This window comes from Priestia sp. YIM B13489 (genome assembly GCF_042787645.1).
Lineage (GTDB): Bacteria > Bacillota > Bacilli > Bacillales > Bacillaceae_H > Priestia > Priestia megaterium.
This window is the reverse complement of record NZ_JBHZOQ010000053.1, coordinates 4722501-4778520: the sequence shown is the minus strand read 5'-3', so window position 1 is coordinate 4778520 and position 56020 is coordinate 4722501. Positions and strand designations below refer to the sequence as shown.

Below are 56020 nucleotides of genomic sequence, written 5' to 3'. Positions count from 1 at the left end.
AAAGATGAACGAATTACAGCCTCTTCAAAAGCAAGTGTTGGTTGAAAAGCATCTTATCAGTCCTAACTTGGCTGAAGGAGATAACAACGGAGCTTGTTTTTTATCAGAAAAAGAAGATTTGAGTATTATGGTTAATGAAGAAGATCATTTACGCATACAATGTTTATTTCCAGGCCTTCAATTATCTGAAGCTTTAAGCACAGCGAATAAAGTAGATAATTGGATTGAGAAATACGTAGATTATGCGTTTGATGAAAATAGAGGGTATTTAACCAGCTGTCCCACAAATGTGGGTACTGGGCTACGTGCATCTGTGATGATGCATCTGCCGGCTTTAGTGATGACCCGTCAAATTCATCGTATTATTCCCGCTATTAACCAGCTTGGCCTAGTGGTGAGAGGAATTTATGGAGAAGGTAGCGAAGCTTTAGGGAATATCTTTCAAATTTCTAATCAGATAACCTTAGGGAAATCTGAAGAAGATATTGTGGCAGATTTAAATAGTGTCGTACAGCAGTTGATTACACAAGAGCACTCTGCAAGAGACGCGCTGTTTAAAACATCTCATGTAGAGTTAGAAGATCGAGTGTATCGTTCATATGGAGTATTGGCCAATAGCCGTATTATTGAGTCAAAAGAAGCTTCACAATGTTTATCAGATGTTCGATTAGGAATCGATTTAGGGTATATAAAAGGACTGAGTCAAAATATATTGAATGAACTTATCATTATGACGCAGCCAGGCTTTTTACAACAGTATTCGGGAGGTCCCCTAAAGCCTCAAGAACGTGACATTAAAAGAGCCACCTTAATTCGAGAACGTCTCACTATAAATAAAAACACAAATTAAACGTGGAGGGTGACGATTATATGATGTTTGGTAGATTTACAGAGCGCGCACAAAAAGTATTAGCTTTAGCACAGGAAGAAGCACTACGCCTAGGTCACAACAACATTGGAACGGAGCATATTTTATTAGGTATCGTTCGTGAAGGTGAAGGAATTGCAGCAAAAGCTCTTTCTGCTCTAGGCCTAAGCACTGAAAAAATTCAAAAAGAAGTGGAAGCATTAATTGGCAGAGGCCAAGAATTAACGCAGACCATTCATTATACACCTCGAGCGAAAAAAGTCATTGAACTTTCAATGGATGAAGCCCGAAAGCTTGGTCATTCTTATGTAGGAACAGAACATATCTTACTAGGCTTAATTCGTGAAGGTGAAGGCGTTGCAGCACGCGTTTTAAATAATTTAGGTGTCAGCCTAAATAAAGCTCGTCAGCAAGTGCTTCATTTATTAGGTAGCAATGAAGCTGCTTCAAGTCATCAAGGCGGAGGCTCTTCAAACGCTAATACACCTACGCTAGACAGCTTAGCACGCGATTTAACAGTTGTAGCGCGCGAAGGAAGCTTAGACCCTGTTATCGGACGTGGGAAAGAAATTCAGCGTGTTATTGAAGTGTTAAGCCGACGTACAAAAAACAATCCTGTATTAATTGGGGAGCCAGGTGTCGGTAAAACGGCAATCGCTGAAGGTTTGGCTCAGCAAATCGTCAACAATGAGGTTCCAGAAATTTTACGCGATAAACGCGTTATGACTTTGGATATGGGAACGGTCGTTGCTGGTACAAAATACCGCGGAGAATTTGAAGATCGCCTGAAGAAAGTAATGGATGAAATTCGTCAAGCAGGTAATATCATTCTCTTTATCGATGAGTTACACACATTAATTGGCGCTGGTGGTGCAGAAGGTGCTATCGATGCTTCTAATATTTTAAAACCGTCTCTTGCTCGTGGAGAACTTCAGTGTATCGGTGCTACGACTTTAGATGAATACAGAAAGTACATTGAAAAAGATGCAGCGTTAGAGCGTCGCTTCCAGCCAATTCAAGTGGATGAACCAACGTTGGAAGAGTCTATTCAAATCTTAAAAGGGCTTCGTGACCGTTATGAAGCCCATCACCGAGTATCTATTTCTGATGAGGCAATCGAGCAAGCGGTGAAACTATCAGATCGCTACATTTCCGATCGTTTCTTACCGGATAAAGCAATCGATTTAATTGATGAAGCTGGTTCAAAAGTGCGTTTACGTTCATTTACAACGCCGCCAAATTTAAAGGAATTAGAGCAAAAATTAGAATCAGTACGCAATGAAAAAGATGCGTCTGTTCAAAGTCAAGAATTTGAAAAAGCAGCATCTTTACGCGATACAGAGCAACGCCTACGCGAAGAATTAGAAGACACAAAGAAAATTTGGAAAGAGCAGCAAGGTAAAGAAAACTCAGCTGTAACCGTAGAAGATATTGCGATGGTGGTATCTAGCTGGACGGGTGTACCGGTCTCTAAACTGGCACAGGAAGAGACAGAAAGACTGCTGAACATGGAAGAGATTCTTCACTCTCGTGTAATTGGGCAAGAAGAAGCGGTAAAAGCAGTTGCAAAAGCTGTGCGCCGTGCTAGAGCAGGCTTGAAAGATCCAAAACGTCCAATTGGTTCATTCATTTTCTTAGGACCAACAGGGGTTGGTAAAACAGAGCTTGCACGTGCATTAGCGGAGTCAATCTTCGGCGATGAAGATGCAATGATTCGTATCGATATGTCTGAGTACATGGAGAAACATTCTACTTCACGCTTAGTAGGTTCACCTCCGGGATATGTTGGATACGAAGAAGGCGGCCAGTTAACGGAAAAAGTAAGAAGAAAACCTTACTCAGTTGTTCTTTTAGACGAAATTGAAAAAGCGCATCCGGATGTATTTAACATTTTATTACAAGTGTTAGAAGATGGACGCTTAACAGATTCAAAAGGCCGTACAGTTGATTTCCGTAATACGATTTTAATTATGACATCAAACGTAGGTGCTGATACATTAAAACGAAGCAAGCACTTAGGGTTCACAGTAGAAGCGGAAGGGCAAGACTACAAAGATATGAAAGGAAAAGTAATGGCGGAAATGAAGCGCGCGTTCCGTCCTGAGTTCCTAAACCGTATCGATGAAATTATCGTCTTCCATTCATTAGAGAAACCTCACTTAGCTGAAATCGTTAAATTAATGGCGGATCAGTTAACAAGACGCTTAAAAGAGCAAGAAATTGATCTTGAATTAACAAAAGAGGCAATTGATAAGATTGCAGAGGAAGGTTTTGATCCAGAATACGGTGCTCGTCCACTTCGTAGAGCAATTCAAAAACATATTGAAGACCGTTTATCTGAAGAGCTGCTAAAAGGGGTTGTTCAAAAAGGTCAGAAAGTGACGCTAGATGTAGACAAAGGAGAATTTGTTGTTAAATCCTCCGCTCCAAGCAGCATCAGCTAAATTTACTCAAACCAAGACGAGGCATACGAAAAAACACGTATGCCTCCCTTTTTATTTTAGCTTAGGAAATAGTGTACAATAGAGATAGAAATCGATTGAATGAACGGAGAGATTGATAACATAATGGCGAAACGAAAAACAAAATTTGCATGTCAGCATTGCGGATATGAATCAGCAAAATGGATGGGGAAATGTCCCGGGTGCGGAAGCTGGAATTCTATGGTAGAAGAAATGGAGGAAACGAAATCATCACGCCGAGGAGCTTTTTCCGGAGCTACTGCTTCTAAAGTCCAAAAACCTCAGTCAATTACAGCGATTGAATCTACAACAGAACCACGAATTTTCACACCTTCTGCAGAGTTAAATCGTGTATTAGGAGGAGGTATTGTCAGAGGGTCACTCGTTTTAATAGGGGGAGATCCGGGTATCGGAAAGTCTACTTTACTTTTGCAAACCTCCGCGCAGTTAGCAATGAAACAAAATAAAGTACTATATATTTCGGGAGAGGAATCAACCAAACAAACGAAGTTAAGAGCGGACAGGCTAGGTGTAAAAGCTGAAGAGCTTTATGTTCACGCAGAAACAAACTTAGAATTAATACTAGAGGCCATCTCAAGCATGCAGCCTGATTTTGTGGTGATTGATTCAATTCAAACCATTTACCATGCTGATGTCACATCAGCGCCAGGAAGCGTCTCACAGGTGCGAGAGTGTACGGCTGAACTAATGCGTGTTGCTAAAACGAATGGAATTGCCATCTTTATTGTGGGTCATGTAACGAAAGAAGGGGCCATTGCAGGACCAAGACTTCTTGAACATATGGTGGATACGGTTCTTTATTTTGAAGGAGAGCGCCATCATACGTATCGTATATTAAGAGCAGTTAAGAACCGATTTGGATCCACAAATGAAATGGGCATTTTTGAAATGAAAGAAAGTGGGCTAGAAGAAGTATTGAATCCATCTGAAATCTTTCTAGAAGAACGGTCTCAGGGAGCAGCAGGATCGGTTGTTGTCGCTTCAATGGAAGGGACAAGACCCGTATTAGTAGAGCTGCAGGCGCTAATCAGTCCAACGAGCTTTGGAAACCCTAGAAGAATGGCGACGGGAGTAGATCATAATCGCGTTTCGCTTATCATGGCTGTCTTAGAAAAGCGTGTAGGAATGCTGCTGCAGAATCAAGATGCTTATTTAAAAGTAGCAGGTGGAGTGAAATTAGATGAACCAGCAATTGATTTAGCTGTAGCCGTTAGTATTGCTTCAAGCTTCAGAGATGCTGCTTCTAGCGCTACGGATGTTATTGTAGGAGAGGTAGGATTAACAGGTGAAGTACGCCGAGTATCTAGAATTGAACAGCGCGTTCAAGAAGCGGTAAAATTAGGGTTCCAACGAATTATTATCCCAGAGAAAAATTTAGGAGGATGGAAAGTCCCAGATGGTATTGATGTGATTGGGGTATCAACAGTAGCGGAGGCTCTGCAATATACATTAGGAGGATAAGCAGTGGAAGGAGAAAAAACAACAGTTAGTCAAAAACAAATATCAGAAATTCTGCAGTTTGTAGCACCAGGAACCCCTATTCGTGACGGTATCGATAACGTCTTGCGGGCAAAGACGGGCGGCTTAATTGTTATGGGCTACAATGAACAAGTCAAAAAGATGGTAGATGGAGGATTTTCGATTAATTGTGCATTTACACCTGCGCATTTATACGAGTTAGCCAAAATGGATGGAGCGCTTATTTTAAATGACAGCGGAAGCAAGATATTATTTGCTAATGCTCAGCTCATGCCAGACCCCTCTACTCCTTCTTCACAGACAGGAATGCGACACCGTACAGCAGAGCGTGTAGCTAAGCAGTCAGGTGTATTGGTAATAGCCATTTCACAAAGAAGAAATGTGATTACGCTTTACAAAGGGTCTCTGCAGTATGTATTGAAAGACATTAGCGTTATTTTAGCAAAAGCGAATCAAGCGCTTGGAACACTTGAAAAGTACAAGGCGGTATTAGACGAATCGATTACAAGTCTCAGTGCATTAGAGTTTGAAGAGCAAGTAACTCATACAGATGTGCTGCAGTCGCTTCATCGTACAGAAATGGTTCTGCGTATTAAAAATGAAATTTTGAGCTATATTAGCGAGTTAGGAACAGAAGGAAGACTAATCCGTCTCCAAATGAATGAACTACTTTCCCACTTAGAGGAAGAAGCAACTTTATTAATCAAAGATTATATGTATGACCTCAGCTTTGACCCTTACCGAGTAATTGAACGCATGCAGCAGCCGTCAAATAATGTTCTTCTCGATGACCAAACGCTTCTTCGCTTAATGGGATATCCCATGTATACAAGCTTTGAAGACAGCGTTATTCCTAGAGGGTATCGAATGCTTCATAAAATTCCAAGACTTCCATCGATTATTATTGAAAATCTCATTGATGAATTAGGGGATTTAAAAACGATAGCAGATGCGTCGGTAGAAGAATTGGATGAGGTAGAAGGCATCGGTGAAATTCGAGCACGCAAAATCAGAGAAGGCCTAAAAAGACTAAAAGAGCAGCATCTTACAAACCGCCAGCTATAGGATATTAATTGACATTAAATGTTTGATTCATTAAGATATTGTGAAAATACAAAAAAAGTGACAGTTTGTTTACAAATTCTGTTTTTTGGTTAAATAACAGGTTTCAATCATTGTAAACTGTTTATAATGATAAAGGGAGGTGAAGGCGTGTTAAAACGTTTTGTACAGTTATTTTTTATTATTACAGGTGGTACATTGGGCGTCTTTTTTATACCTGAACTTATTCAATTATTAAATCTGCAAGATGTAGCATTTCTAGAAAAGCCTTACGTCGATGCAATACTAGGAGCTATTTTGTTTTTCCTTGTCACGTTTTGGATTGTTGATTATATAGTTGAATTAATTCGCCGAGTGGAAGAGGCGTTACTGAAGGCGCCTGTAACGGATGTGCTTTTTGGGAGCTTAGGATTGATTTTAGGGCTTATTGTAGCCTACTTGGTCGGAGCTTTTTTAGGCAGAATTCAACTTCAAGTAGTAAGTACCATTTTACCAATCTTTCTAAGTATTCTTTTAGGTTACTTAGGGTTTCAAGTCGGGTTTAAAAAACGTGATGAACTTGTAAGCGTGTTTTCGATGCCGGCTCGAATTGGGAAGAAAAAAGGACAAGAAGAAGAAACAGATAACGAAGAATCATTAAAGTCTCTTAAGATTTTAGATACGAGCGTTATTATTGACGGCCGTATCGCAGATATTTGTCAAACAGGATTTTTAGACGGAACGATTGTTATTCCGCGCTTTGTGCTTGAGGAACTTCAGCATATTGCTGATTCGTCGGATGTTCTAAAACGAAACAGAGGTAGACGAGGTCTAGATATTCTAAACCGTATTCAAAAAGAACTGGCAATGAAGGTAGAAATTTATGAAGGCGATTTCGAAGACATTCAAGAAGTAGACAGCAAGCTGGTTAAATTGGCAAAGCTAACTTCCGGTTTGGTCGTGACAAACGATTTTAATTTAAATAAAGTATGTGAACTTCAAAATGTTGGCGTTTTAAATATCAATGACTTAGCAAATGCCGTCAAGCCAATTGTACTTCCAGGAGAAGAAATGAACGTATTGGTTATAAAAGACGGTAAAGAGCACAATCAAGGTATTGCCTATCTTGATGACGGTACAATGATCGTGGTAGAAGAAGGTAGAAATTATATTGGAAAGCAAATTGATGTACTGGTGACGAGCGTACTCCAAACCTCAGCAGGCCGTATGATTTTTGCGAAACCCAAGTTATTAGAAAAAGCACTGTGACGTAACAGGTAAAGGGAGTATACCTATGAAGTATGAAATTATCGTGTTAGCTGCAGGTCAGGGGAAGCGAATGAAAGCGGGGCGGAACAAACAATTTTTAACTATTCAAAACGTTCCGCTTATCATTCATACGCTGCAAAAATTCGAACAAGATCCTTGGTGCAGTGGAATTGTACTAGTTGTAAACGAAAAAGAAATGGAGATTTTTGAAGAGTTATTAATCGAATATCCAATTCAAAAGGTTCAATCATTGACAGTTGGAGGCGATGAACGTCAACATAGCGTTTATAACGGCCTCAAAAGTTTAAAGCAGGCTCAGATGGTATTAATTCATGATGGTGCTCGTCCATTTGTTCAACAAAACACAATCCATGAGTTAGTAGAAAAAGCTGCTAGTGATAAGGCTGCTGTGCTGGCTGTTCCAGTAAAAGACACAATTAAGCGTGTGGAACAGGGTACTGTCGTTGAAACAGTTGAGCGCTCTAGCTTGTGGGCTATTCAAACGCCGCAGGCTTTTCTTTTTGATGTAGTAATGGATGCACACGAAAAAGCAAAAACAAATGAATACTTAGGCACCGATGATGCAAGCTTAGTAGAAAAAGCGGGGCAAAAAGTATCGATTGTAGAGGGAAATTACGATAATATAAAACTAACAACACCAGAAGATTTGTTATATGCAGAAGCTATATTAACAAAGCTAAACAAGACTGAAGGAGTGGAAAAATGAACATTCGAGTAGGACAAGGTTTCGACGTACATGAATTTGCAGAAGGAAGACCTTTAATCATCGGCGGTTTAGAAATTCCGTATGAAAAAGGATTATTAGGCCACTCAGATGCAGATGTGCTGTTGCATACAATCGCAGATGCCTTATTAGGAGCGGCGGCTAAGGGAGATATCGGAAAGCATTTTCCGGATACAGACCCTGAATTTAAAGATGCTGATTCAGCAAAGCTTCTTCAACACGTATGGAAACTGCTAAAAGATGAAGGCTATGAATTAAGCAATGTAGATTGCACAATTATCGCGCAAAAACCTAAAATGGCTCCTTACATTGAACCAATGAGAGAGCGTATTGCGCAGCTGTTAGAAGCAAGCATTTCTCAAATTAACGTCAAGGCAACAACAACAGAAAAGTTAGGCTTTACGGGACGTGAAGAAGGAATTGCCGCCCAAGCAGCCGTTTTAGTTTATCAAAAATAAAAACAGTTGACTTTGACAGATACCTATTTGGTGATAAAATTAGAACATGTCTAAAACATATAAATACATACTATAAGTAATATTAAATTGGAGGTCATCTTAGTTATGTCAAGCGAAGTAAGAGTTCGTTATGCCCCGAGTCCAACTGGACATCTTCATATAGGGAATGCAAGAACAGCACTATTTAATTATTTATTTGCACGAAATCAAAACGGTAAATTTATTATCCGTATTGAAGATACAGATCAAAAGCGTAATATCGAAGGCGGAGAAGAAAGTCAGCTGCGCTATTTAAAATGGTTAGGTATTGAATGGGATGAGAGTATCGACGTAGGCGGCGAGTACGGTCCTTATCGCCAGTCTGAACGTACGGAAATCTATCAAAAATATACGGAAGAACTTCTTGAAAAAGGATTAGCTTATCACTGTTACTGTACGTCAGAAGAGCTTGAAAAAGAGCGTGAAGAACAGCAGGCGAACAGTCAAATGCCGCGCTATTCAGGTAAGTGCCGTAACTTAACAGCTGAACAGCGTGCTGAACTAGAAGCAGAAGGCCGTGAGCCAAGCATTCGCTTCCGTGTTCCTAGCAACACAGAAATTAAATGGAATGATATAGTCAAAGATGAAGTATCATTTGAATCTGAAGGCATTGGTGATTTCGTTATTGTGAAAAAAGACGGTACACCAACATATAACTACGCTGTAGCCATTGATGATTATCTAATGAAGATGACACATGTTCTACGCGGAGATGACCATATTTCTAATACACCGAAGCAAATTCTTGTGTATGAAGCTTTAGGCTGGACGCCTCCTGTATTTGGTCATATGACATTAATCGTAAATGAAAATCGCCGTAAGCTAAGTAAACGTGATGAGTCAATCATTCAGTTTATTGAGCAATATAAAGAATTAGGCTACTTGCCGGAAGCACTGTTTAATTTTATTACAATGCTTGGCTGGTCACCTGTGGGAGAAGAAGAAATCTTCTCTAAAGAACAGTTCATTGAAATTTTTGACCCAGCTCGTTTATCAAAATCTCCAGCACTATTTGATACAAGCAAATTACGTTGGATGAACAACCAATACATGAAACAATTGGATTTAGACGAGGTAGTAGCTTTATCAGTTCCTCACTTAGTGAAAGCTGGAAAAGTTGAAGAAACGCGCGATGCAGAAACAGAACAATGGGTACGTGACTTAGTCGCTCTATACCAAGAACAAATGAGCTTTGGCGCTGAGATTGTTGAACTTACTGAAATGTTCTTTAAGAAAGAAATTGATTACAGTGAAGAAGCAAAAGCAGTGCTTGCTGAAGAGCAAGTACCGGAAGTGTTAAAAGCATTTGCTGAAGAAATTTCTTCCTTAGAAGAATTCAGTGCTGATGAAATTAAGGCAGCAACAAAAGCTGTACAAAAAGCAACAGGTCAAAAAGGTAAAAAACTATTTATGCCAATTCGTGTAGCAACAACAGGCGAAACACACGGTCCTGAGCTTCCAAAAGCTATTTCTCTTTTAGGGAAAGAAACAGTTTTAGCTCGTCTAGAAAGCATTTATAGTTAACAAATTTCTATTTTGCCCATATGATAGAATAATCAAATATGGATATCGTTGAGAAGGAAGAGTAGGCAAGTTCATTGCATATCAGAGAGGGTTATCACCGGCTGAAAGTAACCTATGACAAAACTTGTTGAAGTGCGCCTTTGAGTCTTTTGTTGAATGCTGCTAAAGTAAGTAGGCAAAAGCGGGTACTTTCACGTTATGAGAGAAGAGTTGGGATCGTTTGTTGATCCAAACAGAGTGGAACCGCGTATATACGTCTCTGTGTCATTTGACATAGGGGCGTTTTTTTATACAATCAATGAGTAGATAGAGGAATAGCGGAATTGGGGTGAGATGATGCTAAAGTTGTTAAAGGAAGACATTGAAGCCATATTTGAACAAGATCCTGCAGCAAGAAGTTATATTGAAGTGATATTAACCTATTCGGGGTTGCATGCTATTTGGGCACATAGATTCGCTCACGGGCTTTTTAAAAGAAAGTGGTTTTTTCTGGCACGTGTAATCTCACAAATTAGCCGATTCTTCACAGGGATTGAAATCCATCCGGGTGCGAAAATTGGCCGCCGCTTTTTTATTGACCATGGAATGGGAATTGTGATTGGGGAAACGTGCGAAATTGGAGATAATGTAACAGTATATCAAGGAGTAACACTCGGAGGAACAGGGAAAGAAAAAGGAAAGCGTCACCCGACGATCGAGGACAATGTCTTAATTGCAACAGGTGCTAAAGTACTAGGGTCGATTACGATTCATGCGCACTCCAAAATTGGAGCGGGCTCAGTTGTGTTAAATGACGTCCCAGAAAACTCAACGGTTGTTGGTATCCCTGGCCGAGTCGTCATTCAAAATGGCGTCCGGATTCCAAAAGATTTGAATCATCAAGATTTGCCAGATCCAGATGCAGAGCGTTTTAAACAGCTAGAGAAAGAAATTTTACACCTGCAAAATCAATTAAAGGAATTAAAAGAAGGGAAGATTCACCATGGCAATTAAGCTATATAACACGTTAACACGTCAAAAAGAGACATTTGTACCTCTAGAAGAAAACAAAGTCAAAATGTACGTGTGCGGACCGACCGTGTATAACTATATTCATATTGGAAATGCGCGTCCTGCAATCGTATTTGATACGGTGCGCCGCTATTTAGAATTTAGAGGCTACGATGTAGAGTATGTCTCAAACTTCACAGATGTGGATGATAAATTAATTAAGGCAGCAAAAGAGTTAGGAGAAGATGTTCCAACGATCGCAAACCGCTTTATCGATGCTTACTTTGAAGATACGTCAGCTCTTGGATGCAAGCATGCCGATGTGCATCCACGCGTAACTGAAAATATGGATATCATTATTGAGTTCATTGATGAACTGGTGAGAAAAGGATATGCATATGAGTCAGAGGGTGATGTATACTATCGTACACGTAAGTTTGAAGGATACGGAAAATTATCACATCAATCTATTGATGAATTGCAATCCGGTGCTCGTATCGAAGTTGGAGAAAAGAAAGAAGATCCATTAGACTTTACTCTTTGGAAAGCAACCAAAGATGGAGAAATCGCATGGGATAGCCCTTGGGGTCAAGGAAGACCAGGCTGGCATATCGAGTGCTCTGCGATGGCACGCAAGTATTTAGGTGATACAATTGATATCCACGCAGGCGGTCAGGATTTAGCTTTCCCTCATCACGAAAATGAAATTGCCCAATCAGAAGCGCTCACTGGGAAATCGTTTGCGAAATACTGGCTTCATAACGGATATATCAATATTGATAATGAAAAGATGTCTAAATCACTAGGGAACTTCGTGTTAGTTCATGACATTATTAAAAAGCATGATCCGTCCCTACTTCGATTCTTTATTTTATCCGTTCACTATCGTCACCCAATTAACTATAACGAAGAAATTTTAGAGAATACGCGCAAAGGGTTTGAGCGTCTGCAAACAGCTTACGGCAACTTAACTCACCGTCTAGAGGCAGCAACAAATCTTCAAGAAGATGCTTCAGAATGGTTCGAAAAGCTAAAAGAGCTTCGCGAAACGTTTGTTGAAGAGATGGATGATGATTTTAATACTGCAAATGCCATTTCTGTTCTGTTCGAGCTAGCAAAGCAAGCTAACTTGTATTTATTAGAACAAACAACGTCTACAGATGTAATTGAAGCCTTTATTAAAGAGTTTAAAGAACTAGGTGCTGCAATAGGCATTACGTTTGGAGAAGCTGAACTTCTAGACGAAGAAATTGATCAATTGATCCAAGATCGTATTCAGGCTCGTAAAGATCGTAATTTCCAATTAGCAGATCAAATTCGAGATGAATTAAAGGCTAAAAATATTATTTTAGAAGATACGGCGCAAGGAACAAGATGGAAAAGAGGATAATAGTGTTATGAGCAGCAGTAAATTAGATGTAAAACAGCTAAATAGCTTAGCTCTTGCTTATATGGGTGATGCGGTGTTTGATTTACATGTTCGCCGCCACCTGCTGGTGTTAGGGACAGTGCGCCCTAACCAGCTTCATAATAAAGCTAAAAAATACGTATCAGCAAAAGCACAAGCGCAAATCGTATATTATTTTAAAAATGAAAACTTTTTTACTGAAGAAGAAGAAGGTGTACTGCGCCGAGGACGCAATGCAAAGTCCGGTACAGTCCCTAAAAACACAGATGTGCAAACGTATCGCTACAGTACGGCATTTGAAGCGGTCGTAGGCTATTTGTATCTTTTAGGTGAAGAAGAAAGAATGATGGAACTTATTACTAAAGCTATCTCTTTCGTCGATGAAGGAGAGGGAGGAATGAATCATGGAACATGAATTTATCATTGGACGTAATCCGGTCCTAGAAGCCCTAAAGTCTGGGCGCGACATTAACAAACTATGGATTGCCGAAGGATCGCAAGGCGGTTCTATGGGGCAAATCACGCAGTTAGCAAAACGTAATGGTGTATTGGTGCAGTTTGTACCTAAAAAGAAAATTGAGCAAATGGTAGAAGGTATTCATCAAGGAGTAGCTGCACAAGTTGCTGCTTATCAATATGCAGAGTTAGATGATTTATTTAACTTAGCGGAAAAACGTAATGAAAGTCCGTTTTTTCTTCTGCTAGATGAGCTTGAAGATCCCCATAATTTAGGTTCTATTATGCGAACAGCCGATGCCGTTGGCGCACACGGTATTATTATTCCAAAGCGCCGTTCAGTTGGATTAACGGCCACTGTAGCTAAGGCCTCTACAGGAGCGATTGAACATGTTCCCGTAGCAAGGGTAACAAACCTATCAAGGACGATTGATGAATTAAAAGATCGAGGCGTATGGATTGTTGGAACAGATGCGAAAGAAAGCGATGATTATCGCAACTTAGATGGAGGTATGCCGCTTACGTTAGTTATTGGAAGCGAAGGAAAAGGCATGAGTCGTTTGATTCGTGAAAAATGCGACTTCCTTGTACAGCTTCCAATGGTTGGGCATGTTACATCGTTAAATGCATCTGTAGCAGCTAGTCTTCTCATGTATGAGGTTTACCGAAAACGCCATCCTCTAGGTGAATAAGAATGGATATTCTACTGGTGGATGGTTATAACATGATAGGTGCGTGGCCCGACCTAAGAAAGCTTAGAGATAATGATTTAGCCGGTGCTCGAGATCTGTTAATCGAAAAGATGGCAGAGTATCAAGCATATATGGGGTATCGTGTCATTATTGTCTTCGATGCTCATATGGTCGAAGGAATTGAAAAGAAGGCAAAAAACCATAAGGTTGACGTTGTATTTACAAGAGAAAATGAAACAGCGGATGAGTACATTGAAAAGCTGGCTCAAGAGCTAAACAATGTAAAGACACAGATTCATGTTGCTACATCTGATTTCACGGAGCAGTGGGCAATCTTTGGACAAGGTGCGCTCAGAATTTCTGCTCGAGAATTGTACAACGAAATTGAGCAGATTGAGAAACATATTAATCTTGATGTGAAGTCTATTCAAAATCAAAAGCCAGCGGCACGCATTCAACTTTCCAATCAAGTAGCCGAAATTTTCGAAAAATGGCGTCGGGGACAGCGGTGAGGTTATTGACGGTACGGAATTAGCTACTGTATAATATTTCTATCTACTGTGCGGTCGGGGGGATCGATATGGGCGATAATTATGGGAGAAAACTGCATGCTCATTTCGAACAACAAGAGGATGAAACAGTTGTCGATCTTGTGCATAAAGGCGATATTGACGCATTAGAGTATTTGATTCATAAATACAAAAACTTTGTGCGAGCAAAGGCGCGGTCATATTTTTTAATTGGGGCAGACCGTGAAGATATTGTACAAGAAGGTATGATAGGGTTATATAAGGCAATTAGAGATTTTAGAGAAGATAAGCTAACTTCGTTTAAAGCTTTTGCTGAACTTTGCATTACCAGGCAAATTATTACCGCTATTAAAACCGCAACAAGGCAAAAACATATTCCATTAAACTCTTATGTATCATTGGACAAGCCAATATATGATGAAGAGTCCGACCGAACCTTAATGGATGTTATTTCGGGGACAAAAGTAGCAAATCCAGAAGAGTTGCTCATTAATCGAGAGAAGTTTGATGATATTGAATTAAAGATGGCTGAACTTTTAAGTGATCTTGAGCGAAAAGTTCTCGTTCTTTATTTAGATGGTCAATCTTATCAAGAGATTTCAGAAGAGTTAAACCGCCACGTCAAATCCATCGATAATGCACTTCAGCGTGTGAAGAGGAAATTAGAGCGCTACCTCGAGATTCGTGAAATCACAATGTAGCCTTCTATCCTCATATTGACATGCTAAGAAAGTCTGTGATACTTTTTTATAGACATTATCACTCTATAGGTGGTTGACATTATGCGTAAAAAAGTTGTACTTGCGTGTGTGCAATGCGCTAGTCGTAACTATACGACTATGAAAAACACACAGCAAAACGAAGAGCGTTTAGAAATGAAGAAGTTTTGCAAAACGTGTAACGCACATACGATTCATCGTGAAACAAAGTAGATCAATAATCTGCACAGACTAATACCCCTTTTAATTTATTGGAGGTTACAAACATGAACCGTGTAGGAAATTTCTTGCGTGATGTTGGGCGTGAGATGAAGAAGGTAAGTTGGCCTAAAAAAAATGAGCTAACTCGTTATACAATTACTGTTATTTCTACAGTTGTATTTATGACACTCTTTTTTGTAGTAGTTGATTACGGAATTTCGTCACTTATTCGTTTAATCCCTTGAATAAATTGACTTGAATCATGGTATAATAAAGCTAAATTATGTTTTTTTCAGAAAAGCCCGGAGACGGGTTTTTTAATTTGCTTTAAGAATGATTGTGCTAGGAGTCAACTATTTTCCTAGTGCGTTGTCTGTGCAATAGATTAGGACATCTTATTTTATAGTGAGCTGGGAGGGAAGGACGTATAGTCCTCAGAAATGGAGAAAAATTGGTATGTAGTCCATACTTATTCTGGATATGAAAATAAAGTAAAAACAAATTTAGAAAAGCGCGTAGAAACAATGGGTATGCAAGATAAAATTTTTCGCGTTGTTGTTCCTGAAGAAGAAGAAAGAGAAATTAAGAACAACAAAGAAAAGATTACAAAGAAAAAAGTATTTCCAGGGTACGTGTTAGTTGAAATCATCATGACGGATGATTCATGGTATGTAGTTCGTAATACACCTGGCGTTACGGGCTTTGTAGGTTCAGCAGGTTCTGGCTCAAAGCCAACTGCTCTTCTACCAGAAGAAGTAGAAATGATCTTAAAACAAATGGGCATGGACGAGAAGCATGCTGACTTTGACTTTGAACTAAAAGAAACAGTATTGGTTCAAGAAGGTCCGTTTGCAAACTTCGAAGGTACCATTGAAGAAATCGATACAGATAAACGTAAAGTTAAGGTTCATGTGGATATGTTCGGAAGACAAACGCCAGTAGAGCTAGACTTTACACAAATTGAAAAAATATAATCTGTAAGACCTTGCAATTCATGAAGTTTAATGTTAATATTTCATAAGTCAGTATGTCTCAAAACTAGAGACTAAAACAACTATTTCTTTATTTTATATATAAAGAACATTGAGTGGGAGGGCATCGCCCTATTACCACATCACGGACTTAAGGAGGTGTGTCTCGTGGCTAAAAAAGTAATTAAACTTGTTAAGTTACAAATTCCTGCAGGTAAAGCAAATCCAGCGCCACCAGTTGGTCCTGCATTAGGTCAAGCCGGTGTTAACATCATGGGTTTCTGTAAGGAGTTTAACGCTCGCACAGCTGATCAAGCTGGTCTTATCATTCCTGTTGAAATCACGGTATTTGAAGACCGTTCATTTACATTTATTACGAAAACTCCACCTGCTGCTGTACTACTTAAGAAAGCGGCTGGTATTGAGTCTGGTTCTGGTGAACCAAACCGTAATAAAGTTGCAACAGTCAAGCGTGACAAAGTGCGTGAGATTGCTGAAACTAAAATGCCTGACTTAAACGCTGCTAGCGTTGAATCTGCAATGCGCATGGTAGAAGGTACAGCGCGCAGTATGGGAATCGTAGTTGAAGACTAATTCCATTTGATTGGGTGTTAGAAGGTTGCGAGAAATGGAAGTTTTCCTATGCTCGCAACCTTTATTAGTGGGAGGTTATTCCGTTAAAACCACATAAGGAGGAAACAAAAATGGCTAAAAAAGGTAAAAAGTACGTTGAAGCTGCTAAGCTTGTAGATCGTACACAAACTTATTCAGTACAAGAAGCGATTGAATTAGTAAAGAAAACAAACACAACTAAATTTGATGCAACTGTAGAAGTAGCATTCCGTTTAGGAGTTGACCCTAAGAAAGCTGACCAACAAATTCGTGGTGCAGTAGTACTACCAAACGGTACAGGTAAAACTCAACGTGTATTAGTATTCGCTAAAGGCGAAAAAGCTAAAGAAGCTGAAGCTGCAGGCGCTGACTACGTTGGCGATGCTGACTACATCAACAAAATCCAACAAGGTTGGTTCGAGTTCGATGTAATCGTAGCTACTCCAGATATGATGGGTGAAGTTGGTAAACTTGGTCGTGTATTAGGACCTAAAGGTTTAATGCCAAACCCTAAAACTGGTACAGTAACATTTGATGTTCAAAAAGCAGTTAACGAAATCAAAGCTGGTAAAGTAGAATACCGCGTTGATAAAGCTGGTAACATCCACGTACCAATCGGTAAAGTATCTTTCGAAGAGAGCAAGTTAGTTGAAAACTTCACTACAATCTTCGAAACTATGGTAAAAGCTAAGCCGGCAGCAGCAAAAGGCACATACATGAAGAACGTAGCTGTTACTTCAACAATGGGCCCTGGTATCAAAGTTGATACTGCTTCATTCTCTGCTTAATAAATTTGGAAATAAATCGGTGTTGACTTTTTGAAAGTCCCTGATTATAATAGATAATGTTGTTAAAAAGAATAACATTTGTACCGTAGACAGTAGGTGCTGCAAAGCTTAATTTCCTACCGAGGTGTGTGAGATAAATTAGTGAAACGTTATGGTTCGCTTACTACACCTCCATGTCTTTATTGTCATGGAGGTTTTTTATTGCACCTTGTCTGAGTGTACGGAAGGAAATCTACAGGAGGTGTAAAGATGAGCAACGTAATTGAACAAAAGAAACAAGTCGTAGACGAAATTGCTGAAAAACTTCAAGCGAGTAACTCAATAGTTGTCGTTGACTACCGTGGTTTGAATGTTGCTGAAGTTACTGAACTTCGTAAGCAATTACGTGAAGCAGGCATTGAGTTCAAAGTTTACAAAAACACTTTAACTCGCCGTGCTGTAGAAAAACTTGAACTAACAGATCTTAATGATGCGTTAGTAGGTCCAAATGCAATCGCATTTGGTGGAGAAGATGTTGTTGCTCCAGCTAAAATTTTAAACAACTTCGCGAAAGAACACGAAGCGTTAGAAATCAAAGCTGGTGTAATTGAAGGTAATGTTGCATCTGTTGAAGAAATTAAAGCACTTGCAGAACTACCATCTCGCGAAGGCTTACTTTCTATGTTGCTTAGCGTGCTTCAAGCTCCAATTCGCAACCTTGCTCTTGCTACAAAAGCTGTGGCAGATCAAAAAGAAGAACAAGGTGCATAATCTAGTCTGTTATATATAACACAATCACAAGGAGGAAATTAACAATGACTCAAGAACAAATCATTGAAGCAGTTAAAAATATGACTGTTTTAGAACTTAACGATTTAGTAAAAGCAATCGAAGAAGAATTTGGCGTAACTGCTGCTGCTCCTGTAGCTGTAGCTGGCGGTGCTGCTGGTGAAGCTGCTGCTGAGAAAACTGAATTTGACCTAGTACTTGAAAGTGCTGGCGGACAAAAAATCAAAGTTATCAAAGTAGTACGTGAAATCACTGGTCTTGGCTTAAAAGAAGCTAAAGAAATCGTTGATAACGCTCCAAAAGCTCTTAAAGAAGGTATTTCTAAAGAAGAAGCTGAAGAAGCAAAAGCTAAACTTGAAGAAGTTGGCGCTTCTGTAGAAGTTAAGTAATTATTGCTTAACAACTGATATAAAAAAGCTCGCTTGTACAAGCGAGCTTTTTTGCTTCTGTCATCCTTTTCATTTATAGTAAAGAAGAACATATTGATTAGGAGGTTCTATTTTGACAGAACATTATTTTTCTAATACACCATCGTCTGCAAGTAATGAAGAGCGCTTTTCATTTGAATTGAGAGGAACCTCTTTTTCATTTACGAGTGACCGCGGTGTTTTTTCAAAAAAAGAGATCGATTTTGGATCGCGCCTGTTAATTGAAACGTTTCAAATGCCCGAGAATCCCGGCCCGCTTCTGGATGTTGGATGCGGATATGGCCCAATTGGGTTGGCACTTGCAAAAGAGGACAGCCAAAGAAACGTTCATATGGTTGATGTTAATGAACGTGCATTAGCGCTAGCTCAAAAAAATGCTGAAGTTAATTCAGTATCAAATGTTTCAATCTATCAAAGCTCTTGCTATGAAAATGTGAAGGAAACGAATTTTGCAGCTATTCTTAGTAATCCGCCGATCCGTGCGGGTAAAAAAGTTGTTCATGAAATTCTAGAAAAATCATTAGATCACCTTGCCGACCAAGGAGAACTTTGGATTGTGATTCAGAAAAAGCAAGGAGCGCCATCTGCTCTTGCGAAATTAGAATCTCTATTTAATGAAGTGGAAGTAGTAGACAAGAAAAAAGGGTATTATATCATATGTGCTAAAAAATGTTGACTAATATTTTTTAGTGTGTTAGCATTATAAAATGCCAATATATAAATATTCCATATAAGCTCGGGTTATACATAAAATAAAAGGTATAATTTTGAATTATATGGGAAAAACTAATAAAATCAATAGTACGTTTTTATGAAATTGTGGTTTTCTATTTAAAGAGACCATTTTTCTTTTGTTCAATAATAAACATATGGTTTATTATATATTTTGAATAATAACGCTTGATTTGAGGGGTGAATCAGTTGACAGGTCAACTAGTTCAGTATGGACGCCACCGCCAACGCAGAAGTTATGCTCGTATTAGTGAAGTTTTAGAGTTACCGAACTTAATCGAGATTCAAACGGCTTCATACCAATGGTTTTTAGATGAAGGTTTACGAGAAATGTTCCAAGATATTTCTCCAATTGATGATTTTACAGGTAACTTATCACTAGAATTTATTGATTACAGCTTAGGTGAGCCAAAGTATTCAGTAGGAGAGTCCAAAGAACGTGATGTAACTTATGCAGCACCTCTTCGTGTTAAGGTGCGGTTAATTAATAAAGAAACAGGTGAAGTAAAAGACCAAGATGTGTTCATGGGGGATTTCCCATTGATGACCGAAACAGGTACCTTTGTAATTAATGGTGCTGAGCGTGTTATCGTATCACAGTTGGTTCGTTCACCAAGTGTTTACTATAGTGGAAAGCTTGATAAAAACGGTAAAAAAGGATATACAGCAACTGTTATCCCTAACCGTGGTGCATGGCTAGAATATGAAACTGATGCAAAAGATGTAGTATACGTGCGTATTGATCGTACTCGTAAACTGCCAGTAACAGTGCTGTTACGCGCGCTAGGTTTCGGTTCTGACCAAGAGATTATCGATTTAATCGGTGATAATGAATACATCCGTAATACGCTTGAAAAAGATAATACGGAAACAACGGAAAAAGCGCTATTAGAAATCTATGAGCGTTTACGTCCGGGTGAACCACCGACAGTTGAGAATGCGAAGTCTCTATTAGTATCTCGCTTCTTTGATCCAAAACGATATGACTTAGCGAACGTAGGTCGCTATAAAATTAATAAAAAGCTTCATATCAAACATCGCTTATTTAATCAAAAGCTAGCTGAAACATTAGTTGATCCTGAAACAGGTGAAATTATTGCAGAAAAAGGCGCAATGATTGACCGCCGTCTGCTAGATCGCTTGATTCCGATGCTTGAAGGTGGAGTAAACTTCAAGACTTATAGTCCGGTTGGTGGAGTAGTAGAAGACGATGTTACATTACAATCTATTAAGATTTACGCGCCAAATGATCCAGAAGGTGAAAAAATCATCACTGTATCAGGTAACGCATATGTAACAGAAGAAGTTAAAAATATCACACCTGCTGATATTTTAGCATCAATCAGTTACTTCTTTAACTTGCTTCATCAAGTAGGAGACACAGATGATATCGACCACTTAGGTAACCGTCGTCTGCGTTCTGTAGGTGAATTGTTACAAAACCAATTCCGTATCGGTTTATCTCGTATGGAACGTGTTGTTCGTGAAAGAATGTCAATTCAAGACACGAATACAATCACACCTCAACAATTAATTAATATTCGCCCAGTTATTGCGGCGATTAAAGAGTTCTTTGGAAGTTCTCAATTATCACAGTTCATGGATCAAACGAATCCATTAGGTGAATTGACGCACAAACGTCGTCTTTCAGCTCTAGGACCTGGTGGTTTAACTCGTGAGCGCGCTGGTTTCGAAGTGCGTGACGTTCACTACTCCCACTATGGCCGTATGTGTCCGATTGAAACGCCAGAGGGTCCGAATATCGGGTTAATCAACTCACTATCTTCTTATGCAAAAGTAAACAAATTCGGTTTCATCGAAACACCTTACCGTCGTATCGATCCTGAAACAGGTAAAGTGACAGAGCGAATTGACTACTTAACAGCTGATGAAGAAGATAACTATGTTGTAGCCCAAGCGAACGCTCGTCTAGGTGATGATGGTTCATTCTTAGATGAAAATGTCGTTGCACGTTTCCGTGGAGAAAACACGGTTATCCGTCGCGATCGTTTAGATTATATGGATGTATCACCAAAACAAGTTGTATCTGCCGCTACAGCATGTATCCCATTCTTAGAGAACGATGACTCTAACCGTGCATTAATGGGTGCGAACATGCAACGTCAAGCAGTACCTTTATTAAATCCTGAAGCACCAATCGTAGGTACAGGTATGGAATACGTATCTGGTAAAGACTCTGGTGCAGCCGTGATTTGTAAATATCCTGGCGTTGTAGAGCGCGTAGAAGCAAAACAAATTTTTGTTCGCCGCTATGAAGAAGTAGACGGACAAAAAGTTAAAGGTAACTTAGATCAATACAAATTATTAAAATTTGTTCGTTCTAACCAAGGTACTTGTTACAACCAGCGTCCAATTGTTTCAGTTGGCGACGAAGTAGTAAAAGGTGAGATCTTAGCCGACGGTCCTTCAATGGAAAAAGGTGAGCTTGCTTTAGGACGAAACGTAATGGTTGGTTTCATGACATGGGATGGTTACAACTATGAGGATGCCATCATCATGAGTGAACGCCTTGTGAAAGACGATGTATATACGTCTGTTCATATTGAAGAATATGAATCTGAGTCTCGTGATACGAAGCTTGGACCTGAAGAAATTACGCGTGACATTCCAAACGTAGGTGAAGATGCGCTTCGCAACTTAGATGAGCGTGGAATCATCCGCATTGGTGCAGAAGTAAAAGACGGAGATCTTTTAGTTGGTAAAGTAACGCCAAAAGGTGTAACAGAACTAACAGCTGAAGAACGTCTTCTACACGCTATTTTCGGTGAAAAAGCGCGTGAAGTTCGTGATACTTCTCTTCGTGTACCGCACGGCGGCGGTGGAATCATTCTTGATGTTAAAGTCTTCAACCGTGAAGATGGCGACGAATTACCACCAGGTGTAAACCAATTAGTCCGTGTATATATTGTTCAGAAGCGTAAAATTTCTGAAGGTGACAAAATGGCCGGTCGTCACGGTAACAAAGGTGTAATTTCACGTATTTTACCTGAAGAAGATATGCCTTATCTACCAGACGGTACGCCAATTGACATCATGTTAAACCCATTAGGGGTACCATCTCGTATGAACATCGGTCAGGTGCTAGAGCTTCATTTAGGTATGGCTGCTCGTAAGCTTGGCATTCACGTTGCGTCTCCAGTATTTGATGGTGCGCGTGAGGAAGATGTTTGGGCAACAATCGAAGAAGCTGGCATGTCTCGTGATGCTAAAACAGTTCTATATGATGGTCGAACAGGTGAACCATTCGATAACCGTGTATCAGTAGGAATCATGTACATGATCAAACTTGCTCACATGGTAGACGATAAACTTCACGCTCGTTCTACTGGACCATACTCACTTGTTACACAACAACCACTTGGTGGTAAAGCGCAGTTCGGTGGACAGCGTTTTGGTGAGATGGAGGTATGGGCACTTGAAGCATACGGTGCTGCTTACACATTACAAGAGATCTTAACAGTGAAATCAGATGACGTAGTAGGTCGTGTGAAAACATACGAAGCAATTGTTAAAGGTGAAAACATTCCAGAACCCGGCATACCTGAATCGTTCAAAGTATTAATTAAAGAACTACAAAGTTTAGGTATGGATGTGAAGATGCTTTCTGCTGACGAGCAAGAAATTGATATCATGGACTCAGAAGAGGACCATGAGCAACCAACAGAATCAATTATTGCTGATAACGAAGAAAGCCTTTCTGAAGGACAAAAAGATCCTGTCACAAAAGAGTAAGGAATTACTTTCATATAAACGTTAAGGGAAAAAACCTGTAGATTAAAAGGGAGGTAGGCTCCTTGCTAGATGTAAATAACTTTGAGTATATGAAAATCGGTCTAGCTTCGCCAGATAAAATTCGTTCTTGGTCGTACGGTGAGGTAAAAAAACCTGAAACGATCAACTATCGTACGTTAAAACCTGAAAAAGACGGCTTATTCTGTGAGCGTATTTTTGGTCCACAAAAGGACTGGGAATGTCACTGCGGAAAATATAAGCGCGTTCGTTATAAAGGTGTTGTATGTGATCGTTGCGGCGTAGAAGTTACGCGCGCAAAAGTTCGTCGTGAACGCATGGGTCATATCGAACTAGCTGCACCTGTTTCTCATATTTGGTACTTTAAAGGTATTCCTAGCCGCATGGGACTTGTCTTAGACATGTCCCCTCGTGCGCTAGAGGAAATCATTTATTTTGCTTCTTATGTAGTAACAGATGCTGGTGATACACCACTTGAAAAGAAACAGCTTTTATCAGAGAAAGAATACCGTGCGTATCGTGAGAAGTACGGACAAACTTTCCATGCAGCAATGGGTGCTGAAGCTGTTAAGAAATTATTGCATGACATCGATCTTGATAAAGAAGTAGATGCTTTGAAAGAAGAATTGAAAACTGCTCAAGGTCAACGTCGTACACGTGCTATTAAACGTTTAGAAGTACTAGAGGCTTTCCGTCATTCTGGTAACGAACCTTCTTGGATGATTTTAGACGTTCTACCGGTTATTCCGCCAGAACTTCGTCCAATGGTTCAATTAGATGGTGGACGCTTTGCTACGTCTGATCTAAATGATTTATATCGTCGTGTAATTAACCGTAACAACCGCTTAAAGCGTTTATTAGACCTTGGAGCTCCTAGCATTATCGTTCAAAACGAAAAGCGTATGCTTCAAGAAGCTGTAGATGCATTAATCGATAATGGTCGTCGCGGACGTCCGGTAACAGGACCAGGTAACCGTCCATTAAAATCTCTTTCTCACATGTTAAAAGGTAAGCAAGGTCGCTTCCGTCAAAACTTATTAGGTAAACGTGTTGACTACTCTGGCCGTTCGGTAATCGTTGTAGGTCCGAACTTAAAGATGTATCAATGTGGTCTTCCAAAAGAAATGGCGTTAGAGCTTTTCAAACCTTTCGTAATGAAAGAGCTTGTTGAACGCGGTTTAGCTCATAACATCAAGAGTGCAAAACGTAAAATTGAACGCGTGCAACCTGAAGTATGGGACGTATTAGAATCGGTTATTAAAGAGCATCCAGTTCTTTTAAACCGTGCACCAACGCTACACAGACTAGGTATTCAAGCATTTGAACCTACGCTTGTAGAAGGTCGCGCTATCCGTCTTCACCCGCTTGTATGTACAGCATATAACGCTGACTTTGACGGTGACCAAATGGCGGTTCACGTTCCATTATCTGCAGAAGCACAAGCAGAAGCACGTATCTTAATGCTTGCTGCTCAAAATATCTTGAACCCTAAAGATGGTAAACCAGTTGTTACACCTTCACAGGATATGGTATTAGGTAACTACTACTTAACGCTTGAGCGTGAAGAGGCAGTTGGAGAAGGTATGGTGTTCAAGGATACAAATGAAGCACTATTAGCGTACCAAAACGGTTATGTGCATCTTCATACACGTGTAGGTGTGTATGCAGGTTCTTTAAACAACGAAACGTTTACAGAAGCACAAAATCAACAGTTGCTTGTTACAACGGTTGGTAAATTAGTTTTCAACGAAATTTTACCAAAATCGTTCCCATACATTAACGAACCAACAAGAGAAAACTTAGAAGTGAAAACTCCTGAGAAGTACTTTGTTGAAAAAGGTGCAGATGTGAAGGAATTCATCAAGAATCAACCGGCTATCGCACCGTTTAAGAAAAAAATCTTAGGTAATATTATCGCTGAAGTATTTAAACGTTTCAAAATTACTGAGACTTCTAAAATGCTTGACCGTATGAAAGACCTAGGTTTCAAATATTCTACTAAAGCCGGTATTACAGTTGGTGTAGCTGATATCGTGGTTTTAGGAGAAAAAGAAGTTATCTTAACAGAAGCGCAAGCTAAAGTAGATAACGTACTAAAACAATTCCGTCGCGGTTTAATTACTGAAGATGAGCGTTATGAGCGTGTTATCTCTGTATGGAGTAGCGCGAAAGACGTTATCCAAGGTAAATTAATGGCGTCATTAGACAAACGCAACCCAATCTTCATGATGAGTGACTCTGGTGCCCGTGGTAACGCATCTAACTTCACTCAGCTTGCAGGTATGCGTGGACTAATGGCCAACCCGTCTGGTCGTATCATTGAGTTACCAATCAAATCTAGTTTCCGTGAAGGTTTAACAGTATTAGAGTACTTTATCTCTACCCATGGTGCACGTAAAGGTCTTGCCGATACGGCTCTTAAAACTGCTGACTCAGGTTACCTTACTCGTCGTCTGGTTGACGTGGCACAAGACGTTATCGTACGTGATGACGACTGTGGTACAGACCGCGGTATTCTGGCTGTTGCAATCAAAGAAGGAACAGAAGAAATTGAGAAACTTGATGAGCGTCTAATTGGACGTTATGCAAGAAAAACACTACTTCACCCGGGAACAAACGAAGTGTTAGTGAAAGAAAACGAACTAATTACAGAAGACCTAGCTGAAACAATTGTGGATGCTGGTGTTGAAGAAGTATGGATTCGTTCTGCATTCACTTGTAACACTCGCCACGGTGTATGTAAAAAATGTTACGGTCGTAACCTTGCAACTGGTTCAGAAGTTGAAGTGGGTGAAGCAGTTGGTATCATCGCTGCTCAATCTATCGGTGAGCCAGGTACACAGTTAACGATGCGTACATTCCATACAGGTGGGGTTGCTGGAGACGATATCACTCAAGGTTTACCGCGTATCCAAGAGATCTTCGAAGCGCGTAACCCTAAAGGTCAAGCCGTTATTTCTGAAATTGAAGGTACAATTGCCGGCATTTCTGAAGGACGCGATCGTCAACATGAAATTACTGTTCAAGGAGAGATTGAAACGCGTTCTTACACAGCTCCGTACAGTGCACGTCTGAAAGTTATTGAAGGACAGCGCATTGCACGTGGTCAAGAATTAACAGAAGGTTCAATTGATCCTAAAGAACTACTAAAAGTAAAAGACATCACGGCTGTACAAGAGTACTTGCTTCGTGAGGTGCAAAAAGTATACCGTATGCAAGGGGTAGAAATTGGAGATAAACACGTAGAGGTAATGGTTCGCCAAATGCTTCGTAAAGTGCGCGTAATGGATTCAGGAGATACAGATGTATTACCAGGTTCATTACTTGATATTCACCAATTCACTGATGCAAATGAAAAAGTATTACTTGAAGGCAATCGTCCAGCGACGGGTCGTCCTGTATTACTTGGTATTACAAAAGCATCTCTTGAAACTGATTCCTTCTTATCTGCTGCATCATTCCAAGAAACAACGCGTGTTCTTACCGATGCTGCAATCAAAGGAAAACGTGATGAGTTGCTTGGACTTAAAGAGAATGTTATCATTGGTAAGCTAGTTCCGGCTGGTACAGGTATGACGAGATATCGTAATGCTGAACCGATCAAAAACCAAGCTGAAGAAACGGTAACAATCGACTAATTATAAAATCATTACTCTAGAATGGATGTTTTTTAAAAAAACTACAAAACGTTAGTTGACATCCATTCTAGGGAATGATACTATATCAAAGGTGCTCCTATAAACTACCTGTTACTTTGGAGGATATGATAATGTCTTATGAAAAAGTATTACAGGCTGATCATATTATTGTAGGAACAAAGCAGACGGTGAAAGCATTAAAAAAAGGTACAGTAAAGGAAGTCATCATTGCTGAAGACGCTGATTTTTATGTCACATCCATTGTGGCAAAAACAGCACAGCAAGAAAACGTTCCGTATACGTATGTCCCTTCTATGCGAAAGCTTGGTCAAGCTTGTAGGATAGAAGTTAACGCTGCAACTGTTGCAATTATTAGTTAACACGTTTTTGAACTTTTAGTTTCAAAGACTTTGTTTTTTGCTAAAAAATGAACCACCTGGATGTGTGGTCTTACAAAAGGCGAAAGGAGGAAAATTTAAATGCCTACTATTAACCAATTAATCCGTAATGGTCGTGTGAGTAAAGGTAAAAAATCTGACTCACCTGCTTTAAACAGAGGTTACAACAGCTTCAAAAAAGCTCAAACTAACCAATCTTCTCCACAAAAACGTGGTGTATGTACACGTGTGGGTACTATGACACCGAAGAAACCGAACTCGGCTCTTCGTAAATATGCTCGTGTACGTTTAACAAACGGTATCGAGGTAACAGCTTATATCCCAGGTATTGGTCACAACTTACAAGAACACAGCGTGGTACTTATCCGCGGTGGACGTGTAAAAGATTTACCAGGGGTACGTTACCATATCGTACGTGGTGCACTTGATACTGCTGGTGTGGATGGCCGTATGCAAGGTCGTTCTAAATATGGTACTAAGCGACCAAAAGCAGCTAAAAAATAATAGCTTAACAATTAATAGATAAACTTTTAAAAGTGAAAGGAGGAAGTAGAATGCCACGTAAGGGACCTGTTGCAAAAAGAGACGTATTACCAGATCCGATTTACAATTCTAAGCTTGTATCTCGCTTAATCAACAAAATGATGCTTGATGGAAAGCGCGGTAAGTCACAAGCTATTCTTTATAGAGCATTCGATTTAGTACAAGAGCGCAGTGGTAAAGAAGCTATGGAAGTATTCGACCAAGCTCTTAAAAACATCATGCCTGTACTAGAAGTTAGAGCACGCCGTGTAGGGGGTTCTAACTACCAAGTTCCTGTAGAAGTACGTCCAGAGCGTCGTACTACTTTAGGTCTTCGTTGGTTAGTAAACTATGCTCGTCTTCGTGGAGAAAAAACGATGGAAGAGCGTTTAGCTAACGAAATCCTTGATGCAGCTAACAACACTGGTGCTGCAGTTAAGAAACGTGAAGATACTCACAAAATGGCAGAAGCTAACAAAGCATTTGCTCATTACCGTTGGTAATCTTTTAACGAAACTTTTTAAAAAACAAATTATAATATGGAAGGAGAAATACCTAAGATGGCAAGAGAGTTCTCCTTAGAAAACACTCGTAATATTGGGATCATGGCTCACATTGATGCTGGTAAAACAACAACAACTGAGCGTGTTCTTTATTATACTGGCCGTATCCATAAAATTGGTGAAACTCATGAAGGAGCTTCACAAATGGACTGGATGGAGCAAGAGCAAGAACGTGGTATCACTATCACGTCTGCTGCGACAACTGCTTCTTGGAAAGGTCACCGCGTTAACATCATTGATACTCCTGGACACGTAGACTTCACTGTTGAAGTTGAGCGTTCATTACGTGTACTTGATGGCGCTGTGGCAGTTCTTGATGCTCAATCTGGTGTTGAGCCTCAAACAGAAACAGTATGGCGTCAAGCGACTACGTACGGTGTTCCCCGTGTCGTATTCGTTAACAAAATGGACAAAATTGGTGCTGACTTCTTGTACTCTGTAAAAACGATCCACGATCGTTTAGGTGCAAATGCTCACCCAATTCAGTTGCCAATTGGTGCTGAAGATGAGTTCGAAGCAATCATTGACCTAGTGGAAATGAAAGCATACTTCTACGAAGATGACTTAGGTACTCGTTCAGAGTCTCGTGAAATTCCTGAGGAATACAAAGAGCAAGCTGAAGAATACCGTGCAAGCTTAGTAGAAGCTGTTGCAGAACTTGACGAAGAATTAATGATGAAGTACTTAGACGAAGGCGAGCTTACAGTTGAAGAACTAAAAGCTGGTATCCGTAAAGGTACTTGTGACGTTGAATTCTACCCAGTTATCTGTGGTTCAGCATTCAAAAACAAAGGTGTACAATTAATGCTAGATGCAGTAATTGATTACCTACCATCTCCAGTAGATGTACCATCAATCCAAGGTATCGTACCTGACACAGAAGAAGAAGTTACGCGTGAGTCTAGCGACAACGCTCCTTTCTCAGCATTAGCGTTCAAAGTTATGACGGACCCTTATGTTGGTAAATTAACATTCTTCCGTGTGTACTCTGGTGTACTAAGCTCTGGTTCATACATCAAAAACTCTACAAAAGGTAAGCGTGAGCGTGTAGGTCGTATCCTACAAATGCATGCTAACTCTCGTGAAGAGATTTCTGAAGTATACGCTGGAGATATCGCGGCAGCTGTAGGATTAAAAGATACTTCTACTGGTGATACTCTATGTGACGAAAAGAGTCTTGTAATTCTTGAGTCTATGGAATTCCCAGAGCCAGTTATCTCTTTATCTGTTGAGCCAAAATCAAAAGCTGACCAAGATAAAATGACTACAGCTCTTCAAAAGTTACAAGAAGAAGATCCAACTTTCCGTGCGGAAACTAATACAGAGACTGGTCAAATCATCATCTCTGGTATGGGTGAGCTTCACCTTGATATCATCGTTGACCGTATGCGTCGCGAATTCAAAGTAGAAGCAAACGTTGGTGCTCCTCAAGTAGCTTACCGTGAAACTTTCCGCGCTGGTGCGAAAGTTGAAGGTAAATTCGCTCGTCAATCTGGTGGTCGTGGACAATTCGGTCACGTTTGGATTGAGTTCGAACCTAACGAAGAAGGAAAAGGCTTTGAATTTGAGAACAAAATCGTTGGTGGTGTAGTTCCACGTGAATACATCCCTGCAGTTCAAGCTGGTCTTGAAGATGCATTACAAAACGGTGTTGTTGCTGGTTATCCATTAATCGATATCAAAGCTGCTTTAGTTGATGGATCTTACCATGACGTTGACTCAAGTGAGATGGCGTTTAAAATTGCCGCTTCTATGGCTCTTAAAAACGCAGTATCAAAATGTAGCCCAGCTATCCTTGAACCAATGATGAAGGTTGAAGTTGTTATCCCTGACGAATACTTAGGAGATATCATGGGTGACATTACGTCTCGTCGTGGACGTGTAGAAGGTATGGAAGCACGCGGTAACGCTCAAGTTGTACGTGCATTCGTTCCACTTTCTGAAATGTTTGGTTATGCAACTGCATTACGTTCAAACACTCAAGGTCGCGGAACATATTCTATGCACTTCGATCACTACGAAGAAGTTCCTAAATCAATTTCAGAAGAAATTATTAAAAAAAATAAAGGTGAATAATTGATTTTCACTCTTTATTGAAGTATAACTACTTATGTACGCTGTGAAAGTGGAGCTCATTCCCTTTCACGGCCTCATAAAACATAAACTACATGAATTTTAAGGAGGATTTTCGAATGGCTAAGGAAAAATTCGACCGTTCAAAAACACATGCCAATATCGGTACAATTGGTCACGTTGACCATGGTAAAACAACTTTAACAGCTGCTATCACTACTGTTCTTGCTAAGAAAAGTGGTAAAGGTGCAGCAATGGCTTACGACATGATCGACGCTGCTCCAGAAGAGCGCGAGCGTGGAATCACAATCTCAACTGCACACGTTGAGTACGAAACTGACACTCGTCACTATGCACACGTTGACTGCCCAGGACATGCTGACTATGTTAAAAACATGATCACTGGTGCTGCTCAAATGGATGGCGGTATCTTAGTAGTATCTGCTGCTGATGGTCCAATGCCACAAACTCGTGAGCACATCCTTCTTTCTCGTCAAGTAGGTGTACCTTACCTAGTTGTATTCTTAAACAAATGTGACATGGTAGACGACGAAGAGCTACTTGAATTAGTAGAAATGGAAGTACGTGACCTTCTTTCTGAATACGACTTCCCTGGTGACGATGTACCAGTAATCAAAGGTTCTGCTCTTAAAGCTCTTGAAGGCGAAGCTGATTGGGAAGCTAAAATCATCGAGCTTATGGACGCTGTTGATGAGTACATCCCAACTCCAGAACGTGACACTGAAAAACCATTCATGATGCCAGTTGAGGACGTATTCTCAATCACTGGTCGTGGTACAGTTGCTACAGGTCGTGTAGAGCGTGGACAAGTTAAAGTTGGTGACGTTATCGACATCATCGGTTTAACTGAAGAGCCAAAATCTACTACTGTAACAGGTGTAGAAATGTTCCGTAAGCTTCTTGACTATGCTGAAGCTGGCGACAACATCGGTGCTTTACTTCGTGGTGTAGCACGTGAAGAAATCCAACGTGGACAAGTATTAGCTAAACCAGGCTCAATCACTCCACATACTAAATTTACTGCTGAAGTATACGTTCTTTCTAAAGACGAAGGTGGACGTCACACTCCATTCTTCACAAACTACCGTCCACAGTTCTACTTCCGTACAACTGATGTAACTGGTATTTGTAACTTACCTGAAGGCGTAGAAATGGTAATGCCTGGCGACAACATCGAAATGACTGTTGAACTTATCGCTCCAATCGCGATTGAAGAAGGTACTAAATTCTCAATCCGTGAAGGTGGACGTACAGTAGGCGCTGGCGTTGTAGCTAAAATCAGCGAGTAATTTCTCGTTTCAGTAAAGGGAGTAGGGTAACCTACTCCTTTTTTATTTGGTGATAAAAGGTAAAGATAGTTTTTACTATTACACTTGCAAAATGATCTCCTTTTATATATAATGAAAAAAGTGTGCGACACATAAAAAAGTTTTTTAACTTTATTGTTGCAATATGAACCCATTTTTAGTATAATAAAAATGTTGGTCTTTGACTGCGATGATGCGGAAGGTTGCCGACACACCCGGCCGCTTTGCCATGGCGAGTGTGGGGAAATTTCCGCGGAGAATGTCTATTGTAAAATAGGCGAAAAAGGAGGGAAAATAATGGCAAAAGAAAAAATTCGCATTCGTTTAAAAGCATATGATCACAGAATTCTTGATCAATCTGCTGAGAAAATCGTAGAAACTGCAAAACGTTCTGGTGCGGCTGTATCTGGTCCGATTCCATTACCGACTGAAAAATCAATTTATACAATTCTACGTGCAGTACACAAATATAAAGATTCTCGTGAGCAGTTCGAAATGCGCACGCATAAACGCTTAATTGATATCGTGAATCCAACACCACAAACTGTTGATTCATTAATGCGTTTAGACTTACCATCTGGTGTAGATATCGAAATTAAACTTTAATTTAAAATAAAGAATGAAAAGATACTTAGGAGGTGTGACTAATGGCCAAAGGAATCTTAGGAAGAAAGATCGGTATGACTCAAGTATTTGCTGAAAATGGTGACTTGATCCCAGTAACAGTAATTGAAGCTTCTGCTAACGTAGTTCTTCAAGTTAAAAACGCTGAGACAGACGGTTACGAAGCGATCCAATTAGGTTTCGAAGATATCCGTGAAAAACTATCTAACAAACCTGCAAAAGGACATGCTACTAAAGCTAATACTGCTCCTAAGCGCTTCATCCGTGAGTTACGCGGTGTGGACGCTTCAGCATATGAAGTTGGTCAAGAAGTCAAGGTTGATATTTTCGCAGAAGGCGATGTAATTGATGTAACAGGAATCTCAAAAGGTAAAGGTTTCCAAGGTGCTATTAAACGCCACGGACAATCTCGCGGACCTATGTCTCATGGTTCTCGCTACCACCGTCGCCCAGGTTCAATGGGTCCTGTAGCTCCAAACCGCGTATTCAAAGGTAAATTATTACCAGGACGCATGGGTGGAGAGCGCATCACTGTGCAAAACTTATCAATCGTTAAAGTTGACGCAGAACGCAATCTTTTATTAGTAAAAGGTAACGTGCCAGGAGCTAGAAAATCTCTAGTTACTGTTAAATCTGCAGTTAAATCTAAATAATAATTCTTCGAGAAAGGAGGAATAACCAATGCCAAAAGTAGCATTGTTTAACCAAAACGGTGAAAACGTTGGAGAAATCGAACTTCAAGATGCCGTTTTCGGTATCGAACCAAACAACAAAGTACTTTTCGACGCGATCGTAATGCAACGCGCATCTCAACGTCAAGGTACTTCTAAAGTTAAAAATCGTTCTGAAGTAAGAGGCGGTGGCCGTAAGCCATGGCGTCAAAAAGGTACTGGTCGTGCTCGTCAAGGATCTATCCGTTCTCCACAATGGCGTGGTGGTGGCGTAGTATTTGGTCCAGTTCCAAGAAGCTATAGCTACAAATTACCTAAAAAAGTTCGTCGTTTAGCAATTAAGTCTGCATTATCAACTAAAGTTCAAGATAACAGCATCGTTGTTCTTGAAGCTCTTTCTTTTGATGCTCCAAAAACAAAAGAAATGGTAGCAGTTCTTAAAAACCTAACAGTAGAACGCAAAGCATTAGTAGTAACTGCTGATCTTAACGAAAACGTTGCACTTTCAGCACGTAATATTCCTGGTGTAACAGTTGTTGCAGCTAATGGTTTAAGCGTATTAGACGTTATGAACCATGATAAGCTTGTAATCACTAAAGACGCAGTTGAAAAAGTAGAGGAGGTGCTTGCATAATGAAAGATCCTCGTGATATTATTAAGCGCCCCGTAATTACAGAACGTTCAACAGACTTAATGGCTGAGAAAAAATATACGTTTGATGTTGATGTAAGAGCTAATAAAACTGAGGTTAAAGATGCTATCGAAAAAATCTTTGACGTAAAAGTTGAAAAAGTAAACATCATGAACTACAAAGGTAAATTCAAGCGTGTAGGTCGCTACAGTGGTCTTACTAACCGTCGTCGTAAAGCGGTAGTAACACTAACTCAAGAGAGCAACGAAATCGAATTCTTCGAAGCTTAAGATTACTAGAGAAGGAGGGAAATTGAGATGGCGATTAAAAAGTATAAACCAACCTCAAATGGTCGTCGTGGCATGTCAGTTTCTGATTTCGCTGAAATTACTACTGACAAACCAGAAAAATCGTTACTTGCACCTGTCAAGAGAAAAGGTGGTCGTAACAACCAAGGTAAATTGACTGTTCGTCACCAAGGTGGTGGGCACAAGCGTCAATACCGTATCATCGATTTTAAACGCGATAAAGATGGAATACCTGGACGCGTTGCTACAATCGAATATGATCCAAACCGTTCAGCTAACATCGCATTAATTCATTATGCTGATGGTGAAAAACGTTACATCCTTGCTCCTAAAAACCTAAAAGTAGGTTTAGAAGTTATGTCAGGTCCTGAAGCTGACATTAAAGTAGGTAACGCGCTTCCTTTAGCTAACATTCCTGTTGGTACAGTAGTACACAACATCGAATTGAAACCTGGTAAAGGTGGACAATTAGTTCGTTCTGCAGGTACATCTGCTCAAGTACTTGGTAAAGAAGGTAAATACGTATTAGTACGTTTAACTTCTGGTGAAGTACGCATGATCCTTGCAACTTGTCGTGCAACTGTAGGTCAAGTTGGTAACGAACAACACGAGTTAATCAACATCGGTAAAGCCGGTCGTTCTCGTTGGTTAGGTATCCGTCCAACTGTACGTGGTTCTGTAATGAACCCTAACGATCACCCACACGGTGGTGGTGAAGGACGTGCTCCAATCGGACGTAAGTCTCCAATGAGTCCATGGGGTAAACCAACACTTGGTTACAAAACTCGTAAGAAGAAAAACAAATCCGATAAATTTATCGTTCGTCGTCGTAAAAAATAACTGGATTGAGCTACGGTTCAAACGAACCGTAGGACAATCACGAAGGGAGGTTCATTTATGGGTCGCAGCTTAAAGAAAGGACCTTTTGTAGATGACCATTTAATCAACAAAATTGAGAAGTTAAACGAAACTGACAGCAAGCAAGTAGTAAAAACTTGGTCTCGTCGTTCAACTATCTTCCCTCAGTTCATTGGTCATACAATTGCTGTATATGACGGTCGTAAACATGTACCAGTTTATGTTACTGAAGACATGGTAGGTCACAAACTTGGTGAATTCGCACCATCTCGTACTTACAAAGGTCACGCAAGTGATGATAAGAAAACAAGACGCTAATATGAGAGGAGGCTTTTAAATGCAAGCTAAAGCTGTCGCGAGAACAGTACGTATTGCTCCTCGTAAAGTTCGTTTAGTTGTAGATTTAATTCGAGGTAAGCAAGTGGGTGAAGCGCTAGCAGTGCTACTTCACACGCCGAAGGCTGCTTCTCCAGTCGTTGAGAAAGTATTAAAATCTGCTATTGCCAATGCAGAACACAATTATGAAATGGACGCTAACAATTTAGTTATTACTGACGCTTTTGTTAACGAAGGTCCAACTTTAAAACGTTTCCGTCCACGCGCTATGGGACGTGCAAGCCAAATTAACAAGCGCACAAGCCACATCACAATCGTGGTATCAGAAAAGAAGGAGGGATAATTCATGGGTCAAAAGGTAAATCCGGTCGGTCTTCGCGTCGGTGTCATCCGTGATTGGGAATCAAGATGGTTCGCTGGCAAAGACTACGCTGACTTATTACATGAAGACTTAAAAGTACGTGAATATATCGCTAAACGTTTAAACGATGCAGCTGTTTCTAAAGTTGAAATCGAACGCGCTGCTAACCGCTTAAACGTAACGATCCACACTGCAAAACCTGGTATGGTAATTGGTAAAGGTGGTACTGAAGTAGAATCACTTCGTAAAGCTCTTAACCAATTAACAGGCAAGCGTGTACACATTAACATCCTTGAAATTAAACGAGCAGATTTAGATGCTAAACTAGTAGCTGAAAACATCGCTCGCCAACTTGAGAACCGTGTATCATTCCGTCGTGCTCAAAAGCAAGCTATCCAACGTAGCATGCGTGCTGGCGCACAAGGTATCAAAACAATGGTATCTGGTCGTTTAGGCGGAGCTGATATTGCTCGTTCTGAATATTACAGTGAAGGTACAGTTCCACTTCATACACTTCGCGCTGATATTGACTATGCTCACGCTGAAGCAGATACTACTTATGGTAAACTTGGTGTGAAAGTATGGATCTATCGTGGAGAGGTTCTTCCTACTAAAAAGAAAACTGAGGAAGGAGGAAAATAATTATGTTATTACCAAAACGCGTTAAATATCGTCGCGAACACCGCGGAAAAATGCGTGGACGCGCTAAAGGTGGTACGGAAGTACATTTCGGTGAATTCGGTTTACAAGCTACTGAAGCTTCTTGGATTACAAACCGTCAAATCGAAGCTGCTCGTATCGCAATGACTCGTTACATGAAACGTGGCGGTAAAGTATGGATTAAAATTTTCCCTTCTAAACCTTATACTGCTAAGCCTCTAGAAGTCCGAATGGGTTCTGGTAAAGGTGCTCCTGAAGGTTGGGTAGCAGTTGTTAAACCTGGAAAAGTAATGTTTGAAATTTCAGGTGTATCTGAAGAGGTTGCACGTGAAGCTTTACGTTTAGCTGCACACAAGCTACCTGTAAAATGTAAGTTTGTAAAACGTGAAGAAATTGGTGGTGATTCTAATGAAAGCTAATGAAATTCGTGACCTTACCACTGCTGAAATTGAACAAAAAGTTAAGGCTTTAAAAGAAGAGTTGTTTAACCTTCGTTTCCAATTAGCGACTGGACAATTAGAGAATACTACTCGTATTCGCGAAGTGCGCAAATCGATCGCTCGTATGAAAACTGTAGTTCGTGAAAGAGAGATTGCTGCTAATAAATAATTAAGTCTGAGAGGAGGCTTTCAGAATGAGTGAACGCAACCAACGTAAAGTTTACACTGGCCGCGTAGTTTCTGACAAAATGGATAAGACTGTTACTGTTCTTGTTGAAACTTACAAAAAGCATTCGCTTTATGGCAAGCGTGTAAAATACTCAAAGAAATTCAAAGCTCACGATGAAAACAATACAGCTCAACTAGGCGATATCGTGAAGATCATGGAAACTCGTCCGTTATCAGCTACTAAACGTTTCCGTCTAGTAGAAGTTGTAGAAAAAGCTGTTATCATCTAATAGTTAAGATAGATCGGATAAGAATGATTCATCCGAAGGGAGGTTTCGTACATGATTCAACAAGAATCTCGTTTAAAAGTTGCAGACAACTCTGGTGCACGTGAGGTACTTACTATTAAAGTACTTGGTGGTTCAGGTCGCAAGACAGCAAACATTGGTGATGTTATCGTTTGTACGGTGAAACAAGCAACACCAGGAGGCGTTGTTAAAAAAGGTGACGTTGTTAAAGCTGTTGTTGTACGTACAAAAAGTGGTGTTCGCCGTACTGACGGTTCTTACATCCGTTTCGACGAAAATGCTTGCGTAATCATCCGTGACGACAAAGGACCACGTGGTACTCGTATCTTCGGACCAGTTGCTCGTGAATTACGTGATAACAACTTCATGAAGATCGTATCATTAGCTCCAGAAGTTATCTAATTGATATATAGAACAAATACAAAATGCCTTTTAAGGAGGTGCGAATAGGATGCATGTTAAAAAGGGCGACAAAGTAGTGGTTATCTCTGGTAAAGACAAAGGTAAGCAAGGTGAAGTACTTGCAGCTTTCCCAAAGAAAGACCGTGTACTTGTTGAAGGTGTGAACGTTGTGAAAAAACACTCTAAACCTTCTCAAGTAAATCCACAAGGTGGAATCGTTAGCCAAGAGGCACCTATCCACGTATCAAACGTAATGCCGTTGGATCCTAAATCTGGTGAGCCAACTCGTGTTGGGTACCAAGTTATCGATGGCAAAAAGGTACGTGTAGCAAAAAAATCTGGTGAAACTTTAGATAAATAATTAATGAAATGTGAAGGGAGGTTTAGTTCACATGAACCGTCTTAAAGAGAAATTTACAAAAGAGATTACTCCTGCTCTAGTTAGCAAGTTTAATTATGAATCTGTAATGCAAGTGCCAAAAATCGACAAGATCGTAATCAACATGGGTATCGGTGATGCTGTTTCTAACTCAAAAGCTTTAGATAATGCTGTTGAAGAACTAGCTGAAATCACTGGTCAAAAACCTGTTGTAACTCGTGCGAAAAAATCTATCGCTGGTTTCCGTCTTCGTGAAGGTATGCCAATCGGTGCGAAAGTTACTTTACGCGGCGAGCGTATGTACGAATTCTTCGATAAACTAGTATCAGTATCACTTCCACGTGTGCGTGATTTCCGTGGTGTATCTAAAAAAGCATTTGATGGTCGTGGAAACTACACGTTAGGTGTTAAAGAACAATTGATCTTCCCAGAGATCGATTATGATAAAGTAACTAAAGTTCGTGGTATGGATATCGTTATTGTTACAACAGCAAACACTGATGAAGAAGCTCGTGAGCTTTTAACTCAGTTCGGTATGCCATTCCAGAAGTAATAACTGCCAACGTTAAGCAGAGGAGGCGAAAATGTGGCTAAAAAATCAATGATTGCGAAGCAAAAACGCCAGCAAAAATTCCAAGTACAAGAGTATACACGTTGCGAACGTTGTGGACGTCCACACTCAGTACTACGTAAATTCAAGCTTTGCCGTATTTGTTTCCGTGAGCTTGCTTATAAAGGTCAAATTCCTGGTGTTAAAAAAGCTAGTTGGTAAAACCCAAGTTTGGGAAGGAGGTAAATTAATATGGTAATGACTGATCCTATTGCAGATTTACTAACTCGTATCCGCAATGCGAACATGGTTCGTCATGAGAAAATTGAAGTTCCTGCTTCTAACATTAAGAAGCAAATTGCAGAAATCCTTAAGCGTGAGGGTTTCGTACGTGATGTAGAATACATCGAAGACAACAAACAAGGTATTATCCGTATCTTCTTAAAATACGGTTCAAATAACGAACGTGTAATTACAGGCTTAAAACGTATCAGTAAACCTGGTCTACGTGTTTATGCAAAAAATAACGAAGTACCACGTGTACTTAACGGTTTAGGTATCGCAATCGTTTCTACTTCTCAAGGTGTTTTAACTGACAAAGAAGCTCGTCAAAAGCAAGCTGGTGGAGAAGTATTAGCGTACGTTTGGTAATAAGTTTTAAATGTGAATGGAGGTGTAACTATGTCACGTGTTGGTAAAAAGCCTTTAGAACTTCCAGCAGGTGTTACAGTTACGAACGAGAGCAACACTGTAACTGTAAAAGGACCAAAGGGTGAATTAACTCGTACATTCCACCCTGAAATCGAAATTAAAGTTGAAGACAACGTATTAGTTGTTAATCGTCCTAGTGACAATAAAGAGCACCGCGCTCTTCACGGAACTACTCGTAGCCTTTTAGGTAACATGGTTGAAGGTGTTACTAAAGGATTCGAACGTGGTTTAGAATTAGTCGGTGTAGGTTACCGTGCACAAAAATCTGGTAGCAAATTAGTATTGAGCGTTGGATACTCTCACCCAGTTGAGATTACTCCTGAAACAGGAATCGAAATCGAAGTTCCTTCTCAAACTAAGATCGTTATTAAAGGTATTGATAAAGAACGCGTAGGTGCATTAGCTGCAAATATTCGTGACGTTCGTCCACCAGAGCCTTACAAAGGTAAAGGTATTCGTTACGAAGGCGAATATGTACGTCGTAAAGAAGGTAAAACTGCTAAGAAGTAATGCCGGTTAGGTAAAAGAAAGGAGTGCCCGAAATGATCACGAAGCTTGATAAAAACAAAGTTCGTAAAAAAAGACATGCTCGTGTTCGTGCGAAGTTATCTGGAACTGCAACTCGTCCGCGTTTAAACGTGTTCCGTTCTAATCAACATATTTACGCACAAGTTATCGACGATTTAAATTCAGTAACAATCGCAAGTGCTTCAACGTTAGATAAAGACCTGACTTTAGAAAGCACTGGTAACACTGAAGCTGCTATCAAAGTTGGCGAATTAGTCGCTAAACGCGCAGTAGAAAAAGGTGTAAACGAAGTAGTATTCGACCGTGGCGGTTATTTATATCATGGCCGTGTTAAAGCATTAGCTGACGCTGCTCGTGAAGCTGGATTACAATTCTAATTGTAAAAGGAGGGAAAATCATGCGTCGTATTGATCCAAATAAATTAGAGCTTGAAGAACGTGTTGTTACCGTTAACCGCGTAGCTAAAGTTGTGAAAGGTGGACGTCGTTTCCGCTTCGCTGCATTAGTTGTAGTTGGTGACAAAAACGGTCACGTTGGATTCGGTACTGGTAAAGCACAAGAGGTACCAGATGCAATCCGTAAAGCAATTGAAGATGCGAAGAAAAACTTAATTACTGTACCTATGGTTGGTACAACTATTCCACACGAAATCCTTGGACAATTTGGTGCAGGTCAAATTTTCTTAAAACCTGCTTCTGAAGGTACAGGAGTTATCGCTGGTGGCCCAGTTCGTGCGGTACTAGAATTGGGTGGAGTAAGTGATATTCTATCTAAATCTTTAGGTTCAAACACTCCAATCAACATGGTACGTGCAACTCTTAACGGTTTAGCTAACCTAAAACGTGCTGAAGATGTTGCAAAACTACGTGGCAAGACTGTAGAAGAACTGTTAGGATAAGGGAGGGATATGGAATGGCAAACAAACTAGCAATTACCCTTACTCGTAGCGTAATTGGTCGTCCAGAAGATCAACGTGTAACTGTTCGTACACTTGGCCTACGTAAGTTAAATCAAACTGTCGTTCAAGACGATAATCCTGCAATTCGCGGAATGATTAACAAAGTAGCTCACCTTGTTACAGTAAAAGAGCAATAAGTATAAATTGTCACTCTAAGGAGGTGCTCCGGAATGAAACTTCATGAATTGAAACCAGCTGAAGGTTCACGTAAAGTACGTAACCGTGTAGGTCGTGGTACTGGTTCAGGTAACGGAAAGACTTCAGGTAAAGGTCACAAAGGGCAAAACGCTCGCTCTGGCGGTGGCGTAAGACCTGGCTTCGAAGGTGGTCAAACTCCTTTATTCCGTCGTCTTCCAAAACGTGGGTTCACTAATATCAATCGCAAAGAATACGCGATCGTTAATTTAGAAGCTCTTAACCGTTTTGAAGATGGAACTGAAGTAACACCAGAATTATTAATCGAAACTGGTTTAGTAAGCAAAGCAAAAGCTGGCGTTAAAGTACTAGGAAACGGTACATTAAACTCTAAGCTAACTGTTAAAGCTGCTAAATTCTCTTCAACTGCTAAAGAAGCTATCGAAGCTGCTGGCGGTACAGTTGAGGTGATCTAATGTTTCAAACAATCTCCAATTTAATGCGCGTGCGTGAAATAAGACAAAAAATCTTTTTCACTTTGTTAATGTTAATTGTCTTCCGAATTGGTACATTTATTCCTGTACCAAGTGTTAATACGGATGTACTAAAATTGCAAGATGGGTTAAATGTATTCGGGGTTCTGAATACATTTGGCGGCGGCGCGTTAAAAAACTTCTCCATTCTTGCTATGGGCATTATGCCTTATATTACAGCATCCATCATCGTCCAATTATTGCAGATGGATGTTGTACCTAAGTTTACAGAATGGTCAAAGCAGGGAGATGTTGGGCGCCGTAAATTAGCTCAAGTAACTCGTTATGGAACAATTGTGCTTGGATTTATCCAGGCTTTAGGTATGTCTATAGGATTCAACAATATTTCGGGCGGACAATTGATCGCTAATCCAGGAATTTCTACGTATCTTCTAATTGCTACAGTGTTAACGGCAGGTACTGCCTTCTTAATGTGGTTAGGAGAGCAGATTACTGCAAAAGGCGTAGGTAACGGTATTTCCATCATTATCTTTGCTGGGATTGCAGCTGGTATTCCGACAACATTAAATCAAATTTATGCACAGCAATTTGAAGACGTTGGGGATCAATTATTCATTCGTATCGTAACGGTAGTTTTAATTGCGATTGCAGTTTTAGCTATTATTGTTGGGGTTATTTACTTCCAACAAGCGCTACGAAAAATTCCTATTCAATATGCAAAGGGTTCAGCTGGTCGTAATCCTGTTGGAGGTCAATCCACTCATTTACCGTTAAAAGTAAATGCAGCTGGGGTTATTCCTGTTATCTTTGCAGTTTCATTTATTATCACACCACCAACAATTGCATCATTTTTCGGTCCAAATGATGTAACGACGTGGATTCAGAATACATTTGACTATACTAAGCCAATTGGTATGATAGTGTATGTAGCGTTAATCATTGCTTTTTGTTACTTCTATACATTTGTTCAAGTTAACCCTGAACAAGTAGCAGAGAACTTGAAAAAGCAAGGTGGCTACATCCCAGGCATCCGTCCTGGTAAAAGCACACAAGCTTATTTAACGAAAGTGTTATATCGTCTGACATTAATCGGTTCGATATTCCTTGCGTTAATTGCTGTGTTGCCGGTTCTGTTCATCAAAATTGCAAACTTACCATCATCTGCTCAGATCGGCGGTACTAGTTTGTTAATTGTTGTCGGTGTAGCTCTTGAGACAATGAAACAGCTTGAGAGTCAATTAGTGAAACGCCATTATAAGGGATTTATTAAGTAAAGCTGTTTAGTGGGAAGCAAGCTGCTTTCCCATTAAACGGATAAGATACTGAGGGGGAAGCAAGAAATGAATTTAGTGTTAATGGGCCTTCCTGGTGCTGGGAAAGGTACTCAAGCAGAAAAAATCGTTGAGCATTACGATATCCCTCATATCTCAACAGGAGATATGTTCCGAGCTGCAATTAAAGAAGGAACGCAACTAGGTTTAAAAGCTAAATCATTTATGGACCAAGGTAACCTTGTTCCTGATGAAGTAACAATTGGAATTGTGCGCGAGCGTTTAAACAAACAAGATTGTGAAAACGGCTTTTTACTTGATGGCTTCCCAAGAACAGTAGCCCAAGCAGAAGCTCTTGAAACAATTACAAAAGAACTAAACAAGCAAATTGATTATGTGATTAATATTGATGTAGATCAAAGCATTTTAATGGAGCGTCTTACTGGACGCCGCATTTGTAAAGATTGCGGAGCTACTTACCACTTAGTATTCAATCCTCCTGCGAAAGAAGGAGTTTGTGACAAATGTGGCGGAGAGCTTTACCAACGTGCAGATGACAATGCTGAGACGGTTTCAACTAGACTTTCAGTTAATGTTAAACAATCTCAACCTCTACTTGATTTCTATCAAGAAAAAGGTTATCTACGCAATATTAATGGTAATCAAGATATTAACATTGTGTTTGAGGATGTTCGTCAATTACTTGCTGGGGTTAAGCAATGATCATTTGCAAGACACCAGAGGAAATTGAGGTCATGCGTGAAGCTGGACGAATCGTGGCTTTAACTCATCTAGAGTTAAAAAAGCATATCGCTCCAGGTATTACGACTATAGAATTGGATGCAATTGCTGAAAATTTTATTCGTCAACATGATGCAATTCCGTCTTTTAAAGGGTATAATGGTTTTCGCGGCAGTGTATGTGCTTCTGTGAATGAAGAATTAGTTCATGGTATTCCGGGTGAACGCAAGCTTAATGAAGGAGATATCATCAGTTTAGACATCGGAGCTAAATTCGGTGGCTATCACGGTGATTCAGCTTGGACATATGGAGTAGGAAAGATTTCATTAGAAAATCAAGAGCTGCTTAATGTGACTGAGCAATCTCTCTACAAGGGATTAGCAGAAGCTAAGCCGGGTGAGCGTTTGTCGAATATTTCACATGCTATTCAACAGTACGCAGAATCACGTAACTTTTCGATTGTAAGAGAATATGTTGGCCATGGGGTCGGCAAAGACTTACATGAAGATCCGCAAGTACCTCATTATGGTCCACCGAATAAAGGACCGCGTCTACGTCCAGGCATGGTATTGGCAGTTGAGCCAATGGTGAATGCTGGTATGCGATATGTAAAAACATTACCTGATAACTGGACAGTTGTCACAGTAGATGGTAAAATGTGTGCGCACTTCGAACATACTATTGCAATTACTGAGACGGGATATGAAATTCTGACAGCATTGTAATGTTAAAGGATGTTATCTCTATCCATTCCTCGCTAGATGCACTGGACAGTAAACAGTAATTATCTAAATTCACGATGATCGTTTTTCGTCTGAATTGCTGTTAAAATGGTAAAGATGTATATTAGCGTCAATCATCTTGAATTTAATGATTACGATCTCCGGATGTTCAGAACAGGTTCTTTTTAAGTCGTTTAATGATAGCTTGTTACTGTTTCAAAGAAAGGAGAGCACTTTAATGGCAAAAGACGATGTAATTGAAGTTGAAGGTACAGTTGCTGAAACTTTACCTAACGCTATGTTCAAGGTAGAATTAGAAAATGGTCATACAGTACTTGCTCACGTATCAGGAAAAATTCGCATGCATTTCATTCGAATCTTACCTGGTGATAAAGTAACTGTAGAATTGTCACCATACGATTTAACTCGCGGTAGAATTACGTACCGTTTCAAATAAAACCTATGCACTCCGTACTATCAAGGAGGTATGAAACATGAAAGTCAGACCATCAGTTAAACCAATCTGCGAAAAATGTAAAGTTATCCGTAGAAAAGGTAAAGTAATGGTAATTTGTGAAAACCCTAAGCATAAACAAAAACAAGGTTAATCAATAAGGAGGTGCACTATTCATATGGCACGTATTGCTGGTGTTGATATTCCTCGTGACAAGCGTGTAGTAATTTCATTAACATACATTTTCGGTATTGGTCGTCCAACTGCTGAAAAAGTTCTAGCTGAAGCTGGAGTTTCTGAAGATACTCGCGTTCGTGACTTAACAGAAGAAGAATTAGGTAAAATTCGTGATATTTTAGATAGCTATAAAGTAGAAGGCGATCTTCGTCGTGAAGTTTCTTTAAACATCAAACGTTTAATTGAGATTGGTTCATACCGTGGTATCCGCCACCGTCGTAGTTTACCAGTTCGTGGTCAAAACAGTAAAAACAATGCTCGTACACGTAAAGGCCCACGCCGTACTGTAGCGAACAAGAAGAAATAATTAGTAAGGGAGGTCATTAACAGATGGCACGTAAAACTAATACACGTAAACGTCGCGTGAAAAAGAATATTGAAGCTGGTGTAGCTCATATTCGCTCAACGTTTAACAACACTATTGTAACAATTACAGATGTTCACGGTAATGCGATTGCTTGGTCTAGTGCAGGCGCACTTGGCTTCAGAGGTTCTCGTAAATCTACTCCATTTGCTGCGCAAATGGCTGCTGAAACTGCTGCTAAAGTTTCTATGGATAACGGAATGAAAACTCTTGAAGTTACAGTTAAAGGCCCTGGTGCTGGTCGTGAAGCAGCTATCCGTGCTCTTCAAGCTGCAGGTTTAGAAGTAACAGCTATTAAAGATGTTACTCCTGTACCTCACAACGGATGCCGCCCACCAAAACGTCGTCGTGTATAATTAATATGTATAGATTCTATTTCGTTGTCTATAATGATGATGGTGTAGAATTTATTCATGCAACGAAATGTTTTCCATTTGTTGTGCACATTCGGGAACTGTCTAATAGGGAATTTCGGTTAGGCATTTGAGAAATCAGCCGTCTAGCCGAGGTTTCGACGTTTTGAAGGAGGGTTTATATTGATAGAGATTGAAAAGCCAAAAATCGAAACGGTAGAAATCAGCGATGATAGAAAGTACGGTAAATTCGTCGTCGAACCACTTGAGCGTGGATATGGTACTACTTTGGGTAACTCCTTACGTCGTATCCTATTATCCTCACTCCCTGGTGCAGCTGTAACATCTATTCAAATTGAAGGTGTATTACATGAATTTTCAACAGTTCCTGGAGTTGTTGAAGATGTAACAAACATCATTTTAAACGTTAAAAAGTTAGCGTTAAAGATTTACTCTGATGAAGAGAAAACACTTGAGATCGATGTTAAAGGTCCTGGTACAGTAACGGCTGCTGACATTCAAGCAGACAGCGATATCGAAGTTCTAAATCCGGATCTTCATATTGCAACACTTGAGTCAGATGCTCATTTCCGTATGAGACTTACTGCTCGCACAGGTCGAGGTTATAATCCTGCCGATGCTAACAAGCGTGAAGACCAACCAATTGGTGTACTTCCAATTGATTCAATCTATACGCCTGTTACTCGCGTATCGTATTATGTAGAGAATACTCGTGTTGGTCAAATGACAAATTACGATAAGTTAACGTTGGATGTTTGGACTGACGGTAGCATCGAGCCAGAAAAAGCTGTTGCTTTAGGTGCAAAGATTCTAACTGAACACTTAAATATCTTCGTTAACTTAACAGATGAAGCTCAAAAAGCAGAGATTATGGTAGAAAAAGAAGAAGACCAGAAAGAAAAAGTTCTAGAGATGACGATCGAGGAACTGGATTTATCTGTTCGTTCTTACAACTGCTTAAAACGAGCAGGCATCAATACTGTACAAGAGCTTGCTAATAAAACAGAAGAAGATATGATGAAAGTTCGTAACTTAGGCCGTAAATCTTTAGAAGAAGTTAAAGCTAAACTTGAAGAATTAGGTTTGGGTCTACGTAAGGACGACTGATTATATCTACCTGTTTAACTACTTAACAAAGGAGGGGACCTCACATGTCTTACCGTAAATTAGGTCGTACAAGCGCACAACGCAAGGCGCTTCTTCGTGATTTAACAACTGATTTAATCATCAGTGAACGCATTGAGACAACTGAAGCTCGTGCAAAAGAATTACGTTCAACTGTTGAAAAAATGATTACTTTAGGTAAACGTGGAGATCTACACGCTCGTCGTCAAGCTGCATCTTACATCCGTAATGAAGTAGCTAACGAAGAAGCTGGTCAAAGCGCTTTACAAAAACTATTCAGCGATATTGCTACTCGCTACGAAGATCGCCAAGGCGGTTACACTCGTATCTTAAAAGTTGGACCTCGCCGTGGTGACGGTGCTCCAATGGTTATCATTGAATTAGTTTAATATTTTTAATACAGATAGAAAAGGGCGAGACAGTGTGTAACTAGTCGTTGCCCTTTTTTTATACCTAAAACTGGGTAAATAGCGTAAAAAATCAATGTAGGCAATGCTGCAATAGAAAAAGCTGAGAGGAAGATAGCGTTGAAAGAAATGTCTTTAGAGGTAAAAGATTTATGCTTTCGATACGATCCTGAAGCAGACCTAACATTAGATCACCTTTCTCTCTCTGCTTATAAAGGTGAATGGTTAGCGATAGCTGGACATAATGGATCTGGTAAGTCGACGCTGGCACGAATTCTAAACGGCCTTTTGCTACCTGAAAAAGGAACGGTTCGAGTGGGCGATACTCTTTTATCTGAAGAAACAATATGGGATGTGCGCAAGCAGATTGGAATGGTGTTTCAAAATCCAGATAATCAATTTGTTGGCTCAACCGTTCAAGACGATATTGCTTTTGGGCTTGAAAACAACGGGATTCCATTTGAGATTATGGAAAAACGTATACCTGAAGCAATCGAAATGGTCAATATGAGTGCTTTTCTGGATCAGGAGCCTCATCAGCTATCAGGTGGACAAAAACAGCGTGTGGCCATTGCGGGTATAATTGCCGTACAGCCATCTGTCATCATTCTAGATGAAGCAACATCTATGTTAGATCCTATTGGGCGAACTGAAGTACTTGAAACTGTTAGAAAATTAAAAGAAGAAAAACAACTGACGGTTATTTCAATTACTCACGATTTAGATGAAGTAGCAATGGCTGACAGAGTCGTTGTGATGAACAAAGGGAAGATCTATGCAACAGGTACTCCACGCGAAGTATTTGCATTAGGTTCCAAGTTAACGGATATTGGACTAGACTTGCCGTTTTCCGTTAAACTAAGCCATCGTTTTGCTTCCGTAGGAATTCCTTTATCAAAAATTCATTTAACAGATGAGGACTTGGTGGACGAACTATGGACATTATATTCAAAGAAGTAGAGCACCGTTATCAAGTTAATACACCATTTGAACGAATTGCTCTACATGACTTAAATTTAAACATTCAATCAGGTACATTTTTGGCTGTTATTGGCCATACTGGTTCTGGGAAATCAACAATCATACAGCATCTGAATGCCTTATTGAAGCCAACTGCTGGTGAAATTCAAATCGGTGAGCGCACCATTAAAGCCAATCGAAAAGAAAAGAATTTAAAAGCTATTCGTCAGCAAGTAGGCGTGGTGTTTCAATTTCCAGAACATCAGCTTTTTGAAGAAACGGTGGAAAAAGATATAGCTTTTGGACCAATGAATTATGGCGTTTCGGAAAAAGAAGCAAAGCAAAAAGCAAGAGAGCTTATCAAGTTAGTAGGATTGCCAGAAGACATTCTCGCTAGATCTCCTTTTGATTTGAGTGGTGGACAAATGCGTCGTGTAGCGATAGCAGGTATTCTAGCGATGAATCCTAGTGTGCTAATTTTAGATGAGCCAACTGCTGGATTGGACCCTAGAGGGCGTCAAGAAATTATGAATATGATTTATCGTCTTCATAAAGAAAAAGGCTTGACGACGATTCTCGTGACTCACAGCATGGAAGATGCAGCTATGTACGCAGATGAGCTAATTGTGATGAATAAGGGAACGATTGCGATGAAAGGGTCACCTAGAGAAGTATTTGGTCAGCATACGCAGTTAAAAGAATATGGATTGGATGTTCCAGAATCGCTTCGCTTTATGCTGAAGCTGCAAGAGAAATTTCAGCTTGAAGCATCGGATACGGTTATTACCTTTTCTGAGGTGGTAGAGAAAGTGCAGCACCTTATGCAGCAAGGTGAACGATTATGATGAACTCAATCATTATTGGTAAGTATGTGCCGGGTCATTCGGTTGTCCATCGAATGGATCCTCGGGCCAAGCTGCTTCTCGTATTTGCGTATGTATTAATTGTGTTTTTAGCAAATAATCCTATCGGCTATGCTTTTTTAGGTGTGTATACCCTTATGATAGTGGCCATGAGTAAAGTGCCCTTCTCGTTTATTTTAAGAGGGTTAAAGCCCGTTATGTTTATTATTATCATCACGTTTCTTTTGCACATTTTTATGACAAAGGAAGGTCCTCTTTTGTTTGAATGGGGATGGTTTTCTGTCTATAAAGGCGGCCTTATTCAAGGTGTTTTAATTTCCTTGCGCTTCTTGTTCTTAATTTTAATTACGACGATGCTAACTTTAACGACTACGCCTATTGAAGTAACAGATGGAATGGAAAGCTTGCTGAATCCATTTAAAAAGCTTAAGCTTCCCGTACACGAATTAGCTTTAATGATGTCCATTTCTCTTCGCTTTATTCCTACATTGATGGAAGAGACAGATAAAATTATTAAAGCGCAGACAGCACGAGGAGTGGACTTTAGCAGCGGCCCCGTTACGGATCGTTTGAAAGCTGTTGTTCCTTTACTTGTTCCTCTATTTATAGGTTCATTTAAGCGTGCTGAAGAGCTAGCTATTGCCATGGAGGCAAGGGGTTATAAAGGCGGAGAAGGGCGTACAAAGTATCGTCAATTGAAATGGGGAAGCATAGATACAATTATGCTTTTACTTCTGCTGGCAGTAGCAGTTGTTTTAGTGCTGATTAGAACGTAAAGATTGTTTGGTGAAATGATGAAACGTTTAAAATGTATAGTTGCATACGACGGCACACACTTTTCAGGTTATCAAGTTCAGCCCAATAAGCGAACTGTTCAACTGGAGATTGAAGCCGTTTTAGAGAAAATGCATAACAAAAAAGTTCCGATTTACGCCTCTGGACGAACGGACACAAATGTTCATGCACAGGGGCAAGTCATTCATTTTGATACAAACCTAAATATTCCATGTGATAAGTGGAAAAAAGCATTGAATTCAATGCTACCAGATGATATTGTAATGAAGAATGTATGTGAAGTTGATGCACATTTTCACGCCCGGTATGACGTTACTTCAAAAGAGTATCGCTATCATATTTTGCGCGGCGAAGATCGAAATCCTTTCACTCGTTCTTATGCATACCATTACCCTTATCCATTAGACTACTCAAAAATGAAAAAAGCCATCACATATTTACTCGGTACACACGACTTTACAAGCTTTTGTTCAGCGAGAACAGAAGTGGAAGATAAGATTCGTACGATTTACAAGATTGATATGTATGAAGAGAATAGTCAGCTTGTGTTTAGATTCGTTGGAAGTGGCTTTCTGTATAATATGGTTCGTATTCTTGTTGGAACGCTTTTAGAAGTGGGACAAGGCCGTATTGAACCAGATGCTATAAAAGATATTCTAGAAAGCAAATCACGTCCTCGTGCAGGAAAAACTGCGCCTTCGCAAGGACTATATTTATGGCGCGTTTTCTATGACAACTAAACCTGGTGTAACATTTTCTTGACATTAGTAGCTTAAAGATATAATATATCATATGGTATGTATTTTAACCCCACGGTTAGCCCCGGAAATTAATCGTGTTGAAATAGAAGGTTGAAATAATTTTATAATTGATGATGAAAATTAGGAGGGAAACTCATGCGTACAACTTTCATGGCGAAAGCAAACGAAGTAGAGCGTAAATGGTATGTTGTCGATGCTGAAGGTAAAACTTTAGGTCGTTTAGCAAGTGAAGTAGCATCAATCTTACGCGGTAAACATAAACCAACTTTTACACCACATGTTGATACTGGTGATCACGTGATCCTTATCAATGCGTCAAAAATCGAACTAACAGGTAAAAAATTAACTGATAAAATTTATTACCGTCACAGCATGCACCCAGGTGGTTTGAAACAACGTACAGCATTAGAAATGCGTACTAACTACTCTGAGAAAATGCTTGAATTAGGAATCAAAGGCATGCTTCCAAAAGGTAGCCTAGGCCGTCAAATGTTCAAAAAATTACATGTGTATGCTGGTGAAACACATCCACATGAAGCACAAAAACCAGAAGTTTACGAACTTCGCGGATAATTAATAAGAGGAGGTTATTATCTTGGCACAGGTACAATATTACGGAACTGGTCGTCGTAAAAGCTCTGTTGCTCGTGTACGTTTAGTACCAGGTAACGGTCGCGTAACAATCAACGGTCGTGAAATCGAAGAATACATTCCATTTGCTGCACTACGTGAAGTAGTAAAACAACCACTTGCTTTAACTGAAACTGTAGGTAACTATGACGTATTTGTAAACGTTAATGGTGGAGGTTATGCAGGTCAAGCTGGCGCTATTCGTCACGGAATCTCTCGTGCTTTATTAGAAGCAGACCCTGAATACCGTGGAACATTAAAACGTGCTGGTCTATTAACTCGTGACGCTCGTGCGAAAGAACGTAAAAAATACGGTCTTAAAGGCGCTCGTCGTGCACCACAATTCTCAAAACGTTAATTTTATATTACGTTTCAAGCCTTGGTCTTTCGACCAAGGCTTTTTTTATTTGTTGTTTGCGTATGAGACGAAGGCTTGTGCAGACAATATGTAAAAAAGGGAGGCGTTATGGTGAACGAGGTTACATATTTAAAAGAAAAACGTTATGAAAAAGAAATGAAATATGAACGCAAAGTCCTAAGAGAACTGTCGTTTGATTTACTTCAAGAGAGGCTGCGCCGTTATTTTCATCCCATGTTTCAGTGGAATATGCTAGGAGACGAACATGTGGAGGAGTACTGTCTTGATATTGCCATCGAATCATTTTTATTAGGTGCCCGGGTGAGTAAACGTGGTAAAGGCTACGAAGACTTTCAGAAGCACAGTAAGCAAGAAGAGTCTCTTTTAATTGATACATTGTACGGAGCCGTCAGCATGTCTGTAACAGATCTTTATCAAGACGGTCTGTATTATTTGTGTCAAGGATATGTGCAAGACTGGTGGAAAGAAGGTTATCGTACCGCAGAAAAAAGACGTCGGTTACGTTTGCATTAAAAAGTACTCATAATTCCCGTTCTTGTCCCATATAGAAATAAATAGGTGAGGCAAGAAGGGAAGGGATAAAATGTCTAAAGTAAAAATAATGAGCACAATTATAGCGCTTCTCGTTCTTTTTGTCATTGTACAATATCAGATAGATCATAGAACATCATCCGGTTCGCTTTCACTCCCTCTTAGCGGGAAAGTTATTGTACTAGATCCTGGACACGGCGGTGTTGATGGAGGAGCGGTAGGAGAGGATGAAGTGCTTGAAAAAGAAATAACTCTTAAAATTTCATTAATGCTTCGGGACTATCTACAAGAGCAAGGGGCACTTGTTATTATGACGAGAGAAAAAGACGAAGACTTAGCGGCCAAAGATACAAGAGGATACAGTCGCAGAAAAGTAGAAGACTTAAAAAATCGCTTAACGATGATTAATAAATCCAATGCTGATTTGTACTTAAGTATTCACTTGAATGCTATTCCATCCTCTGCGTGGAGAGGGGCTCAAACTTTCTATTACGGATCCCTAAAAGAAAACGAGCAAGTGGCCAAACTCATTCAACAAGAGCTAAGAAATAACCTGGACAATACGACTCGTGAAGCAAAAGCTATTCAAACTCTTTACCTTCTTAAGCATTCTAAGCCACCCGGTGCTTTGGTTGAAGTAGGGTTCTTATCAAATCCTACAGAACGTAAAATGCTTCAATCGAAACGCTATCAAAAAAAGTTAGCTGAATCCGTTTATGAAGGAGTCAGCCGGTATTTTACTGGAGAAAAGCCGAAATAAAAAGCATAGCATCCTTCTATTCAGAAAAATCTAATATGTATGATATACTTGATAGTATAAATAAATAGATTTTAACATGGTGGTGGGAGTATGCTAACGGAAAAGCAAGTAAAAGAAGTAGTAGGGGAAATTACAGATCCATTTTTAAATAAAAAACTATCAGAAACAGATGCGATTAAAGAAATAACAATTAAATCTGAAAAACAGCATATAAGCCTGAAGATTGCTGTTGCAAAAACAGGTACTAGTGAACAGCTGAGCCTTCAAGGCACAATTGTAGAAGAATTAAAAAAAGCAGGTGTACAGTCGGTTGGACTGCGATTTGTTGAGTTTACGCCTGAGGAACTTCAGCAGTACCGCGCTGAGCAGCCGAATACTGGCAACTTACTAACTAGTCCGAATGCGCCTGAATTTATTGCTATTGCCAGCGGTAAAGGAGGCGTTGGTAAATCAACAGTCTCTGTTAACTTGGCCGTTTCTCTAGCTCGTTTAGGAAAGAAAGTTGGTTTAATTGATGCTGACATTTATGGATTCAGCGTTCCAGATATGATGGGAATCACACAGCGTCCTGTAGTAGAAGGTGAAAAGATTATCCCAGTTGACCGTTTCGGAGTAAAAGTTATTTCCATGGGCTTCTTTGTAGAAGATAATTCACCTGTTATCTGGCGAGGACCTATGCTTGGAAAAATGTTGACAAGCTTTTTTACAGAAGTTGAATGGGGAGAATTAGATTATCTTCTACTAGACTTACCTCCCGGAACAGGTGATGTCGCATTAGACGTTCACTCTATGCTTCCTGCTTGTAAAGAAGTGATTATAACAACACCACATCCTACAGCGGCATTTGTTGCAGCTAGAGCGGGTGCTATGGCTTTGAAAACCGACCATGAGGTAATTGGAGTTGTAGAAAATATGGCCTACTTTGAAAGCCAGCTAACAGGGGAAAAAGAGTATGTATTTGGTAAAGGCGGAGGTCCAAAACTCGCTGAGGAACTTCAGACAGAGCTGTTAGGACAGCTTCCGTTAAGTCAGCCTGACTGGAATGAAGAAGATTTTGCACCTTCCATTTACGATGAATCGCATCGTTTAGGTAAAATATATGGAGAGATTGCAAGCAAGATTGCATTTATTTGCGAAAATGAAAAAGCAGCAACAGGAAAATAACGAAAAGCACGCGCTCGAACAGCGCGTGCTTTTTGCTATTATACAGAGAGTTCAATCTGCGCCTTTTTTAAATCAAATGCAAGGTTTTGTTTTAAGAGAGCTAAAAATGTTTTTCCGGCTGTACTTACGGTGTGAGACTGGTGCTTTAAAATGCCGATTGCAGGCCCCTCATGCAAGTCATGAATCGTTTTAACCACCACTTGATCTGGCGGAAGAGTTGCGCTTATTTGTGGAACAACGGCTACTCCTAAGTTTTCTTTTACAAAATACTGAAGTGTGCTAATAGTGCCTAACTGGACTTTAGCAGGCAGTTGGCCTGTTCGTTCAAAGATTAGCTGCTCAATTTTCTTTTGAACGGAAGAGTGCCCAGCTGTAATCAGCGTTTCGTGTATTAAATCTTTTGCAAAGATTGTTTTTCTTTTTGTTAGAGCATGATTGAATGGTAGTAGCAGCACAAGTTTTTCCGTTAGTAGTGCCTCAAATTCTATATCTCTGAACGATTCTGAGACAGTGCCAATCGCGAAATCAATTTCTTGATTGCGTATATGTTGATGAAGATGCTTTTCGTCTGCAACGAGTAAGCTAATTTCTGTGTTGGGATATCTTTTTTTAAATAATGAGAGAATGGAAGGCAGTCGACTGCTTGCTGTAGGCTCTGCAGCACCTATACGGATAGTGCCAGCTTCGCCTGTTGAATAATCCTTTAAGGTGTTATTTAGATATTCATATTCCTTTAGTAAAATATTTGCCCGCTCGTAAAAGATTTTACCTGCTTCAGTAAGTTTTATGCTTTTTCCTCGTTCTAAAAGCTTAAATCCTAGTTCGGATTCCAACTTTTGAATGTGCAGTGTAATGGTAGGCTGAGAGTACTTTAAATATTCAGCGGCTAATTGAAAGCTTCCTAAACGAACAATGGTTTGAAACGTTTTAATAACGCGAAATTCCATCGAATTCCCTCCTTTTGCTATAAAACGATTGTGTTAATTTCTAATATTTTACCATAAAGCTAAGAATTAAAGTTTACAATTCCAATAAAAATACTAAGTATTAAAAAATATAAAGAAGTTATTTAGGTTTTTTAATAAAAATAAATGACATAATTAAATACGCACCTCATATGAGATGCGTATTTAATCACTGCTGTTGCTGTTCTCCGCCTGAATCAGATCCAGAGGAAGAAGAACCACCATCGTCGCTGCTTTGTTTTTGTCCACCTTGTGTTTCTTCAGCGGCTTTCAAAAGAATGTCTTGAATTTTAGATTGATAAAGAGGGCTATCAAACGTTTCGGTCATAATCTTTTGTAAATAAGTGCGATATTCTTTACTCTTTAAAACAGTCAGTACTTCTTTTTCCATAGCCGGATCCTTTAAAACATCTTGAAGCATTCCTTGATATTCAGGATCTTTCATCAGTTGTTTGATGACCGTCTTATTTTCTTTTTCCAAACTTTTAGCAAAGCTTTCAGCAAACTTCGGATCATCCATGGCTTTTTTCCAAAATTCCACGCCTTTATCTGAGACTAGGGTTTGAGAAATTGTATCTTTTATCGCGCTTTGATCCATTAAAATATCTTGTCTAACAGAAGGGTCTTTCATAATTGCCTCGACTGCTTTTTTTCCTTCATCTGTTTTTAAAATATCAACAACCATTTTCTTTGTTTGATCATAATCCATACCATTGTTCTCTTCATCTTGCGGTGCACAGGCTGTAGCTAAAAGCATACACATTCCTATATAAATGAGGAGCATGAGTCGCTTTTTCATAGTAATGAGCTCCTTTCCTAATATGCTTACGCTTAATATGAGATAATCAAGGTTTTTTATTCATAAAAGAGCTCTAGATTTTTCAAAACGTGATTGGTACAATTTATGAAAAGGTACAATTTTGTAACTTATGGGGGAGATGGAAGTGAATAGTCGAAATTGGGTTCGTCTATTTCTAACCACGTTAGCTGTCGGGGGGATAAGTACAGCTTTTGTTGGATTTGCGGTGCGCTGGGGGGAATACGGTCACTTATTTCAACAAGGAAAGATAGGAGAAATTGTTGCTGTTTTAACATGGCTCGTAGGCGTAGGGTTTATTTTTAGTTTAATTAGTCAAATGGGGTTTTTTGCATATTTAACTATTCACCGATTTGGGTTGGGAATTTTTAAATCTGCATCACTTTGGAAATCGGTTCAAATTGTATTTGTTTTATTTGTATTATTTGACGTTGCTTATTTTCGATATAAGTTCTTTCAACAACCGGGAGAAGGCATAGGCAAGTATATTTTGTTAAGCGTTTTCTTGTTAGCGGTAGGGTTGTTAGTGGCGTATGCAAAGAAAAAGCAGACGAATAAAGAGGCTTTTGTACCAGCGCTGTTTTTTATGATTGTTGTAACGACAATTGAATGGTTCCCTGCGCTGCGAACGAACGAAGAAAGCTGGCTTTACCTTATGGTGTTTCCACTTCTAATTTGTAATAT

At 39.8% G+C, this 56020-nt stretch carries 71 protein-coding genes and 2 other annotated features (2 of these 73 only partly in view); of the genes, 69 read left to right on the top strand and 2 right to left on the bottom strand.

The genetic code is table 11. The features are described 5' to 3' along the window. From mcsB to ACFX4W_RS30045, 68 genes are all read left to right on the top strand, one after another. Positions 1–850, top strand: the 3' portion of a protein-coding gene (mcsB, locus tag ACFX4W_RS30380) for a protein-arginine kinase McsB (protein ID WP_043982723.1). The gene continues 224 nt to the left of window position 1, outside the view; the window shows 850 of its 1074 coding nt (coding positions 225–1074); the start codon falls outside the window, past its left edge; its stop codon occupies positions 848–850. A gap of 20 nt (positions 851–870) precedes the next feature. Then, on the top strand, positions 871–3312 hold the full coding sequence (clpC, locus tag ACFX4W_RS30375; RefSeq protein WP_043982721.1) for an ATP-dependent protease ATP-binding subunit ClpC: 2442 nt from the start codon (positions 871–873) through the stop codon (positions 3310–3312). 123 nt (positions 3313–3435) lie between these two features. Then, positions 3436–4812 carry a DNA repair protein RadA gene (gene radA, locus ACFX4W_RS30370; RefSeq protein WP_013054899.1) on the top strand — a complete coding sequence of 459 codons (1377 nt, stop codon included), beginning with the start codon at positions 3436–3438 and terminating at the stop codon, positions 4810–4812. A 3-nt stretch (positions 4813–4815) separates the two neighbouring features. Beyond that, positions 4816–5895 (top strand): DNA integrity scanning diadenylate cyclase DisA, encoded by a 1080-nt coding sequence (disA, locus tag ACFX4W_RS30365; RefSeq protein WP_013054900.1) that lies wholly within the window; start codon positions 4816–4818, stop codon positions 5893–5895. Between the two features lie 147 nt (positions 5896–6042). Then, complete coding sequence (locus tag ACFX4W_RS30360) at positions 6043–7140, top strand: PIN/TRAM domain-containing protein (protein ID WP_013054901.1); 1098 nt, start codon at positions 6043–6045, stop codon at positions 7138–7140. Positions 7141–7165: 25 nt separating this feature from the next. Further along, a complete protein-coding gene (ispD, locus tag ACFX4W_RS30355) occupies positions 7166–7867 on the top strand; it encodes a 2-C-methyl-D-erythritol 4-phosphate cytidylyltransferase (RefSeq protein WP_043982719.1) in 702 nt (233 codons plus the stop codon). Then, on the top strand, positions 7864–8343 hold the full coding sequence (ispF, locus tag ACFX4W_RS30350) for a 2-C-methyl-D-erythritol 2,4-cyclodiphosphate synthase (RefSeq protein WP_013054903.1): 480 nt from the start codon (positions 7864–7866) through the stop codon (positions 8341–8343). The genes ispD and ispF overlap by 4 nt, the downstream gene beginning before the upstream one ends. Before the next feature lie 105 nt (positions 8344–8448). After that, positions 8449–9906, top strand: a complete 1458-nt coding sequence (gltX, locus tag ACFX4W_RS30345) for a glutamate--tRNA ligase (protein WP_028412658.1) — start codon at positions 8449–8451, stop codon at positions 9904–9906. A 39-nt stretch (positions 9907–9945) separates the two neighbouring features. Next, positions 9946–10170 (top strand) — a binding site (T-box leader). A 72-nt stretch (positions 10171–10242) separates the two neighbouring features. Further along, positions 10243–10899 carry a serine O-acetyltransferase gene (gene cysE, locus ACFX4W_RS30340; protein ID WP_025753192.1) on the top strand — a complete coding sequence of 219 codons (657 nt, stop codon included), beginning with the start codon at positions 10243–10245 and terminating at the stop codon, positions 10897–10899. Further along, complete coding sequence (gene cysS, locus ACFX4W_RS30335) at positions 10889–12286, top strand: cysteine--tRNA ligase (protein ID WP_043982717.1); 1398 nt, start codon at positions 10889–10891, stop codon at positions 12284–12286. The genes cysE and cysS overlap by 11 nt, the downstream gene beginning before the upstream one ends. Before the next feature lie 7 nt (positions 12287–12293). Beyond that, complete coding sequence (locus ACFX4W_RS30330; protein ID WP_013054907.1) at positions 12294–12719, top strand: Mini-ribonuclease 3; 426 nt, start codon at positions 12294–12296, stop codon at positions 12717–12719. Then, a complete protein-coding gene (gene rlmB, locus ACFX4W_RS30325) occupies positions 12709–13452 on the top strand; it encodes a 23S rRNA (guanosine(2251)-2'-O)-methyltransferase RlmB (RefSeq protein WP_043982715.1) in 744 nt (247 codons plus the stop codon). The genes ACFX4W_RS30330 and rlmB overlap by 11 nt, the downstream gene beginning before the upstream one ends. 2 nt (positions 13453–13454) lie before the next feature. Continuing rightward, the gene (locus ACFX4W_RS30320; protein WP_013081364.1) at positions 13455–13964 is read left to right on the top strand and encodes an NYN domain-containing protein; all 510 of its coding nucleotides are present in this window, start codon (positions 13455–13457) and stop codon (positions 13962–13964) included. 68 nt (positions 13965–14032) lie between these two features. Then, a complete protein-coding gene (sigH, locus tag ACFX4W_RS30315) occupies positions 14033–14683 on the top strand; it encodes an RNA polymerase sporulation sigma factor SigH (protein WP_013054910.1) in 651 nt (216 codons plus the stop codon). 81 nt (positions 14684–14764) lie between these two features. Next, entirely contained in the window at positions 14765–14914 is a 150-nt protein-coding gene (gene rpmG / locus ACFX4W_RS30310) for a 50S ribosomal protein L33 (RefSeq protein WP_013081365.1), read from the top strand. Positions 14915–14967: 53 nt separating this feature from the next. Continuing rightward, the gene (secE, locus tag ACFX4W_RS30305; protein ID WP_013054912.1) at positions 14968–15147 is read left to right on the top strand and encodes a preprotein translocase subunit SecE; all 180 of its coding nucleotides are present in this window, start codon (positions 14968–14970) and stop codon (positions 15145–15147) included. 195 nt (positions 15148–15342) lie between these two features. Continuing rightward, the gene (nusG, locus tag ACFX4W_RS30300; protein ID WP_013054913.1) at positions 15343–15876 is read left to right on the top strand and encodes a transcription termination/antitermination protein NusG; all 534 of its coding nucleotides are present in this window, start codon (positions 15343–15345) and stop codon (positions 15874–15876) included. A gap of 165 nt (positions 15877–16041) precedes the next feature. Continuing rightward, positions 16042–16467 carry a 50S ribosomal protein L11 gene (rplK, locus tag ACFX4W_RS30295; RefSeq protein WP_013054914.1) on the top strand — a complete coding sequence of 142 codons (426 nt, stop codon included), beginning with the start codon at positions 16042–16044 and terminating at the stop codon, positions 16465–16467. 110 nt (positions 16468–16577) lie between these two features. After that, positions 16578–17273 (top strand): 50S ribosomal protein L1, encoded by a 696-nt coding sequence (gene rplA / locus ACFX4W_RS30290; RefSeq protein ID WP_013054915.1) that lies wholly within the window; start codon positions 16578–16580, stop codon positions 17271–17273. 65 nt (positions 17274–17338) lie between these two features. Beyond that, positions 17339–17482, top strand: a sequence feature (ribosomal protein L10 leader region). Positions 17483–17522: 40 nt separating this feature from the next. Beyond that, positions 17523–18023 (top strand): 50S ribosomal protein L10, encoded by a 501-nt coding sequence (gene rplJ / locus ACFX4W_RS30285; RefSeq protein WP_013054916.1) that lies wholly within the window; start codon positions 17523–17525, stop codon positions 18021–18023. Positions 18024–18067: 44 nt separating this feature from the next. Continuing rightward, positions 18068–18430 (top strand): 50S ribosomal protein L7/L12, encoded by a 363-nt coding sequence (gene rplL / locus ACFX4W_RS30280; RefSeq protein ID WP_013054917.1) that lies wholly within the window; start codon positions 18068–18070, stop codon positions 18428–18430. A gap of 112 nt (positions 18431–18542) precedes the next feature. After that, on the top strand, positions 18543–19145 hold the full coding sequence (locus tag ACFX4W_RS30275) for a class I SAM-dependent methyltransferase (protein ID WP_097825353.1): 603 nt from the start codon (positions 18543–18545) through the stop codon (positions 19143–19145). 245 nt (positions 19146–19390) lie between these two features. Then, on the top strand, positions 19391–22954 hold the full coding sequence (gene rpoB / locus ACFX4W_RS30270; RefSeq protein WP_013081368.1) for a DNA-directed RNA polymerase subunit beta: 3564 nt from the start codon (positions 19391–19393) through the stop codon (positions 22952–22954). A gap of 62 nt (positions 22955–23016) precedes the next feature. Next, positions 23017–26610: a DNA-directed RNA polymerase subunit beta' gene (rpoC, locus tag ACFX4W_RS30265; RefSeq protein WP_013081369.1), complete on the top strand. Its 3594-nt coding sequence runs from the start codon at positions 23017–23019 to the stop codon at positions 26608–26610. Between the two features lie 131 nt (positions 26611–26741). Next, positions 26742–26990 (top strand): 50S ribosomal protein L7ae-like protein, encoded by a 249-nt coding sequence (locus tag ACFX4W_RS30260; protein ID WP_013054921.1) that lies wholly within the window; start codon positions 26742–26744, stop codon positions 26988–26990. Between the two features lie 99 nt (positions 26991–27089). Then, positions 27090–27512, top strand: coding sequence for a 30S ribosomal protein S12 (gene rpsL, locus ACFX4W_RS30255; protein ID WP_013054922.1), 423 nt, complete (start codon positions 27090–27092; stop codon positions 27510–27512). Between the two features lie 50 nt (positions 27513–27562). Further along, complete coding sequence (rpsG, locus tag ACFX4W_RS30250; RefSeq protein WP_013054923.1) at positions 27563–28033, top strand: 30S ribosomal protein S7; 471 nt, start codon at positions 27563–27565, stop codon at positions 28031–28033. Between the two features lie 57 nt (positions 28034–28090). Further along, a complete protein-coding gene (fusA, locus tag ACFX4W_RS30245) occupies positions 28091–30169 on the top strand; it encodes an elongation factor G (RefSeq protein ID WP_043982712.1) in 2079 nt (692 codons plus the stop codon). Between the two features lie 116 nt (positions 30170–30285). Continuing rightward, positions 30286–31476, top strand: coding sequence for an elongation factor Tu (tuf, locus tag ACFX4W_RS30240; RefSeq protein WP_013081371.1), 1191 nt, complete (start codon positions 30286–30288; stop codon positions 31474–31476). 315 nt (positions 31477–31791) lie between these two features. Then, positions 31792–32100 carry a 30S ribosomal protein S10 gene (rpsJ, locus tag ACFX4W_RS30235; RefSeq protein WP_013054926.1) on the top strand — a complete coding sequence of 103 codons (309 nt, stop codon included), beginning with the start codon at positions 31792–31794 and terminating at the stop codon, positions 32098–32100. 41 nt (positions 32101–32141) lie between these two features. After that, entirely contained in the window at positions 32142–32771 is a 630-nt protein-coding gene (gene rplC, locus ACFX4W_RS30230; RefSeq protein WP_013054927.1) for a 50S ribosomal protein L3, read from the top strand. 28 nt (positions 32772–32799) lie between these two features. After that, positions 32800–33423, top strand: a complete 624-nt coding sequence (rplD, locus tag ACFX4W_RS30225) for a 50S ribosomal protein L4 (RefSeq protein ID WP_013054928.1) — start codon at positions 32800–32802, stop codon at positions 33421–33423. After that, positions 33423–33710 carry a 50S ribosomal protein L23 gene (rplW, locus tag ACFX4W_RS30220; protein ID WP_013054929.1) on the top strand — a complete coding sequence of 96 codons (288 nt, stop codon included), beginning with the start codon at positions 33423–33425 and terminating at the stop codon, positions 33708–33710. The genes rplD and rplW overlap by 1 nt, the downstream gene beginning before the upstream one ends. Before the next feature lie 27 nt (positions 33711–33737). Beyond that, a complete protein-coding gene (gene rplB / locus ACFX4W_RS30215; RefSeq protein ID WP_013054930.1) occupies positions 33738–34568 on the top strand; it encodes a 50S ribosomal protein L2 in 831 nt (276 codons plus the stop codon). A 57-nt stretch (positions 34569–34625) separates the two neighbouring features. Then, a complete protein-coding gene (gene rpsS / locus ACFX4W_RS30210) occupies positions 34626–34904 on the top strand; it encodes a 30S ribosomal protein S19 (protein ID WP_013054931.1) in 279 nt (92 codons plus the stop codon). Positions 34905–34923: 19 nt separating this feature from the next. Beyond that, positions 34924–35265 carry a 50S ribosomal protein L22 gene (rplV, locus tag ACFX4W_RS30205; RefSeq protein ID WP_013054932.1) on the top strand — a complete coding sequence of 114 codons (342 nt, stop codon included), beginning with the start codon at positions 34924–34926 and terminating at the stop codon, positions 35263–35265. Between the two features lie 3 nt (positions 35266–35268). After that, positions 35269–35925, top strand: a complete 657-nt coding sequence (rpsC, locus tag ACFX4W_RS30200; protein WP_013054933.1) for a 30S ribosomal protein S3 — start codon at positions 35269–35271, stop codon at positions 35923–35925. Positions 35926–35927: 2 nt separating this feature from the next. After that, positions 35928–36362 carry a 50S ribosomal protein L16 gene (gene rplP, locus ACFX4W_RS30195; protein ID WP_013054934.1) on the top strand — a complete coding sequence of 145 codons (435 nt, stop codon included), beginning with the start codon at positions 35928–35930 and terminating at the stop codon, positions 36360–36362. Beyond that, positions 36352–36552 (top strand): 50S ribosomal protein L29, encoded by a 201-nt coding sequence (rpmC, locus tag ACFX4W_RS30190; protein WP_013054935.1) that lies wholly within the window; start codon positions 36352–36354, stop codon positions 36550–36552. The genes rplP and rpmC overlap by 11 nt, the downstream gene beginning before the upstream one ends. 25 nt (positions 36553–36577) lie before the next feature. Continuing rightward, a complete protein-coding gene (rpsQ, locus tag ACFX4W_RS30185; protein WP_013054936.1) occupies positions 36578–36841 on the top strand; it encodes a 30S ribosomal protein S17 in 264 nt (87 codons plus the stop codon). A gap of 51 nt (positions 36842–36892) precedes the next feature. Next, a complete protein-coding gene (rplN, locus tag ACFX4W_RS30180) occupies positions 36893–37261 on the top strand; it encodes a 50S ribosomal protein L14 (protein ID WP_013054937.1) in 369 nt (122 codons plus the stop codon). Positions 37262–37310: 49 nt separating this feature from the next. Continuing rightward, a complete protein-coding gene (rplX, locus tag ACFX4W_RS30175) occupies positions 37311–37622 on the top strand; it encodes a 50S ribosomal protein L24 (protein WP_013054938.1) in 312 nt (103 codons plus the stop codon). Positions 37623–37653: 31 nt separating this feature from the next. Continuing rightward, positions 37654–38193: a 50S ribosomal protein L5 gene (gene rplE / locus ACFX4W_RS30170; RefSeq protein WP_013054939.1), complete on the top strand. Its 540-nt coding sequence runs from the start codon at positions 37654–37656 to the stop codon at positions 38191–38193. 33 nt (positions 38194–38226) lie between these two features. Then, on the top strand, positions 38227–38412 hold the full coding sequence (locus ACFX4W_RS30165; protein WP_013054940.1) for a type Z 30S ribosomal protein S14: 186 nt from the start codon (positions 38227–38229) through the stop codon (positions 38410–38412). A 30-nt stretch (positions 38413–38442) separates the two neighbouring features. Continuing rightward, complete coding sequence (gene rpsH, locus ACFX4W_RS30160; RefSeq protein WP_028410368.1) at positions 38443–38841, top strand: 30S ribosomal protein S8; 399 nt, start codon at positions 38443–38445, stop codon at positions 38839–38841. Positions 38842–38871: 30 nt separating this feature from the next. Further along, positions 38872–39411 carry a 50S ribosomal protein L6 gene (gene rplF / locus ACFX4W_RS30155; protein WP_013054942.1) on the top strand — a complete coding sequence of 180 codons (540 nt, stop codon included), beginning with the start codon at positions 38872–38874 and terminating at the stop codon, positions 39409–39411. A gap of 32 nt (positions 39412–39443) precedes the next feature. Then, positions 39444–39806 (top strand): 50S ribosomal protein L18, encoded by a 363-nt coding sequence (gene rplR, locus ACFX4W_RS30150; RefSeq protein WP_013054943.1) that lies wholly within the window; start codon positions 39444–39446, stop codon positions 39804–39806. 20 nt (positions 39807–39826) lie between these two features. Further along, positions 39827–40327: a 30S ribosomal protein S5 gene (rpsE, locus tag ACFX4W_RS30145; protein WP_013054944.1), complete on the top strand. Its 501-nt coding sequence runs from the start codon at positions 39827–39829 to the stop codon at positions 40325–40327. A gap of 14 nt (positions 40328–40341) precedes the next feature. After that, complete coding sequence (gene rpmD, locus ACFX4W_RS30140) at positions 40342–40524, top strand: 50S ribosomal protein L30 (RefSeq protein WP_013054945.1); 183 nt, start codon at positions 40342–40344, stop codon at positions 40522–40524. Positions 40525–40557: 33 nt separating this feature from the next. Next, the gene (gene rplO / locus ACFX4W_RS30135; RefSeq protein WP_013054946.1) at positions 40558–40998 is read left to right on the top strand and encodes a 50S ribosomal protein L15; all 441 of its coding nucleotides are present in this window, start codon (positions 40558–40560) and stop codon (positions 40996–40998) included. Continuing rightward, the gene (gene secY, locus ACFX4W_RS30130; protein ID WP_013054947.1) at positions 40998–42290 is read left to right on the top strand and encodes a preprotein translocase subunit SecY; all 1293 of its coding nucleotides are present in this window, start codon (positions 40998–41000) and stop codon (positions 42288–42290) included. The genes rplO and secY overlap by 1 nt, the downstream gene beginning before the upstream one ends. A gap of 66 nt (positions 42291–42356) precedes the next feature. After that, positions 42357–43010: an adenylate kinase gene (locus ACFX4W_RS30125; protein WP_013054948.1), complete on the top strand. Its 654-nt coding sequence runs from the start codon at positions 42357–42359 to the stop codon at positions 43008–43010. Then, positions 43007–43753, top strand: coding sequence for a type I methionyl aminopeptidase (map, locus tag ACFX4W_RS30120; protein WP_043982709.1), 747 nt, complete (start codon positions 43007–43009; stop codon positions 43751–43753). The genes ACFX4W_RS30125 and map overlap by 4 nt, the downstream gene beginning before the upstream one ends. A 235-nt stretch (positions 43754–43988) precedes the next feature. Continuing rightward, positions 43989–44207, top strand: coding sequence for a translation initiation factor IF-1 (gene infA, locus ACFX4W_RS30115; RefSeq protein WP_010285101.1), 219 nt, complete (start codon positions 43989–43991; stop codon positions 44205–44207). Positions 44208–44244: 37 nt separating this feature from the next. Beyond that, entirely contained in the window at positions 44245–44358 is a 114-nt protein-coding gene (rpmJ, locus tag ACFX4W_RS30110; RefSeq protein ID WP_003156543.1) for a 50S ribosomal protein L36, read from the top strand. Between the two features lie 24 nt (positions 44359–44382). Further along, a complete protein-coding gene (rpsM, locus tag ACFX4W_RS30105) occupies positions 44383–44748 on the top strand; it encodes a 30S ribosomal protein S13 (RefSeq protein WP_013054950.1) in 366 nt (121 codons plus the stop codon). Between the two features lie 23 nt (positions 44749–44771). Beyond that, complete coding sequence (gene rpsK / locus ACFX4W_RS30100; protein WP_013054951.1) at positions 44772–45161, top strand: 30S ribosomal protein S11; 390 nt, start codon at positions 44772–44774, stop codon at positions 45159–45161. Between the two features lie 180 nt (positions 45162–45341). Next, complete coding sequence (locus ACFX4W_RS30095) at positions 45342–46286, top strand: DNA-directed RNA polymerase subunit alpha (RefSeq protein ID WP_013054952.1); 945 nt, start codon at positions 45342–45344, stop codon at positions 46284–46286. Positions 46287–46330: 44 nt separating this feature from the next. After that, positions 46331–46693 carry a 50S ribosomal protein L17 gene (rplQ, locus tag ACFX4W_RS30090; protein WP_013054953.1) on the top strand — a complete coding sequence of 121 codons (363 nt, stop codon included), beginning with the start codon at positions 46331–46333 and terminating at the stop codon, positions 46691–46693. 138 nt (positions 46694–46831) lie between these two features. After that, complete coding sequence (locus ACFX4W_RS30085) at positions 46832–47671, top strand: energy-coupling factor ABC transporter ATP-binding protein (RefSeq protein ID WP_013054954.1); 840 nt, start codon at positions 46832–46834, stop codon at positions 47669–47671. Beyond that, entirely contained in the window at positions 47647–48516 is an 870-nt protein-coding gene (locus tag ACFX4W_RS30080) for an energy-coupling factor ABC transporter ATP-binding protein (protein WP_162215143.1), read from the top strand. The genes ACFX4W_RS30085 and ACFX4W_RS30080 overlap by 25 nt, the downstream gene beginning before the upstream one ends. After that, positions 48513–49310, top strand: coding sequence for an energy-coupling factor transporter transmembrane component T family protein (locus ACFX4W_RS30075; RefSeq protein ID WP_280560682.1), 798 nt, complete (start codon positions 48513–48515; stop codon positions 49308–49310). Before ACFX4W_RS30080 ends, ACFX4W_RS30075 begins: the two co-directional genes overlap by 4 nt. Positions 49311–49328: 18 nt before the next feature. Continuing rightward, positions 49329–50069, top strand: coding sequence for a tRNA pseudouridine(38-40) synthase TruA (truA, locus tag ACFX4W_RS30070; RefSeq protein WP_013054957.1), 741 nt, complete (start codon positions 49329–49331; stop codon positions 50067–50069). Between the two features lie 156 nt (positions 50070–50225). Continuing rightward, positions 50226–50663, top strand: coding sequence for a 50S ribosomal protein L13 (gene rplM, locus ACFX4W_RS30065; RefSeq protein ID WP_013054958.1), 438 nt, complete (start codon positions 50226–50228; stop codon positions 50661–50663). Between the two features lie 22 nt (positions 50664–50685). Continuing rightward, positions 50686–51078 carry a 30S ribosomal protein S9 gene (gene rpsI, locus ACFX4W_RS30060; RefSeq protein WP_013054959.1) on the top strand — a complete coding sequence of 131 codons (393 nt, stop codon included), beginning with the start codon at positions 50686–50688 and terminating at the stop codon, positions 51076–51078. A 108-nt stretch (positions 51079–51186) separates the two neighbouring features. Continuing rightward, entirely contained in the window at positions 51187–51612 is a 426-nt protein-coding gene (locus ACFX4W_RS30055) for a DUF2521 family protein (RefSeq protein ID WP_013081382.1), read from the top strand. A gap of 70 nt (positions 51613–51682) precedes the next feature. Continuing rightward, complete coding sequence (gene cwlD, locus ACFX4W_RS30050; protein ID WP_043982704.1) at positions 51683–52390, top strand: N-acetylmuramoyl-L-alanine amidase CwlD; 708 nt, start codon at positions 51683–51685, stop codon at positions 52388–52390. Between the two features lie 90 nt (positions 52391–52480). Next, complete coding sequence (locus tag ACFX4W_RS30045) at positions 52481–53554, top strand: Mrp/NBP35 family ATP-binding protein (protein ID WP_034654900.1); 1074 nt, start codon at positions 52481–52483, stop codon at positions 53552–53554. 38 nt (positions 53555–53592) lie between these two features. Here ACFX4W_RS30045 and ACFX4W_RS30040 read toward each other — a convergent pair whose 3' ends face one another. Beyond that, positions 53593–54501: a LysR family transcriptional regulator gene (locus ACFX4W_RS30040; RefSeq protein WP_280560685.1), complete on the bottom strand. Its 909-nt coding sequence runs from the start codon at positions 54499–54501 to the stop codon at positions 53593–53595. Positions 54502–54688: 187 nt separating this feature from the next. Further along, positions 54689–55318 (bottom strand): spore germination lipoprotein GerD, encoded by a 630-nt coding sequence (gene gerD, locus ACFX4W_RS30035; protein ID WP_280560686.1) that lies wholly within the window; start codon positions 55316–55318, stop codon positions 54689–54691. A 145-nt stretch (positions 55319–55463) separates the two neighbouring features. Between gerD and ACFX4W_RS30030 the strand changes: the two genes are divergently transcribed. Next, positions 55464–56020, top strand: partial view of a KinB-signaling pathway activation protein gene (locus tag ACFX4W_RS30030; protein ID WP_043982702.1) — the 5' portion only. 64 nt of this gene lie beyond the right edge of the window; only the first 557 of its 621 coding nucleotides appear in the window; the start codon lies at positions 55464–55466; its stop codon lies beyond the right edge, outside the window.

Excerpts from the sequence above, each read along its gene's own strand:
- clpC (WP_043982721.1), top strand. The coding sequence starts at position 871 with ATGATGTTTGGTAGATTTACAGAGCGCGCACAAAAAGTATTAGCTTTA.
- radA (WP_013054899.1), top strand. The coding sequence starts at position 3,436 with ATGGCGAAACGAAAAACAAAATTTGCATGTCAGCATTGCGGATATGAA.
- ispD (WP_043982719.1), top strand. The coding sequence starts at position 7,166 with ATGAAGTATGAAATTATCGTGTTAGCTGCAGGTCAGGGGAAGCGAATG.
- ispF (WP_013054903.1), top strand. The coding sequence starts at position 7,864 with ATGAACATTCGAGTAGGACAAGGTTTCGACGTACATGAATTTGCAGAA.
- gltX (WP_028412658.1), top strand. The coding sequence starts at position 8,449 with ATGTCAAGCGAAGTAAGAGTTCGTTATGCCCCGAGTCCAACTGGACAT.
- cysE (WP_025753192.1), top strand. The coding sequence starts at position 10,243 with ATGCTAAAGTTGTTAAAGGAAGACATTGAAGCCATATTTGAACAAGAT.
- cysS (WP_043982717.1), top strand. The coding sequence starts at position 10,889 with ATGGCAATTAAGCTATATAACACGTTAACACGTCAAAAAGAGACATTT.
- ACFX4W_RS30330 (WP_013054907.1), top strand. The coding sequence starts at position 12,294 with ATGAGCAGCAGTAAATTAGATGTAAAACAGCTAAATAGCTTAGCTCTT.
- rlmB (WP_043982715.1), top strand. The coding sequence starts at position 12,709 with ATGGAACATGAATTTATCATTGGACGTAATCCGGTCCTAGAAGCCCTA.
- ACFX4W_RS30320 (WP_013081364.1), top strand. The coding sequence starts at position 13,455 with ATGGATATTCTACTGGTGGATGGTTATAACATGATAGGTGCGTGGCCC.
- sigH (WP_013054910.1), top strand. The coding sequence starts at position 14,033 with ATGGGCGATAATTATGGGAGAAAACTGCATGCTCATTTCGAACAACAA.
- rpmG (WP_013081365.1), top strand. The coding sequence starts at position 14,765 with ATGCGTAAAAAAGTTGTACTTGCGTGTGTGCAATGCGCTAGTCGTAAC.
- secE (WP_013054912.1), top strand. The coding sequence starts at position 14,968 with ATGAACCGTGTAGGAAATTTCTTGCGTGATGTTGGGCGTGAGATGAAG.
- nusG (WP_013054913.1), top strand. The coding sequence starts at position 15,343 with ATGGAGAAAAATTGGTATGTAGTCCATACTTATTCTGGATATGAAAAT.
- rplA (WP_013054915.1), top strand. The coding sequence starts at position 16,578 with ATGGCTAAAAAAGGTAAAAAGTACGTTGAAGCTGCTAAGCTTGTAGAT.
- rplJ (WP_013054916.1), top strand. The coding sequence starts at position 17,523 with ATGAGCAACGTAATTGAACAAAAGAAACAAGTCGTAGACGAAATTGCT.
- rplL (WP_013054917.1), top strand. The coding sequence starts at position 18,068 with ATGACTCAAGAACAAATCATTGAAGCAGTTAAAAATATGACTGTTTTA.
- ACFX4W_RS30260 (WP_013054921.1), top strand. The coding sequence starts at position 26,742 with ATGTCTTATGAAAAAGTATTACAGGCTGATCATATTATTGTAGGAACA.
- rpsL (WP_013054922.1), top strand. The coding sequence starts at position 27,090 with ATGCCTACTATTAACCAATTAATCCGTAATGGTCGTGTGAGTAAAGGT.
- rpsG (WP_013054923.1), top strand. The coding sequence starts at position 27,563 with ATGCCACGTAAGGGACCTGTTGCAAAAAGAGACGTATTACCAGATCCG.
- fusA (WP_043982712.1), top strand. The coding sequence starts at position 28,091 with ATGGCAAGAGAGTTCTCCTTAGAAAACACTCGTAATATTGGGATCATG.
- tuf (WP_013081371.1), top strand. The coding sequence starts at position 30,286 with ATGGCTAAGGAAAAATTCGACCGTTCAAAAACACATGCCAATATCGGT.
- rpsJ (WP_013054926.1), top strand. The coding sequence starts at position 31,792 with ATGGCAAAAGAAAAAATTCGCATTCGTTTAAAAGCATATGATCACAGA.
- rplC (WP_013054927.1), top strand. The coding sequence starts at position 32,142 with ATGGCCAAAGGAATCTTAGGAAGAAAGATCGGTATGACTCAAGTATTT.
- rplD (WP_013054928.1), top strand. The coding sequence starts at position 32,800 with ATGCCAAAAGTAGCATTGTTTAACCAAAACGGTGAAAACGTTGGAGAA.
- rplW (WP_013054929.1), top strand. The coding sequence starts at position 33,423 with ATGAAAGATCCTCGTGATATTATTAAGCGCCCCGTAATTACAGAACGT.
- rplB (WP_013054930.1), top strand. The coding sequence starts at position 33,738 with ATGGCGATTAAAAAGTATAAACCAACCTCAAATGGTCGTCGTGGCATG.
- rpsS (WP_013054931.1), top strand. The coding sequence starts at position 34,626 with ATGGGTCGCAGCTTAAAGAAAGGACCTTTTGTAGATGACCATTTAATC.
- rplV (WP_013054932.1), top strand. The coding sequence starts at position 34,924 with ATGCAAGCTAAAGCTGTCGCGAGAACAGTACGTATTGCTCCTCGTAAA.
- rpsC (WP_013054933.1), top strand. The coding sequence starts at position 35,269 with ATGGGTCAAAAGGTAAATCCGGTCGGTCTTCGCGTCGGTGTCATCCGT.
- rplP (WP_013054934.1), top strand. The coding sequence starts at position 35,928 with ATGTTATTACCAAAACGCGTTAAATATCGTCGCGAACACCGCGGAAAA.
- rpmC (WP_013054935.1), top strand. The coding sequence starts at position 36,352 with ATGAAAGCTAATGAAATTCGTGACCTTACCACTGCTGAAATTGAACAA.
- rpsQ (WP_013054936.1), top strand. The coding sequence starts at position 36,578 with ATGAGTGAACGCAACCAACGTAAAGTTTACACTGGCCGCGTAGTTTCT.
- rplN (WP_013054937.1), top strand. The coding sequence starts at position 36,893 with ATGATTCAACAAGAATCTCGTTTAAAAGTTGCAGACAACTCTGGTGCA.
- rplX (WP_013054938.1), top strand. The coding sequence starts at position 37,311 with ATGCATGTTAAAAAGGGCGACAAAGTAGTGGTTATCTCTGGTAAAGAC.
- rplE (WP_013054939.1), top strand. The coding sequence starts at position 37,654 with ATGAACCGTCTTAAAGAGAAATTTACAAAAGAGATTACTCCTGCTCTA.
- rpsH (WP_028410368.1), top strand. The coding sequence starts at position 38,443 with ATGGTAATGACTGATCCTATTGCAGATTTACTAACTCGTATCCGCAAT.
- rplF (WP_013054942.1), top strand. The coding sequence starts at position 38,872 with ATGTCACGTGTTGGTAAAAAGCCTTTAGAACTTCCAGCAGGTGTTACA.
- rplR (WP_013054943.1), top strand. The coding sequence starts at position 39,444 with ATGATCACGAAGCTTGATAAAAACAAAGTTCGTAAAAAAAGACATGCT.
- rpsE (WP_013054944.1), top strand. The coding sequence starts at position 39,827 with ATGCGTCGTATTGATCCAAATAAATTAGAGCTTGAAGAACGTGTTGTT.
- rpmD (WP_013054945.1), top strand. The coding sequence starts at position 40,342 with ATGGCAAACAAACTAGCAATTACCCTTACTCGTAGCGTAATTGGTCGT.
- rplO (WP_013054946.1), top strand. The coding sequence starts at position 40,558 with ATGAAACTTCATGAATTGAAACCAGCTGAAGGTTCACGTAAAGTACGT.
- secY (WP_013054947.1), top strand. The coding sequence starts at position 40,998 with ATGTTTCAAACAATCTCCAATTTAATGCGCGTGCGTGAAATAAGACAA.
- ACFX4W_RS30125 (WP_013054948.1), top strand. The coding sequence starts at position 42,357 with ATGAATTTAGTGTTAATGGGCCTTCCTGGTGCTGGGAAAGGTACTCAA.
- map (WP_043982709.1), top strand. The coding sequence starts at position 43,007 with ATGATCATTTGCAAGACACCAGAGGAAATTGAGGTCATGCGTGAAGCT.
- infA (WP_010285101.1), top strand. The coding sequence starts at position 43,989 with ATGGCAAAAGACGATGTAATTGAAGTTGAAGGTACAGTTGCTGAAACT.
- rpmJ (WP_003156543.1), top strand. The coding sequence starts at position 44,245 with ATGAAAGTCAGACCATCAGTTAAACCAATCTGCGAAAAATGTAAAGTT.
- rpsM (WP_013054950.1), top strand. The coding sequence starts at position 44,383 with ATGGCACGTATTGCTGGTGTTGATATTCCTCGTGACAAGCGTGTAGTA.
- rpsK (WP_013054951.1), top strand. The coding sequence starts at position 44,772 with ATGGCACGTAAAACTAATACACGTAAACGTCGCGTGAAAAAGAATATT.
- rplQ (WP_013054953.1), top strand. The coding sequence starts at position 46,331 with ATGTCTTACCGTAAATTAGGTCGTACAAGCGCACAACGCAAGGCGCTT.
- ACFX4W_RS30080 (WP_162215143.1), top strand. The coding sequence starts at position 47,647 with ATGGACATTATATTCAAAGAAGTAGAGCACCGTTATCAAGTTAATACA.
- ACFX4W_RS30075 (WP_280560682.1), top strand. The coding sequence starts at position 48,513 with ATGATGAACTCAATCATTATTGGTAAGTATGTGCCGGGTCATTCGGTT.
- truA (WP_013054957.1), top strand. The coding sequence starts at position 49,329 with ATGAAACGTTTAAAATGTATAGTTGCATACGACGGCACACACTTTTCA.
- rplM (WP_013054958.1), top strand. The coding sequence starts at position 50,226 with ATGCGTACAACTTTCATGGCGAAAGCAAACGAAGTAGAGCGTAAATGG.
- ACFX4W_RS30055 (WP_013081382.1), top strand. The coding sequence starts at position 51,187 with ATGGTGAACGAGGTTACATATTTAAAAGAAAAACGTTATGAAAAAGAA.
- cwlD (WP_043982704.1), top strand. The coding sequence starts at position 51,683 with ATGTCTAAAGTAAAAATAATGAGCACAATTATAGCGCTTCTCGTTCTT.
- ACFX4W_RS30045 (WP_034654900.1), top strand. The coding sequence starts at position 52,481 with ATGCTAACGGAAAAGCAAGTAAAAGAAGTAGTAGGGGAAATTACAGAT.
- ACFX4W_RS30040 (WP_280560685.1), bottom strand. The coding sequence starts at position 54,501 with ATGGAATTTCGCGTTATTAAAACGTTTCAAACCATTGTTCGTTTAGGA.
- gerD (WP_280560686.1), bottom strand. The coding sequence starts at position 55,318 with ATGAAAAAGCGACTCATGCTCCTCATTTATATAGGAATGTGTATGCTT.